Source organism: Nocardia noduli, from assembly GCF_019038455.1.
GTDB classification, from domain to species: domain Bacteria; phylum Actinomycetota; class Actinomycetes; order Mycobacteriales; family Mycobacteriaceae; genus Nocardia; species Nocardia noduli.
The window spans coordinates 1-55,953 of sequence record NZ_JAFMPL010000044.1 but is presented as its reverse complement, the minus strand read 5'-3'; the positions used below and the strand labels follow the sequence as shown (position 1 = coordinate 55,953).

47 protein-coding genes and 1 pseudogene are annotated in these 55,953 nt (G+C 67.5%); 19 read left to right on the top strand and 29 right to left on the bottom strand.

The window, feature by feature from the left end:
* Window positions 1–473 precede the first annotated feature (473 nt).
* The 6 genes from tyrS to JZ792_RS22620 form a co-directional block, all read right to left on the bottom strand.
* The gene (gene tyrS, locus JZ792_RS22645; protein WP_216913092.1) at window positions 474–1,763 is read right to left on the bottom strand and encodes a tyrosine--tRNA ligase; all 1,290 of its coding nucleotides are present in this window, start codon (window positions 1,761–1,763) and stop codon (window positions 474–476) included.
* 179 nt (window positions 1,764–1,942) lie between these two features.
* A complete protein-coding gene (locus JZ792_RS22640) occupies window positions 1,943–2,368 on the bottom strand; it encodes a DoxX family protein (RefSeq protein ID WP_216913090.1) in 426 nt (141 codons plus the stop codon).
* Between the two features lie 107 nt (window positions 2,369–2,475).
* Window positions 2,476–3,090 carry a DNA-3-methyladenine glycosylase gene (locus JZ792_RS22635; RefSeq protein WP_216913088.1) on the bottom strand — a complete coding sequence of 205 codons (615 nt, stop codon included), beginning with the start codon at window positions 3,088–3,090 and terminating at the stop codon, window positions 2,476–2,478.
* A gap of 158 nt (window positions 3,091–3,248) precedes the next feature.
* Entirely contained in the window at window positions 3,249–3,983 is a 735-nt protein-coding gene (locus tag JZ792_RS22630) for a hypothetical protein (protein WP_216913086.1), read from the bottom strand.
* Between the two features lie 139 nt (window positions 3,984–4,122).
* Complete coding sequence (locus JZ792_RS22625; protein ID WP_216913084.1) at window positions 4,123–5,004, bottom strand: RNA polymerase sigma-70 factor; 882 nt, start codon at window positions 5,002–5,004, stop codon at window positions 4,123–4,125.
* A 29-nt stretch (window positions 5,005–5,033) separates the two neighbouring features.
* The gene (locus tag JZ792_RS22620) at window positions 5,034–6,218 is read right to left on the bottom strand and encodes an NAD(P)/FAD-dependent oxidoreductase (RefSeq protein WP_216913082.1); all 1,185 of its coding nucleotides are present in this window, start codon (window positions 6,216–6,218) and stop codon (window positions 5,034–5,036) included.
* A gap of 190 nt (window positions 6,219–6,408) precedes the next feature.
* On the opposite strand from JZ792_RS22620, the gene JZ792_RS22615 reads away from it, so the two are divergent.
* From JZ792_RS22615 to JZ792_RS22600, 4 genes are all read left to right on the top strand, one after another.
* A complete protein-coding gene (locus JZ792_RS22615) occupies window positions 6,409–7,932 on the top strand; it encodes a multicopper oxidase family protein (protein ID WP_216913080.1) in 1,524 nt (507 codons plus the stop codon).
* Window positions 7,933–8,027: 95 nt separating this feature from the next.
* The gene (locus JZ792_RS22610; RefSeq protein ID WP_216913078.1) at window positions 8,028–8,759 is read left to right on the top strand and encodes an ABC transporter ATP-binding protein; all 732 of its coding nucleotides are present in this window, start codon (window positions 8,028–8,030) and stop codon (window positions 8,757–8,759) included.
* The gene (locus tag JZ792_RS22605; RefSeq protein ID WP_216913076.1) at window positions 8,756–9,538 is read left to right on the top strand and encodes an ABC transporter permease; all 783 of its coding nucleotides are present in this window, start codon (window positions 8,756–8,758) and stop codon (window positions 9,536–9,538) included. The genes JZ792_RS22610 and JZ792_RS22605 overlap by 4 nt, the downstream gene beginning before the upstream one ends.
* Window positions 9,539–9,609: 71 nt before the next feature.
* Complete coding sequence (locus JZ792_RS22600) at window positions 9,610–10,344, top strand: TetR/AcrR family transcriptional regulator (protein ID WP_438804363.1); 735 nt, start codon at window positions 9,610–9,612, stop codon at window positions 10,342–10,344.
* Here JZ792_RS22600 and JZ792_RS22595 read toward each other — a convergent pair.
* From JZ792_RS22595 to JZ792_RS22580, 4 genes are all read right to left on the bottom strand, one after another.
* Window positions 10,341–10,574: a Trm112 family protein gene (locus JZ792_RS22595; protein ID WP_109530002.1), complete on the bottom strand. Its 234-nt coding sequence runs from the start codon at window positions 10,572–10,574 to the stop codon at window positions 10,341–10,343. The two genes, JZ792_RS22600 and JZ792_RS22595, sit on opposite strands and share 4 nt — an antisense overlap.
* Window positions 10,575–10,584: 10 nt before the next feature.
* A complete protein-coding gene (locus JZ792_RS22590; protein ID WP_216913072.1) occupies window positions 10,585–11,085 on the bottom strand; it encodes a GtrA family protein in 501 nt (166 codons plus the stop codon).
* Window positions 11,082–13,316, bottom strand: coding sequence for a hypothetical protein (locus tag JZ792_RS22585; protein ID WP_216913099.1), 2,235 nt, complete (start codon window positions 13,314–13,316; stop codon window positions 11,082–11,084). Before JZ792_RS22585 ends, JZ792_RS22590 begins: the two co-directional genes overlap by 4 nt.
* 86 nt (window positions 13,317–13,402) lie before the next feature.
* Window positions 13,403–15,604 (bottom strand): hypothetical protein, encoded by a 2,202-nt coding sequence (locus JZ792_RS22580; protein WP_216913098.1) that lies wholly within the window; start codon window positions 15,602–15,604, stop codon window positions 13,403–13,405.
* A gap of 290 nt (window positions 15,605–15,894) precedes the next feature.
* On the opposite strand from JZ792_RS22580, the gene JZ792_RS22575 reads away from it, so the two are divergent.
* Window positions 15,895–17,040 carry a glycosyltransferase gene (locus JZ792_RS22575; protein WP_216913070.1) on the top strand — a complete coding sequence of 382 codons (1,146 nt, stop codon included), beginning with the start codon at window positions 15,895–15,897 and terminating at the stop codon, window positions 17,038–17,040.
* Complete coding sequence (rffA, locus tag JZ792_RS22570; RefSeq protein WP_216913068.1) at window positions 17,030–18,169, top strand: dTDP-4-amino-4,6-dideoxygalactose transaminase; 1,140 nt, start codon at window positions 17,030–17,032, stop codon at window positions 18,167–18,169. The genes JZ792_RS22575 and rffA overlap by 11 nt, the downstream gene beginning before the upstream one ends.
* 4 nt (window positions 18,170–18,173) lie before the next feature.
* Here rffA and JZ792_RS22565 read toward each other — a convergent pair whose 3' ends face one another.
* On the bottom strand, window positions 18,174–18,773 hold the full coding sequence (locus tag JZ792_RS22565) for a class I SAM-dependent methyltransferase (protein WP_216913066.1): 600 nt from the start codon (window positions 18,771–18,773) through the stop codon (window positions 18,174–18,176).
* 92 nt (window positions 18,774–18,865) lie between these two features.
* Entirely contained in the window at window positions 18,866–21,835 is a 2,970-nt protein-coding gene (locus JZ792_RS22560; protein WP_216913064.1) for an AMP-binding protein, read from the bottom strand.
* Between the two features lie 74 nt (window positions 21,836–21,909).
* Between JZ792_RS22560 and JZ792_RS22555 the strand changes: the two genes are divergently transcribed.
* Window positions 21,910–22,518 (top strand): TetR/AcrR family transcriptional regulator, encoded by a 609-nt coding sequence (locus tag JZ792_RS22555; RefSeq protein WP_308165405.1) that lies wholly within the window; start codon window positions 21,910–21,912, stop codon window positions 22,516–22,518.
* 1 nt (window position 22,519) lies between these two features.
* Here JZ792_RS22555 and JZ792_RS22550 read toward each other — a convergent pair whose 3' ends face one another.
* On the bottom strand, window positions 22,520–23,410 hold the full coding sequence (locus JZ792_RS22550; RefSeq protein ID WP_216913062.1) for an SGNH/GDSL hydrolase family protein: 891 nt from the start codon (window positions 23,408–23,410) through the stop codon (window positions 22,520–22,522).
* A 289-nt stretch (window positions 23,411–23,699) separates the two neighbouring features.
* Here JZ792_RS22550 and JZ792_RS22545 point away from each other — a divergent pair, with 289 nt between their 5' ends.
* Window positions 23,700–26,150 carry a beta-glucosidase family protein gene (locus tag JZ792_RS22545; protein ID WP_216913060.1) on the top strand — a complete coding sequence of 817 codons (2,451 nt, stop codon included), beginning with the start codon at window positions 23,700–23,702 and terminating at the stop codon, window positions 26,148–26,150.
* A 6-nt stretch (window positions 26,151–26,156) separates the two neighbouring features.
* Here JZ792_RS22545 and JZ792_RS22540 read toward each other — a convergent pair whose 3' ends face one another.
* Window positions 26,157–26,945: a bestrophin-like domain gene (locus tag JZ792_RS22540; RefSeq protein ID WP_216913058.1), complete on the bottom strand. Its 789-nt coding sequence runs from the start codon at window positions 26,943–26,945 to the stop codon at window positions 26,157–26,159.
* 310 nt (window positions 26,946–27,255) lie between these two features.
* On the opposite strand from JZ792_RS22540, the gene JZ792_RS22535 reads away from it, so the two are divergent.
* The 6 genes and pseudogenes from JZ792_RS22535 (at window position 27,256) to JZ792_RS22510 (ending at window position 32,756) form a co-directional block, all read left to right on the top strand.
* Window positions 27,256–28,656 carry a family 2B encapsulin nanocompartment shell protein gene (locus tag JZ792_RS22535; protein ID WP_216913056.1) on the top strand — a complete coding sequence of 467 codons (1,401 nt, stop codon included), beginning with the start codon at window positions 27,256–27,258 and terminating at the stop codon, window positions 28,654–28,656.
* A gap of 13 nt (window positions 28,657–28,669) precedes the next feature.
* Window positions 28,670–30,205 carry a family 2 encapsulin nanocompartment cargo protein terpene cyclase gene (locus tag JZ792_RS43010; protein WP_216913054.1) on the top strand — a complete coding sequence of 512 codons (1,536 nt, stop codon included), beginning with the start codon at window positions 28,670–28,672 and terminating at the stop codon, window positions 30,203–30,205.
* A gap of 29 nt (window positions 30,206–30,234) precedes the next feature.
* On the top strand, window positions 30,235–31,107 hold the full coding sequence (locus tag JZ792_RS22525) for a geranyl diphosphate 2-C-methyltransferase (RefSeq protein WP_216913052.1): 873 nt from the start codon (window positions 30,235–30,237) through the stop codon (window positions 31,105–31,107).
* Entirely contained in the window at window positions 31,104–31,673 is a 570-nt protein-coding gene (gene idi, locus JZ792_RS22520; protein ID WP_216913050.1) for an isopentenyl-diphosphate Delta-isomerase, read from the top strand. The genes JZ792_RS22525 and idi overlap by 4 nt, the downstream gene beginning before the upstream one ends.
* Window positions 31,674–31,748: 75 nt before the next feature.
* Window positions 31,749–32,135, top strand: a pseudogene (locus JZ792_RS22515) (GrpB family protein); the annotation flags it as partial.
* A 270-nt stretch (window positions 32,136–32,405) separates the two neighbouring features.
* Window positions 32,406–32,756, top strand: coding sequence for a hypothetical protein (locus JZ792_RS22510; protein WP_109530013.1), 351 nt, complete (start codon window positions 32,406–32,408; stop codon window positions 32,754–32,756).
* 3 nt (window positions 32,757–32,759) lie between these two features.
* Here the strand turns inward: JZ792_RS22510 and JZ792_RS22505 are convergent, their stop codons facing one another.
* From JZ792_RS22505 to JZ792_RS22495, 3 genes are all read right to left on the bottom strand, one after another.
* Entirely contained in the window at window positions 32,760–33,491 is a 732-nt protein-coding gene (locus tag JZ792_RS22505; RefSeq protein ID WP_216913048.1) for an aspartate/glutamate racemase family protein, read from the bottom strand.
* Window positions 33,491–35,038: an NCS1 family nucleobase:cation symporter-1 gene (locus JZ792_RS22500; RefSeq protein WP_216913039.1), complete on the bottom strand. Its 1,548-nt coding sequence runs from the start codon at window positions 35,036–35,038 to the stop codon at window positions 33,491–33,493. Before JZ792_RS22500 ends, JZ792_RS22505 begins: the two co-directional genes overlap by 1 nt.
* An 84-nt stretch (window positions 35,039–35,122) precedes the next feature.
* Window positions 35,123–35,848 carry a GntR family transcriptional regulator gene (locus JZ792_RS22495; protein WP_216913037.1) on the bottom strand — a complete coding sequence of 242 codons (726 nt, stop codon included), beginning with the start codon at window positions 35,846–35,848 and terminating at the stop codon, window positions 35,123–35,125.
* 146 nt (window positions 35,849–35,994) lie between these two features.
* On the opposite strand from JZ792_RS22495, the gene JZ792_RS22490 reads away from it, so the two are divergent.
* Window positions 35,995–37,170, top strand: coding sequence for a serine hydrolase domain-containing protein (locus JZ792_RS22490; RefSeq protein WP_216913035.1), 1,176 nt, complete (start codon window positions 35,995–35,997; stop codon window positions 37,168–37,170).
* Between the two features lie 10 nt (window positions 37,171–37,180).
* On the opposite strand, the gene JZ792_RS22485 is transcribed toward JZ792_RS22490, so the two are convergent.
* Window positions 37,181–37,633: a pyridoxamine 5'-phosphate oxidase family protein gene (locus JZ792_RS22485; RefSeq protein ID WP_216913026.1), complete on the bottom strand. Its 453-nt coding sequence runs from the start codon at window positions 37,631–37,633 to the stop codon at window positions 37,181–37,183.
* Window positions 37,634–37,666: 33 nt separating this feature from the next.
* Window positions 37,667–38,491: an SDR family oxidoreductase gene (locus JZ792_RS22480; RefSeq protein ID WP_216913024.1), complete on the bottom strand. Its 825-nt coding sequence runs from the start codon at window positions 38,489–38,491 to the stop codon at window positions 37,667–37,669.
* A 127-nt stretch (window positions 38,492–38,618) separates the two neighbouring features.
* On the opposite strand from JZ792_RS22480, the gene JZ792_RS22475 reads away from it, so the two are divergent.
* On the top strand, window positions 38,619–39,434 hold the full coding sequence (locus JZ792_RS22475) for a TetR/AcrR family transcriptional regulator (protein WP_308165404.1): 816 nt from the start codon (window positions 38,619–38,621) through the stop codon (window positions 39,432–39,434).
* Between the two features lie 271 nt (window positions 39,435–39,705).
* A complete protein-coding gene (locus tag JZ792_RS22470) occupies window positions 39,706–40,692 on the top strand; it encodes an alpha/beta hydrolase (RefSeq protein ID WP_308165403.1) in 987 nt (328 codons plus the stop codon).
* 1 nt (window position 40,693) lies between these two features.
* On the opposite strand, the gene JZ792_RS22465 is transcribed toward JZ792_RS22470, so the two are convergent.
* Entirely contained in the window at window positions 40,694–41,017 is a 324-nt protein-coding gene (locus JZ792_RS22465; protein ID WP_216913022.1) for a DMT family transporter, read from the bottom strand.
* Window positions 41,018–41,095: 78 nt separating this feature from the next.
* Here JZ792_RS22465 and JZ792_RS22460 point away from each other — a divergent pair, with 78 nt between their 5' ends.
* Window positions 41,096–41,794, top strand: a complete 699-nt coding sequence (locus JZ792_RS22460; RefSeq protein ID WP_216913020.1) for a hypothetical protein — start codon at window positions 41,096–41,098, stop codon at window positions 41,792–41,794.
* 31 nt (window positions 41,795–41,825) lie between these two features.
* Here JZ792_RS22460 and argH read toward each other — a convergent pair whose 3' ends face one another.
* A complete protein-coding gene (gene argH / locus JZ792_RS22455) occupies window positions 41,826–43,262 on the bottom strand; it encodes an argininosuccinate lyase (RefSeq protein WP_216913018.1) in 1,437 nt (478 codons plus the stop codon).
* A 1,068-nt stretch (window positions 43,263–44,330) separates the two neighbouring features.
* A complete protein-coding gene (locus tag JZ792_RS22450) occupies window positions 44,331–45,533 on the bottom strand; it encodes an argininosuccinate synthase (protein ID WP_109529977.1) in 1,203 nt (400 codons plus the stop codon).
* Between the two features lie 274 nt (window positions 45,534–45,807).
* Between JZ792_RS22450 and JZ792_RS22445 the strand changes: the two genes are divergently transcribed.
* Window positions 45,808–45,984 carry a hypothetical protein gene (locus JZ792_RS22445; protein WP_198654665.1) on the top strand — a complete coding sequence of 59 codons (177 nt, stop codon included), beginning with the start codon at window positions 45,808–45,810 and terminating at the stop codon, window positions 45,982–45,984.
* A gap of 196 nt (window positions 45,985–46,180) precedes the next feature.
* Here the strand turns inward: JZ792_RS22445 and JZ792_RS22440 are convergent, their stop codons facing one another.
* The 7 genes from JZ792_RS22440 to JZ792_RS22410 form a co-directional block, all read right to left on the bottom strand.
* The gene (locus JZ792_RS22440) at window positions 46,181–47,416 is read right to left on the bottom strand and encodes a Fic family protein (protein WP_254190171.1); all 1,236 of its coding nucleotides are present in this window, start codon (window positions 47,414–47,416) and stop codon (window positions 46,181–46,183) included.
* A gap of 51 nt (window positions 47,417–47,467) precedes the next feature.
* A complete protein-coding gene (locus JZ792_RS22435) occupies window positions 47,468–47,665 on the bottom strand; it encodes a hypothetical protein (protein ID WP_216913016.1) in 198 nt (65 codons plus the stop codon).
* A 97-nt stretch (window positions 47,666–47,762) separates the two neighbouring features.
* A complete protein-coding gene (locus JZ792_RS22430; RefSeq protein ID WP_216913014.1) occupies window positions 47,763–50,672 on the bottom strand; it encodes a type 1 periplasmic-binding domain-containing protein in 2,910 nt (969 codons plus the stop codon).
* A gap of 278 nt (window positions 50,673–50,950) precedes the next feature.
* A complete protein-coding gene (locus JZ792_RS22425) occupies window positions 50,951–51,595 on the bottom strand; it encodes a hypothetical protein (protein ID WP_216913012.1) in 645 nt (214 codons plus the stop codon).
* A 50-nt stretch (window positions 51,596–51,645) separates the two neighbouring features.
* Window positions 51,646–53,073, bottom strand: coding sequence for a serine/threonine-protein kinase (locus JZ792_RS22420; RefSeq protein ID WP_216913010.1), 1,428 nt, complete (start codon window positions 53,071–53,073; stop codon window positions 51,646–51,648).
* Between the two features lie 28 nt (window positions 53,074–53,101).
* Window positions 53,102–53,752 carry a hypothetical protein gene (locus JZ792_RS22415; protein ID WP_216913008.1) on the bottom strand — a complete coding sequence of 217 codons (651 nt, stop codon included), beginning with the start codon at window positions 53,750–53,752 and terminating at the stop codon, window positions 53,102–53,104.
* Window positions 53,749–55,725 (bottom strand): N-6 DNA methylase, encoded by a 1,977-nt coding sequence (locus tag JZ792_RS22410; protein WP_216913006.1) that lies wholly within the window; start codon window positions 55,723–55,725, stop codon window positions 53,749–53,751. The genes JZ792_RS22415 and JZ792_RS22410 overlap by 4 nt, the downstream gene beginning before the upstream one ends.
* Window positions 55,726–55,953 lie beyond the last annotated feature (228 nt).

Here is a 55,953-nt window from a genome sequence, read left to right as displayed (position 1 = left end):
AAATCTTTTGCTGACTAATGTCCAACCCATCCCATACGGGGGTATGAAAGGGCCGGAACCAAATAAAACATTTGGCACTGACATTCATCGACACACTATTGAGTTCTCAAAGAACACACGCACACACATCCGCGCCGGATTATATCCGGCTACTTCCGTGAGGCAACTTTTCCAGCCTAACCGACCTCCCTCGCGGAGTCAAGCCGCTCGGTCGTTCGTGTCCCTGCCGGTGTTCTATAGGTTGGCCAGGCGCTCATCGTCCTACCTCGTTTCCCGGTCCCTATTTCCAGCTTCTGAGCTGGGCGTTTGGGCTCCGGGTCGGTGTCCGTGTCGCTCTGACTTGGACTAAGTTACGCGGCGGAGAACGCGGCGTCAAATCCGCACTACACCGATGTGATTCCGCTGGTCAGAGGCTTGCGCGAGAGCAATTTCGGCGCTCGGGCCACGAAACTGTGACCCAAGCCACGAAAACGTCAGCCGACGGCGCGTCGTACGCCCGCGATATTGCGCTTGCCCCGCCGCAGCGCCAACCAGCGTCCGTGCAGGTAGTCGCCCTCGGCGGGGGTCCATTCGAGGTCGGAGATCTTCTCGTTGTTCACGTACGCGCCGCCCTCGTTGACCGCGCGCCTGGCCGCGCCGCGACTTTCGGACAGTCCGCTCGCCACGAGCAGATCCACGATGGTCGCCGGTTGGTCCGCGGCGATCTCGGCGACGGCCCCGTCCACGGCGGCCTCGCTCAACGCGGCGCCGAGGGTCTTCTCGTCGAGTTCGCGTAGTTCACCGCGGCCGAACAGGGCCTGGCTCGCCAACTGCACCGCGCGGGTGTTCTCCTCGCCGTGCACCAGGGTGGTCATCTCGGCGGCGAGCGTGCGCTGCGCTTCCCTCGCGTGCGGACGTTCCAGCGTCGCCCGCTCGAGTTCGTCCAGTTCCTCGCGGGAAAGGAAGGTGAACCACCGCAGGTAGCGGACGACGTCGGCGTCGGCGGTGTTCACGAAGTACTGGTACCAGGCGTAGGGGCTGGTCATCTCCGGATCGAGCCACAGGCTGCCGCCGCCGGTGGACTTGCCGAATTTCTTGCCGTCGGCCGAGGTCACCAACGGCACGGTGAGCGCGTGGACCGATTCGCCGTCGACGCGACGGTTCAGTTCCACGCCCGCGATGATGTTGCCCCACTGGTCCGAGCCGCCGACCTGGAGTCGGCACCCGTGCGCGCGGCGCAGCTGGAGGTAGTCGTTGGCCTGCAACAGCATGTAGCTGAACTCGGTGTAGGACATGCCGTCGCCGTCGAGACGACGTTTGACCGTATCGCGGGCCAACATGACGTTCACCGAGAAGTGTTTGCCGATGTCGCGCAGGAAATGGACGGTCGAGAGCGGACCGGTCCAGTCCATGTTGTCGGCGATGATCGCCCCCGTCGGCGAATCGTCGATGTCGACGAAACGCTCGAGCTGTGAGCGGATGCGCTGTGCCCAGTCGGCCACGGTGTCGGTCGAGTTCATGGTCCGCTCGCCGACGTCGCGCGGGTCACCGATGAGCCCGGTGGCGCCGCCGGCCAGCACGATCGGCCGATTGCCCGCGCGCTGGAAACGTTTCAACGCCAGCAGCGGCACCAGGTGGCCCGCGTGCAGACTGGCGGCGGTCGGATCGAAGCCCGCGTAGAGCGTCAGCGGCCCGTCGGCCAGCGCCTTGCGCAGGGCGTCGAGGTCGGTGGACTGCGCGATCAGTCCGCGCCAGGTCAGTTCGTCGATGATGTCGCCGCTCACGCTGTCCCATCTTTCCGCACCGCTGTCCTGCGCCGATGCGCAGGTGGGCGGCAGCGACACGAACCGGGAGTGCGTCGCGCGACGGTCGCCGCCGACTCTGACGGGCGACCGTCGCGCAACGCGCAATGCGGCAACCGGCGGGGGTCATCCCGCCGGTTGCCGGTCGATCGTGGGGACGGTCAGCGCCGCACCCGCGCCGACAGGGCCGCGATGGTGTCGCGGCGCTGATAGGCGATCCAGCCGAAGATCACGGCCAGGACCAGCGGGAAGATCGACAGGCCGGGCGCGTCGAGCAGGAAAGCCTGCGTGGCGGCGGCCAGGACCGTGGTGATCGACAGGCCGACCGCGGCCGGGCCGCTCAGCCTGCGGACCATCAGGCCGACACCGCCCGCCACCTCGACCACGCCGGTGAAATACATGAACCAGGTGCCGAAGCCGATCTCGGCGAAGCTCTGCGCGGCGTCGGCCTGGCCGACGAGTTTCGGGGCGCCCGAGGCGAGGATGAAGAACAGTCCGAGCACGATCTGCAGGGTCCACAGGGTGCGGTCGAGGCCCTTACCTGGACGGGAGGCGGAGGCGATCGGGGCGGCGGTGATGGCGGTCATGATGTCGTCCTTCTGGTCGGTCGCGCCGAGTCGGTAGCGCGTTCAACAGGTAGGACGGGAGACCCCGCGAGAACTCATCGCACGGCGCGAAATTCTTTTCCGAGGGATCAGGTAGCCGGTCGCGGCGCGCGCGGACTGCGCCGGTAGGCCGAGACGGCTGCCGATTCGGGCAACCAGAATCGCCACGTCACCTCGGCCGCGAGGCTCACTCCTACCCGCGGGCCCGACGCGATCCGCTCCGGCGCGATCGGCTCGTGCAGCGCCAGGCGGACGGGGGCGGACCGATCGAGGAGATCGGTTCCGTAGTCCGCCAGCGTGATACCCATGGCGCGTCCGAAATTGCCAGGGCCCCTTGCTAAATCGTGATCGCGACGAGCGGTCGGGCGGCGCGCGCGTGCGGTGTCGAGGCCTGCCACGACTTCGCCGGAACGCAGGAGGACCGCGCTCGCCACACCGTCCGGGCCGCTGGTCACGTTCACACAGAAATGAGTGCCGTAACTGAGGTAGACGTAGAGCACTCCCGCGGGACCGAACATGACCGCATTGCGCGTGGTCGGGCCGCGACCGGAATGCGAGGCGGAATCCGGCCACGGTCCGGCGGGATCGCCGCCGTAGGCCTCCACCTCGACGATCCGCACGCCCACCGGCCCCGACCACAGCACCGAGCCGAGCAGTCGACGGGCGGCGTCGGCGGGCGGCACGGCGAGCTGATCAACGGACACAGCGGGTCATTCTGCTGGACGGCTTCCTACCGTGGCGAACCGGCGAACCGGCTTCGAACAGCGGACGACACCGCGGCGGATCGAGAACGCGCCCACCGGACGACGATCGCGCCACGGTGACGGTCGACTGCTCGAGGCCCGTGCGCCTACCGGCCGCTTCAGGAGGCGGACGTGACGGCCGACCACGCCTGGGCCTCACCGAACCGCCAGGCCGTGGTGACCGGGTGCGGGAGGTAGCCGTGGGACGGGTCGTCGGTGCCGAGGTGGTAGGCGCCGTAGGCGCGGGCATAGTCCTCGGTGCGGAACAGATTGCGCAGGTGGTCGGCCAACGCGGAGTCGTCCAACTCGGCGAAGCGTCTGTTCCAGCGCTTGCGCACGCCCGCTTCGGGATCGAGGGGGAAGAGATGGTCGCGGCCCCGATGGGTACCGGTCAGGGCCTGGATCGCGCCGAAGAGCGAGCCGTCGGTGTGGACGCGGAACAGCACCGTGGGATACGCGTCGGCGAGTTTCTTCGCCTTCACCTTCCGGGCGATGAGCTCGGTTCCCAGTTCGCGGCCTGATATCGCGGCCTCCACTTCGCGCCCGGGCAGAAGTTCGTCGTCCTCGCCGAAGAACAGGGACGCGCCCAGATCGATCGACCAGTGCGGGGCGAACAGATCCCATCCCTCGAAGAGTTTCCCCAGAACCGGGATCGAGGCGAACGGGGCGCCGACGACCTCGCCCGCCGCGAGCGGTTCGAGCGGGAAACCCGCATCGAAGAGTTCGGAGGACAGATCCGAGCAGGAGTACCACGCGGCGTACTCGCCGGTGTCCTCGAGAACCGGGCGTTCCAGGACGAGCGAGAAAGCGGCGGCGAGGGATTCTTCCCACGGCGAGCGGACAGGTTCGGGCATAGCTGCACTCCGGGTTCGGGCGGTCGATACGCCCACAGTGTGCACGGTGGGTCCGACGAACCGGGGGCGGCATGCCTCGATCACGCTGCGGCACAGCACATATCGGCGGACAACGGATCGGGGAGGAGATCTCCCGGACTCAGCCGAGCGTGTCGGTCCCCCGGTACAGCCCGGCCAGTTTGTGCGGGTTGACCTGCAAGCGCAGGTTGCGGATCTGGCCGTCGACGAGATCGTAGGTGAAGGCCGCGACCGGGTTGTCGCCCACGACGGCCAGCGCGCCGAGTTCACCGTTGATGGTGGCGGAGCGGAAGGTGATGCCCGCCGAGCTGGGTTTGGCGAGAACGCCGAGGGTCCACCGGGCGATGTGGTCCTTGCCGAACAGCGGGCGGAGAGCGGCGGTGACGACGCCACCGCCGTCGGACCACAGGGTCGCGTCGGGGGCGAGCAGATCCATCAGGGCATTCAGGTCGCCGCCCGCGCAGGCGGCCATGAATCGCGCGGTGACCTGTTCCCTTTCGACTCGGTCGGTGTCGTATCGGGGACGACGCGCCCGCACGTGGGCGCGGGCCCGGTGCGCGATCTGTCGGACGTTGACCTCCGATTTGTTCAGGGTCTCGGCGATTTCGGCATGGTTGTAGCCGAAGACCTCGTGCAGCAGGAATACCGCGCGCTCCAGCGGGGCGAGGGTTTCCAGCACCACGAGCATCGCGGTGGAGACGGTGTCGGCCAATTCGGTCTCCTCCGCGATATTCGGTGTGGTGAGCAGGGGTTCTGGCAGCCAGGGACCGACGTAGGTCTCGCGGGTCGCGCGGGCCGAGGTGAGACGGGTGAGGGCGAGGTTGGTCACCGTGCGCACGAGGTAGGACTTGGGATGTTCGACCCGGGCGTGGTCGACGGCGTGCCATCTGAGCCAGGCGTCCTGGAGGACGTCCTCGGTATCGGTGACGGTGCCGAGCATCCGGTAGGCGGTGGCGAAGAGCAGCCGCCGGTGTTCGAGGAAGGGATCGCGCTCGTCGTCCATCGGCTGCTGCTCCTCGCTGTGTTCCGGTTCTAGGCAAGCCGCGCGGTGGCCCTGCCGCCTTTGTACAGCTGGACCGGGACGGCGAATCTGCGGCTCAGCCCGAAGATCGGGATCGGGCTCCGGCTGACGGTTTCCTTGTACAGCACGGCGGCCTTGCCGGTCAGGTGGAAACGGCCCGGGGTGTCGTCGGCCTTCGTGAACTGGATGACCGCGTCCGCGCGGCCCAGGCTGACCGGCTGGTGGATGTAGCCGAATCGGAACGGGGCGATCTTCTTGCCTCGGAACCTGCGCGCGATCTCGTCGGCGACGTAGGCGGCGGTCGGCATCCCGGACTGACAGGTTCCGTGGATCTCACCCCAGGCCTGGCGGACCGCGGCGGCGTCACCGATGGCGTGGATGTTCGGATGCGAGACCGAGCGCAGCGTGGCGTCGACGACGATCCGGCCGCGCGGGTCGGTGTCGATCCCGGATTCGGCGGCCAGCGGCGGCACCCGCATCCCGGTGGTGATCAGGGTCAGGTCGGCCGGAATCAGGGTCGAGTCGGCGAGTTCCACGGCGTCCGGCAGAACTTTGGTGATGTGGTGCCCGATGACCCTGGTGATACCGAGGCGGTCGAGTGCGCGGCCGAGGTACGCGCGAGCCTTCACGCCCATCATCGCCCCCGGTTCGTCGGCGCCGACGAGGGTGACCCGCAGTGCGGGGAAGCGTTCGGCGATCTCGGTCGCGGCCTCGATACCGGTCAGGCCCGCACCGCCGACCACGACGGCGCCGCCACGGGATTCGACCTGCGCGAGTCGGTCGGCGAAGCGGTGCGCGGTGCGCGGATCGTTCAGGGTCCAGGCGTGTTCGGCCGCGCCGGGGATGACCGAGGTATCCGTGCCGCTGCCGAGGGCGTAGATCAGTTCGTCGTAGCCGAGGGTGACGGTGTCGTCGACGGTGACCTGCGCCGCGACGGTGTCGATGGCGGTGGCCCGGCCCCGGACGAATTCGATGCCGGTGCCGTCGACGATGTCGGCGATCCGGTGTTCGGGGAGCCGCTGACCGGTGGCGATCTGGTGCATGCGCAGCCGTTCGGTGAAGCGGGCCGACGGATCGACCAGGGTGATCCGCACATTCCCGCCGCTGGTCCGCCCGGCCAGCCGGACCGCGGCCAGCATGCCGGTGTAACCCGCGCCGAGGACGACGAGGCGATAGGGGGTGTTCGTGGTGTTCATGGCGTTCGCTCCCGGTGGTCGCGATTCGGAATGGTGACGACCAAGGGACTGCCGTCCCCCTCTCACCGTGACACTTCCATGGAGTGATGTGGATCACACCTGATGCCGAGCGGAGAATCAGGGTGGACCGGGGGCGAAATGGGGACGCTCACGGATGTGCAGCGGTGCCGCCGATTCCTATCGTGAAGCCATGCCTTCGCTCGATCGTCGTCCGCATACGTTGCGGCGCTTGTTGTTCGGTGCCCTCACACTCGTGACCGCCGTGGCGACGACGGTGGGCGGGTGCGTCGCCGTGACGTACACCCGCGCGGACATATCCACCGTCGGGAAGGTGGATTTCACCCGAGAACTCGCGATCCCGCCGCTGGCCACCGGTGTGACCGAACCCGACGGAACCCGGGTGTTCACACTCGATATGCGCCGGGGGCGCACGGAGTTCCGACCGGGTGAGCCGACGAATACCTGGGGGTTCAACGGCGACCATCTCGGACCGACGCTGCGCGCCCGGCGCGGGGATCGGGTCCGTGTCGACATCACCAATTCGCTGCCGGAGGCGTCGACGGTGCACTGGCACGGCATGCGCCTGCCCGCCGCCATGGACGGCGGACCGCACCAGCCGATCCCGGCGGGCGGCGGGTGGTCACCGGAGTGGACGGTGGCCCAGCCCGCGGCGTCGCTCTGGTACCACCCGCATCCGCACGGCACCACCGAATCCCATGTCCGGCGCGGGCTCGCGGGGATGTTCATCCTCGATGACGCCGCGTCGGAATCATTGCCGCTGCCGAGTGCGTACGGTGTCGACGACCTTCCGGTCATCGTCCAGGACGTGCGCTTCGCCGGTGACGAGCTGGACGGCGCGCATCGCATGTTCCGCAACGCGGGTTTCCTCGGTGATCAGATCCTGGTCAACGGAACCCTCGGCCCGTATCGGGAGGTCGGCGACGAACTCGTCCGGTTACGGCTGCTCAACGCCTCCACCGCGCGCGTCTACGATTTCGGCTTCGCCGATGACCGGGCCTTCGCGCAGATCGGCACCGACGGCGGACTGCTGGAGGCTCCGATCACCGTCGACCGGGTGCGGCTGTCGCCGGGCGAGCGCGCGGAGATCGTCGTCCGCATGCGACCGGGTGAGCGAACGGTACTGCGCGCGGGCCCGCTCGACGCCGGTCTCGATTTCTGGAATCAGCGGTTCTCCGGCGGCGACGACAGTTTCGACATCCTCGAATTACGCGCGGCCGCCACCCTGCGCTCCTCCCCCGACCTCCCCGCCGCCCTGGTCGCCTCGTCCACTCCCGACGGGACCGACTCGGTACAGGAGCGAACGTTCGACCTCGAATTCGCGGGTATCAACGGGCGGCCGATGGATATGAACCGCATCGATTTCGCTGTCACCCGCGGCACGGCGGAGACGTGGACCGTGCGCAACGGCGACGGTATGCCGCACAACTTCCACGTCCACGACGTGCGGTTCCGGGTGCTGACGGTCGACGGCGCGCCACCGCCGCCGGAACTCGCCGGCCCGAAGGACACCGTTTTCGTACCACCGGGAGCGACCCTGCGACTGGCCCTGCGTTTCGACGGGCCGGCCGACCCGAACACGCCGTACATGTACCACTGCCACCTGTTGTGGCACGAGGACCGGGCGATGATGGGGCAATTCGTGGTGGTCGAGCCCGGCGGGAGCGCGGGTGTCGCGCCGCGCCACGGTCACTGAATTCCACTGATCTGCGGCCCATCCCTTGCCCACGCGGGTGTCGCGCGCTAAATTCATCACACAGTGAATTCAACACTCGATGAATTGAGGCGACCATGTCGCAGCCCTCGTCGTCCGCGGCCGTCGAAGTTCGGAATCTGACCGTCCGACGCGGTAGACGCCAAGTCCTGCACGATATTTCGCTGACGATTCCGAGAGGTTCGATCACCGGACTGCTCGGACCGTCCGGATGCGGCAAGACCACGCTGATGCGCAGTATCGTCGGCACCCAGATCGTGGCGTCCGGTGAGATCACCGCGCTCGGCCTGCCCGCGGGCTCCCCCGAATTACGCAGGCGCATCGGCTACGTCACGCAGGCGCCGAGTATCTACAGCGATATCAGCGTGCGCGACAACGTCGGGTACTACGCGGCGCTCTACGGACGAGATCGCGACGATATCGATGACGCCATCACGGCCGTCGGCCTGCTCGAGCACGCGCGGCAACGCGGCGACGAGTTGTCCGGCGGCCAGAAGACGCGTGTGTCGCTGGCCTGCGCCCTGGTCGCCCGGCCGGACATGCTGGTACTCGACGAACCGACGGTCGGACTCGATCCGGTTCTGCGGGTGGAGTTGTGGAAGCAGTTCCACGACCTCGCCGCCGACGGGACGACCCTGCTCGTCTCCAGCCACGTCATGGACGAGGCCGAGCATTGCGATCGGCTGCTGCTCATGCGCGACGGCGCCCTGCTCGCCGAATCCAGTCCCGACGAACTGCGTGAGCGCACCGGCGAACAGAACCTCGAACAGGCCTTCCTCACCCTCATCACGACGGGAACGAACGCATGACCGCCACCGTGGTGCCCGCCCGCTCGCCGCTGCGGCCCTACCTCTCGACCACCGGCCGCATCCTGCGGCAACTGCGCAACGACCACCGCACGGTCGGCATGATCCTCGTGGTGCCCGCGCTGCTGATGACGCTGCTGTTCTTCATCTACCAGGACGCACCGCATCCGCCACACGGTCCGACGCTGTTCGATCGGGTCGGCATCAGCATGCTCGGCATCCTTCCGTTCATCGTGATGTTCCTGATCACCGCGATCGCCATGCAACGCGAACGCAGCTCGGGCACCTTGGAACGGTTGCTGACGACACCGCTGTCGAAATTCGACCTGCTCGGCGGATACGGCACCGCCTTCTCCCTCGCCGCCGCCGCTCAGGCCGTGGTCGCCTGCCTGGTGTCGTTCGGACTGCTGGATCTCGACGCGGCGGGCAATCCGGCCTGGGTGGTGCTGATCGCGGTGGTCGACGCGATCTGCGGTGTCGCGCTCGGCCTGCTGGCCAGCGCTTTCGCCCGCACCGAATTCCAGGCCGTACAGTTCATGCCGGTGGTCGTCGCGCCGCAGATCTTCCTGTGCGGCCTGCTCGTTCCGCGTGATCAGCTCCCCGGCTGGCTGCAACCGATCAGCGATCTGATGCCACTGAGTTACGCGGTCGACGCGCTGCAACAGGTTTCACAGAATCCGGAGGTGACCGGCGAGATGTTGGGTGACCTCGGGGTCGTCGCGGCGTTCGCGATCGTGGCACTCGCGCTCGGCGCGGCCACACTACGGCGACGCACCGCATGAGTACGGCCGGGTCCGGCAACGGCGCTCGCCCCGGCGCGAAGGCGAACTCGCTCGACGCGCGCTCCGCCGAAATCGGGGGCCGATCCGGCGGCGAGTCGCCCGATTCGGACGCGGCGCGGAACGACGGGCCGGACCCCGCCGAGGGCGGACCAGCGGACCCTGCCGAGGGCGACCGGCCGGGACGCTCCGGCCGCAGGCCAGGACGGTCGGGGGCCAAGGAGAAGATCCTCGCGGCCGCCAGAGCCCGATTCGCCGAGAACGGTTTCGACAAGACCTCGATCCGTGCCGTCGCCACCGACGCGGGCGTGGATCCCGCGCTCGTCCATCACTATTTCGGCACCAAACAGCAGTTGTTCACCGCGGCGATCCAATTGCCGTTCGACCCGGAGGCCACACTGCGGACGATCCTGGGCGTTCCGAAGGACGAACTCGGGAAAACGATTCTGCGCGAGGTCGTCGGCATCTGGGATTCACCGGCGGGACCGGGGGTCATCGCGTCGTTCCGCAGCATGCTCGCCAGCGGTGATCTGTCGCTGGCGCGCACCTTCGTGCTGGAAGTGGTGCTCGAACGCGTGCGCCTGCGGATCGCCACCCCCGAGGACGACGGTCGCGCCAGGGTCGCGCTCGTCGCCTCGCAGACGATGGGTGTGCTGGTGGCGCGCAAACTCGTCGGGGTCGAACCGCTGGCCTCCATGCCGCTGCCCGCGCTGGTCGCCGCGGTCGGGCCGACCTTGCAGCGCTACCTCACCGGTCCGCTGGAGCTGGTCGGCGAAGACGTGGAGAGCGAACGGCCGCGTGATCGCTAAGCGTCGGCGTGCTGGGCGGTGAATGCCTCGTGTTCGGCCTCGGTCGCGTCGCGGGCGTCATCGATGAGCAGCACCGGGATGCCGTTGTCGATGTGGTAGACGCGGCGCAGACGCGGGTTGTAGAGCAGGCTGCCGCCGTTGTCACCGCGCACCAGCAGTAGCGGGCCCTTGTCCTGGGGACAGGCGAGCAGGCTCAACAGTGTGGCGTCCAAGGCGGTGTCTTCCGGCATGACCGATAACCTACCCGGCCGCCGGATCCGGTCCGCCACCGTCCGCCGGACGGTGGAACGAGATGTAGCGGTGGCCGAAGAAGCTGGCGACCGCGACCAGACCCATGACGATCACCGCCGACGGGGTTTCGGGGAAGTGCATGACCGTGACCGCGAGTTGGATCAGCGCCGCGTTCAACACCAGACCGCCGGAATTCACCGCGCAGAATCGCAGGAAGTCGCCGATCAGGTGTCCGTGCACCCGGAAGACCAGCGTGCGGTGCAGCCCGAAGGCCACCACCATGCCGACGGCGTAGGCGAGCGCGACCGCGACGAAGGGCTGGACGTGATCTCCGAGCACATGCAGCCACATGACCGTCAGGCCGATGCCGAGCGCGGTGTTGAATCCGCCGACCGCCGCGAATGCCAGTTCCTGCCTGCGGAACAGACGCAGCAGCGGTCCCGGTTCCTCGGTTCCGGTGACTCCCGCCGCGTGGGCCGCGGTCTCGCTGCCGATCGGATCGGCGCTCATCGCGGCGCGCCCGCGAGATCGATGGATTCGGCGGCGGGCGCGTCGGCGGGGACGCTCTCGTCGGACCGCCGACGACGTTCTCGCAGAGAGAACCATTGCAGCGCACCGACACCCAGCACTCCGAGCAGCGCGGCGCCCGCACCGAGTTTCCAGCCGGGCGGCTGCCAGGACAGCTCGAGTTCGCCGTCGCGGGTGCCCGCGGGGATGTCCACGGCGGCGAAGGTCTTCCCGACCAGTTGCACCGGGATCTCGTTCCCGTCGAGGGTCGCGCGGTAACCGGGCCAGCCCAGTCTGGCGAAGACCACCCGGCCGCCTAGGTCGGAGTTCACCCGCACACGGCTGGTCCGGTCGGATTCCGACTCCGACACCGCTGTCACGCCGTCGGCCGCGGCGATACGTCCGTCGCGGGTCGAGAGCGGACCGTCCTGTCGTTCGAGGACCGCGATGTACCCGTCGTGACCGGGGTGGTCGACCCACCTCCAACCGGTCGGCGCGGGTTGGTTGCGTGCCTCGGGGAAGAGCGCTTTGTGCAGTACCACGCGATCCACCTTCATCAGGTCGACGATGCTCCTACCGGTGGTCGGCTCGATCGCGAACGCCCTGCGATACGCGTCCGGACAGACGCTGGTGTCCCAGCGCATGCACAGTGTCTCGCCGAACCAGTAGTGCCCATTGGGGGTATAGCCGCTCACATAGGTCAACTCCAGGTCCTTGGCGTAATTGCCGAAGACCAGTGATCCGTACGCGCCGTCCGGTGTCCGTTCCGCGGGCGGAATCAGGGCACGGTCGGCCAATTGCAGGGTAGTGCCGGTGAAGTCGGGGAAGGCCGCTTTCATCTCCGATCGCTTCTCGGGCAGATTCCACCCCATCGGCGTCGGCTGCGCGGCGTGGACCTGGAGATAGGCGACGGGGAAGATCGAGACGATGATCAGCGCGCAGGCCGTCGCGATCCCCCTGGTCCGGCCGAGCCATACGACCACGGCGCCGAGCGCGGCGATGCCGAGCACCGACAGCACATGCCATACGACCTCGTCCGGGGCGGCCGAGAACGTCCGCACCCAGAGCAATCCGATCAGGACCGCGGCCGCGATCGCGCGCCGGCGCGGATCGCGGACCGTCGCATAGCGCCCAAGCAGGACGCAGACCAGCAACAACAGTCCGAGCGCGACCATCGGCAGCACCCGCGCGGGCCAGCGCAGCGGACCGATCGCGCCAGGCCCCGCGGTCCACATCAACGCAATCAAGGCGAAGAGTCCGATCGCGCTGAACTCGCGCCAGTTCTCCCGCGCCTTTCGCCAGTCGACGAAGGCGAGGGCGGGGATCAGGAACCACGCGATATAGGTGACCGGCATCGGCTGCACATAGCCCCACCAGGAGTTGTAGGCGGGCAGGGTGCTGGGCAGGCTGGCGTTGAGCGATTCCGACCACGGCACGGTCAGGAACTGGTCGTTGTTGATCTGGGCGGTGCCGCGCCAGGTGACTTTCGCCGAGAGCATGCTCGGCAGGTAGGTCGCGAGTCCGGCCAGGGCCGCGCACGCCGAGACCGCGAGCACCCGCAGCGCCGGCCGCCACGCGCGCTGGTAGACGAATTCCCCGACGACGACGGCGAGAACCATCAGGCCCGCTTCGACCGCGGGGAAGATGTACTGCACCGAGATGGCGAGGTACAGGAACACGAATGTCGGTATCGGACCGGTGCGGCCGCGCGCGTAACGCACCGCCGACGCCCACGCCTGCACCAGCCACGCGGTGCCGGTGAGCGCGGTGTACCAACTGGCTTCGTCGAAGAACAACAGCCAGCCGGTGAACGGCATCGCCACACCGGCGACCGCGGCCCACGGCAGCGCCGCCCCGTATTCCTTGCACACCCGGTAGACGCCGAGTCCGAGGATGATCGCGAAGATCAGTTTGACGACCGTGGCGTAGAGCGCGACATTGTCCACCGACGGCGCGATCAGGTCGATCAGCAGCTGCGGTGGATTCAGCAGTCCCGCTTCCTCGATGGTGTAGTTGCCCGCCATCCAGTGCTCGGGAACCATCGTGGGGAAGCGCCCGTCGCGCAGATTCCGGCCGAGCATCACCCACAGCGGCGCGTACTGCGATTCGGTGTCATCGGTATAGAAATGCCGGGCATTGGCGAAAAGGACGGCAACATATCCCGCGATCACACCGAGCGCGGTCACCAGACCCCACGTGTATGCGTCCCGCCGTGCGGGGGCGTTGCTTTCCACCACGAGTCCCAGACCATACAGTGCCGGGTTCGGGCCTCATTCCGGACTCGGTGAACGAGTCCGGCGGTACCGGGCGGATCTACGGACTAGGAGACCGCGTCGGCCAGTTCGCGTTCCGGCTCGCGCGGTGACGGATCCGAGGCGGCGGGGGTGTCACGGCGACGCGAGCGGATGTACAGCCACTGGAGCAGACCGATACCGGCCAGGCCAGCGACCGTCGTCGCGATACCGATCTTCCAGCCGGGCGGACGCCAGGTGAGTTCCAGTTCGGCGTTCCGGGTTCCGGCGGGGATGTTCACGGCGACGAACGATTTGGCGACCGTGGTGAAACCGATCGGGGAACCGTTGAGGGTCGCCCGGTAACCCGGCCAGCCCAGACGTGAGAAGACCACCCTGCCGCCCTCGGCGGAGGACACCCGCACCCGGCTGGTGGCATCGGTTTCCGAGAGGGAGGTCGCGGTGACCTTGTCGGCGTCCGATACGCGACCGTTCACCGTCGAGATGAGGCCGTCCTGACGTTCGAGGACCGCGATGTACTTCTCGTGGCCGGGATAGTCCACCCACTTCCAACCCTCCGGCGCGGGCTGGGCCGCGGCGTCGGGGAACAGCGCGCGCTGCACCACGACCCGATCCAGTTTCATCAGATCGACCAACGGTTTCCCGGTGCTCGCCTCGGGGGCGAACATCCGGCGGTAGGCGTCGGGGCAGACGCTGCCGTCCCAGCGCATGCACAGCAGTTCACCGAAATAGAAATGTCCGGTCGGGGTGTAGCCGTTGACGTAGCTCAGTTCCAGACCCTTGGCGTAGTTGCCGAAGACCAGCGAACCGTAGGCGCCTTCCACGCTCTTGTCGGCCGGTCCGATCAGACCGCGATCGGCCAACTGGATGGTGTTGCCCGTGAAATCCGGGAACGCCGCCTTCGCGTCGGAGCGTTTCACCGGCAGGTTCCATGCCATCGGCGTCGGCTGGGCGGCGTGCACCTGGACGTAGGCGATCGGGAACATCGCGACGATGGTCAGCGCGCAGGCCGCGGCGACACCCTTGGTCCGGCCGAGCAGAACGACGCCGACGCCGAGGGCGGCGACCGCCGCGGCGGCGAGCAGATGCCACAGCCAATCGTGCGGATCCGCCGAGAACGTCCGCACCCACAGCAGACCGATCAGCACCGCGGCGGCGACCGCCCGGTTCTTCGACCGATCGAAGGTCCCGAAACGTCCGAGCAGCACGCAGACCAGTACCAGCAGACCGATGGCGAGCATCGGCAGCACGCGGACCGGCCAGCGCAGCGGACCCACCGAACCCGGGCCCGCGGTCCACATCAGCATCATGACGGCGAACAGCCCGACCGCGCTCAGCTCCCGCCACGCCCCGCGCGCCCGTTCCCAGTCGATGAAAGCGAGGGCCGGGATCAGGAACCACGCGATATAGGTGACCGGCATCGGCTGCACATAGCCCCACCACGAGGTGAAGGCGGGCAGTGAACTGGGCAGGCTGGCGTTGAGCGATTCCGACCACGGCACGGTCAGGAACTGGTCGTTGATGATCTGCGCGGTGCCGCGCCAGGTCACCTTCGCCGAGAGCATGCTCGGCAGGAAGGTGAGCAGGCCCGCGAGCCCGGCACAGCCCGACGCGAGCGTCAGGCGCAGCACCGGCTGCCATCTGCGCTGGTAGATCAGTTCGCCGACGGCGACGGCGAGCAGCATCAGCGCGGCCTCGACGGCGGGGAAGATGTACTGCGTCGAAATCGTCAGGTAGAGGAAGACGAAGACCGGGATCGGACCGGAGGTGCCGCGGGTGTAGCGAACCGCCGACGCCCACGCGTGGACGAGCCACGCGGTGCCGGTCAGCGCGGTCATCCAGCTGGCCTGGTCGAAGAACAGGAAGAAACCCGACAGCGGGAAGGCGATACCGGCGACCGCGGACCAGGCCGGTCTGCCGCCGTAGGCCAGTCCGATCCGGTAGACGCCCAGCGCGGCGATGATCGCGAAGATCAGTTTGACCACGGTCGCGTACAGCGCCACGTTGTCCACCGACGGCGCGATCAGATCGATCAGCAGCTGCGGCGGGTTGAACAACCCGGCGTCGTCCATGGTGTTGTTACCGGCCATCCACTGCTCGGGCACCATGAGCGGGAAGTTCCCGTCCCGCAGCGAACGGCCGAGCCCGACCCACAGCGACGTGTACTGGGATTCGGTGTCGTCGGTGAAGTAATGCCTGGCGTTGGCCAGGAGTACCGCGAGATATCCCGCGATCACGCCGACGGTGGTGACGAAGCCCCACCGCAGCACGTCGCGGCGCGAATCACGTTCCACGACAATCGGATCGGAGCCGGAGGCCGCATCCCCGTCGACCCGTTCGGGTCGTTCGTGCGCGGCCTTCGTTACTGCACTATCGGTCACGAGTTCCAAACCCTACAGGGGGCGGGAACGCTTGGCATCGACCCTGGACGCCACCATGATGGTGTGATGATCAGGCCCGGATCGCGCGGCGACGGCCGTGCTAGAGTTCACGGCGGCTCGGGCTCCGCTGTTGCGCGGAGAATTCCGGCACGCACCGTCATCGAAAGTCGATCCAGCTGATGCCGATTCCCCCCACACGCCCGCACCGCTCCGCCGAACCGGCGTCGAGCGGTCGTCCCGGCACCGACCGGCCGCACACGGTATCGGTCGTCGTCCCGGTCTATCGCGGCGAGGACACGATCGGCCAACTGGTCGCCGAACTGCATCGACTGACCGAACCCGGCCTGACACCGTCGGGCACGCCGTTCGTCGTCGACGAGATCATCCTGGTGCACGACAACGGCCCCGACCGCTCCGATGTGGTGTTGCAGGAGCTGGAACAGAGCCACAAGTACGTGCGCACGGTCTGGCTCAGCCGCAATTTCGGCCAGGACGCCGCCACCATCGCGGGTATGACCGTCGCCGCGGGCGACTGGATCGTCACCATGGACGAGGACGGCCAGCACGACCCGGCCTTCATCGGCACCTTCCTGGACGCGGCGCTGTCCGAACGCGCCGATCTGGTGTACTCGAAGCCGAGCAATACCCGGCCGCACGGATTCCTGCGCAACCTCACCTCGCGCGGCGCCAAGCTGGTGCTGGCCACGGTGTTCGCCTTCCCCGATTCCACCCGATTCGAGAGCTACCGCCTGATCCGCGGGGATATCGGCCGTCAACTGGCCGAGGTCGCCTCCAACGGCGTCTACCTCGACGTCGCGCTGACCTGGGTGGTCGGCAGGGTCGCGCAGGTTCCGGTGGAACTGCGCGCCGAGGGCCGCGAGGAATCCGGCTACAACTACCGACGGCTGTTCTCCCTGTTCTGGAAGATGGTGCTGTGCAGCGGCACCCGCGGCCTGCGCCTGGTCAGCATGCTCGGGGTGACCCTGGCACTCGGCGGTGTCGTCATGGCCGGGGTGGTGGTGTTCGAAGCGCTGACCGCCGACGACTGGGCTCCCGAAGGCTGGGCGTCGACCATCGTCGTGCTGCTGTTGTGTTCGGGCGCCGTGCTGTTCTCCCTCGGTCTGATCGCCGAATATCTCGGGGTCGCACTGCATATCCTGGTCGGCAAACCGCTCTACCTGACCGTCCAGACGCCGACGCCGCGACCGGTGCGCGCGACCGAACCGGTAGCCTCCGTATCCATGCCGGAATCCACGGACGCCGCGGAAGCGCGGGAACTGTCGAACACCGCCGCCAGCAGGGGGACCGACCGGGTTGAGCACTGATCGCGTCATCTTCAGCCGACCGTTCCGGGCCCGCCGGGAACTCGCGAATCTGGAGGCCGTCCTCGCCTCCGACCACAGTCACGGTGACGGGCAGTTCACGGCCGCCGCCACGGCGAAGCTGAAAACCATCACCGGGGCGCCGCACGCGCTGCTGACCACCTCGTGCACGTCCGCGCTGGAAATGGCCGGCTTGCTGCTCGAACTGGGTCCCGACGACGAAGTGATCGTGCCGAGTTTCGCGTTCACCTCCACCGCGACCTCCATGGCGCTGCGCGGGGCGACCTGCGTCTTCGCCGATATCGATCTCGCCACCGGCAACCTCGCCCCCGAAGCGGTCGCCGCGGTGATCACCGAGCGGACCAAGGCCGTCGTCGTCATCCACTACGGCGGTGTGGCCGCCGATATGGCCGGGCTGCTGGAACTGGCGAGCACGCACGGTTTCGCGATCATCGAGGACAACGCGCACGGACTCGGCGGCGCGTGGCGCGGCAGGCGGCTGGGCACCATCGGCACGATGGGCTCGCTGAGCTTCCACGACACCAAGAACGTGCACTGCGGTGAGGGCGGCGCGCTGCTGCTCACCGACGAGATCCTGATGGCGCGCGCGGAGATCATCCGGGAGAAGGGCACCGACCGGGCCCGCTTCCTGCGCGGCGCGGTGGACAAGTACTCCTGGCAGGACATCGGCTCCAGTTATCTGCCGAGTGAATTGAACGCCGCCGTCCTGGACGCCCAGCTCGACGAATTCGACACCATCCAGGCCGGACGGCACCGGGTGTGGGACGCCTACGCGGCCGCGCTGCCGGAATGGGCCGCGCGCAACGACGTCGGGCTGATGTGGGTTCCCGCCGATCGCGAGCACACCGCGCACCTGTTCTACCTGCGCACACCCACCGAGCAACGTCGCGACGACCTGATCGCGCATCTGGGCGCGCGCGGGATCTCGGCGCCGTTCCACTACGTGCCGCTCGATTCGAGTCCGGCGGGGCTGAAACTCGGCCGCACGCCCGTGCCCTGCGCGAACAGCGCGGAGTTCTCGGGCACGGTCGTCCGGCTGCCGCTGTGGCCCGCGCTGAGCGACGAGCAGGTGGACCGCGTGGTCGACGCGGTCACCGCCTTCACGGTCTAGGGCGCTAGGCCGTCAGCACGTAGAGCTTCTCGCGACCACCGGCGATCAGCGTCCGCTCCGCCACGCGCGACTCGTAGGCCCGGAAGAATCGGTCCAGGCTCGCCTCGACGAACCGGTGTTCCTGCGCGCCGTCGCCCGCGTCGGTGAAGCGGCGCGCGGCCGCGGCGAGGACCCGATTGTCGCTGGTGGCCATATTGCGGACCGGCTCCGCGACGATCACCTGTTTGCGCGCCGCGCCGAGCATGCGGTCGACGACGGGGGCCGGATCGGGCAGGAAGTGGTAGAGGCTCGCCTGCATGACCACGTAGTCGGCCGCGGGCAGTTCGTCGTCGGAATGCATATTCCACACCCGCCCGGTGCCACCCGCCTCGTTGAGCCGAGCGATGAAACCCTCGTTCAGATCCAGGCCGGTGTAGTCGACACCCTTGTCACGCAGGTAGTGGCTGTACAGCGTCGCGGGCCCGCAGCAGACGTCCACCACGGACGCTCCCTCCGGAACGAGTTCCGCGATGGCCCGGTACCGAGCTCCGTAATGGCGACCGTAGAGTCCCCGCATCAGTAGTTCGTAGGTTGTCCGATTACGGTAGATGACGCTCGAGCTCACACCTTCGGATGCTACGTGCTGAATCGGTTCGGCACACGGTGGAAAATTCACGCCCAGGTGAACCCCTTGTTCGACAACACGTTTCGATAACGTCAGTCACCGAACAGCGTTCGTGCCGCGTCCTCGGTGAGGATTTCGTAGGTTTCGCTCGACCGGTCGTACCGCCAGGTGTCCTGTCCCGATGGCGGGCGGCCCTCCGCCTGTACGGCGCGGGTCGACGGACGGTAGGTGGAACTGCGCGGGATCTCGTCGACGACGTGGACCAGATCGGGACGCTGACCGGGTTCGAGCGCCCGAACCGCCTCGGTGACGTCTCCGGGCGACAGCCGATATCCCGCGCGCACGCTCAGCGCCGCCACCGCGATCGTGCCCTCGCGGGACGCGAGCCCGTAGGCGACCTCCAGATCGACGGCGGTGATGTCGTTGACGGCGTCGACGATCGGCTGGGTGTAGACCGGACCGCGCGCGGTCTTGATCACGGTGTCGGTGCGGTCGACCAGCCAGTAGTCGCCGTCGCTGTCACGACGGAACAGGTTCTCGGTCGGCATCCAGGAATCGCCCGCGACGAAGACCCCGCGCAGGCCGCCGTCGGAGATGTCCAACCCCTCGGAAGCCTTGCCGAGCAGCAGGCCCACCTCGTTGTCGGCGCAGCGGCGGGCGAATCCGGATTCGTCGGTGAGAACGCGTTCGGTGATCGGGTCGTAGGCGACCAGTTCGACCCTCGCGGTACCCGGTACCGGCCTGCCCTTGCATCCGGCCTTGGCGCCGGTCACGTTGGCCAGCACCACATCTCCCTCGATGGAGGCGTAGAACTCCAGCACCCGGGCCGGTTCGAATTTCTCGGTCGTGCGCCGCCACAGTCCGGCGGGCATCCCCGAGCCGATGAACAATCGGATCGGATGCGCGTGACCCGCGGGGAACACCTCGGCGTCGAGGATTTCGCGCAGCATCGTCCAGGTGTAGGTGACGACGGTGACGCCGTAGCGGTGCACCTCCTCGGCGAAACGCTCCGGAACCAGCGAGCGGGCCAGCGCGATCCGGCTGCCGCCCGCGATGGCGCCGCCGAGACTGACCAGCAGACCCGAGGAATGGTGCAGCGGCGCGAGGCAGTAGACGGTATCGCTGCGATCCAGGTCGGCGGAGGTCGCGGTACCGAAGGCCGACAGCGCCCACCGGTGGTTGGTGATGTACTTCAATTCCAGCCGGTCACCGGTTCCGGTGACGAGGACGAACGCCAACTCGCGGGCCAGACCGGGGTCGGGGCTGTACCAGGCGGGCAGTCGCACCTCGCTCGGATCGATCTGTTCGAGATCGACGACATTCTCGCTCGACGGAATGTCGAGGGTGCGCGCGCTGCCACCGCCGAGTACCAGCACCCGCCGCCCGGTCTCGACGGACTGGCACACATTCTCGGGGTCGGTGACGACCGTCCTGACACCGGTGCGCTCCATCGCGTGACCCAGTTCGCTGCCCGGCGCGAGCAGGACGGCCACCGCGCCGAGGCGCGAGAGCGCGGCCACCGTGGCCAGCGCGCTGGGCCTGGTCTCCATCACGACGGCCACCCGCTCGGCGGGCCGGATGCCGACCGAGATCAGTCCGCGCACCACATTGTCGATGCGGGCGTCGACGGCGGCGTTGGTGTGCACCCGATCGTCGAAGAGGAAGCATTCGCGCAGCGGGGCGCGCCGGGCCTGCTCGGCGATCAAGCGGCCCAACGAGATCCGGGTGTTCGGCTGGATCATGCCGAGTCGCGTCAGCCGGGGCAGCGCTCGCGCCGCCTCGCCCGCCAGTTCGACCGAACCGCGCACCGCGCTGCTGGCGATATTCTCCAGCGCCTTGCCCATGCCCGCCCCGGCTTCGGCCAGCGCCGCCGCGTTGTGCAGTACCCGTGTCGCCGCCGAACGCGGGGCGTTGGTCTCGACATGTTCGGTCATGCGCGAGATCTCGGGCGGCAGCGGTGTGTCGTTGTCCATCCAGTCGATCCACTGCCGCACCAGCGGCCAGGTGCGGTTGGTCGCCGTGCTACCCGCAACAAGACCGAAATGTCCTGCCACCAAACCGGCTTCGTACACTTCGGCGTTCGGCGCGGCGCGCAGGATGCCGCGCACCGCCGCGGGCTGACCGATATCGTCCACCTCGCCGAGGAAGGCCAGGATCGGGCATTTCAGCTCCGCCAGCGACACCGGGTGGTCGCGGATCACGAAACCGCCCGACATCAGCCGGTTGTGCACGACGAACTGTTTGAGCAGATCGGCGGCGGCGGGCCCCGCGTAGCCGACCCAGCCGTCGTTGTTGAGGAATCGACGCTGACGTTCCTTGGGCAGCAACGCTTCCCGGTCGTGCAGCTGACGCAGGAAATCGATCCGGGATTTCGCGGTCTTGACCGGATCCAGCATCTGGAAGCCGAAACGGACCATCGAATCGGTGATGGGCAGTCTGGTCACGACGTGATCGGCGACGAAGTCCGCGACATCGGAGACCAGCCCGTACGGCAGTCCGAACGGCATGCCCGCGACGATGTCGACGGGACTGCCGAAGGTCACGATGCTGGCCACGCTCTTGCCGTAGCGGTACGCCGCGGTCTGATAGGCGAACATGCCGCCCTGGGAGTACCCCATCAGATGTACCGGCGCGCCGGTGGCCTCGCTGACGGTGTCGACGGCGCTGTTCACCGCGAGCACGTGATCGGCGAGATCGCGTTTCCAGCCGCCCTCCTCGGTCGCGGGCGAGCCGAAATCGACGACCCAGCAATCGATGCCGCCGCGGTTCAGGATGCCGACCGCGCCGTCCTCGGCGTTCACATCCCAGATGTCGGCGTTGACCATGAGCGGTGGCACCAGCAGCGCGACCGGACGTCCGGGGGCGGCGTCGTCGGGGAAGTAGTGGCGCAGCCGATACATGCGTCTGCGTTCGACCACCTCGAAGGGGGACGACTCCACATCGGTGGTCAATCCGCCGAAGCGGATCACCTCCAGCCCGTTCTGCGCGGTAGACATCAGCCGCTGAACCGAGCTCACCAAATCCTTCGCACTCAACTTCACGATCGCTCCTGGCCTAGCCATCACACGAGCTTTCCACATCGTCTGTCCATTATGGGTCGGCCGTGACCGGATCCGTGCACCGATAGGCTCCAGCTGTGACTGCGCGACAGCGGGGCGGCCGGGCCGCTCAGGCCGAGGAACGTCGGGAAGCGATCCTGCGCGCGGCGATGGACGTGATCGCCGAGCGCGGGTATCGGGGCGCGTCGCTGGCCGCGGTCGCCGAGCGTGTCGGGCTGACCCAGCCCGGACTGCTGCACTACTTCCCCAGCAAGGAATTACTGCTGGTCGCGGTATTGGAGGCGCGCGATCGTTGGGATACCGCCGCCGTTCCGACGCAGCGGCGCGGTGACTGGCGGCTGCGCCACCTCGAGCAGTTGGTGGAGTACAACGCGTCCAGGCGCGGTCTCGTGCAGACCTTCACCGCGCTGGTCGGGGAGAGCGTCACCGGGGCCGACCATCCGGCGCAGGAGTTCTTCCGGCAGCGCTACAGCAACGCGCGGGCGGTGTTCACCGAGATACTGGCCGCCGAATTCGGCGAGCGCCTGCCGGGCGGACTCACCCCGGACCAGGCGGCGCCGTTGCTCATCGCCGTGCTCGACGGCTTGCAGATCCAGTGGTTGCTCGACCCGGAGGCGGTCGACATGACCGCCGCCTTCCGGGCGTTCCTCGACCTGCTCGGCACGACCGAGCAGGCGAGTCGCTAGCTCAGAGTCCGAGCGTGGCGAGCACGGCTCCCGCCATCGCCCGCTCCCCGTGCACGTTCGGATGCACCGGCACGGCGGGCTGGAACGGGATGAGACCCTCCACCCAGCGGTCGGCGGGCGGCTTGCAGATGTCGTGGCCGATGGTGGTGGGGTAGGTGTCGACGTAGGTCGCGCCGTTGGCCGCGGCCTGCGCGGCGAGCATGACGGCGAATTCGCGCATCGTCGAACGGACGAAGGCGATGTCACCGACGGCGATGAGCTGATCGGTGCCGCAACCGGTGTCCTCCTCCGGCAGGGTCGCCGGGTAGCCGACGAGCAGGACCTGCGCCTTCGGTGACCGCTGCTTGACGGCACGCAGGGTTTCGCCGATGCGCGGGGCGATCCGCGCGGTGCGCTCGGTCAGTTCCGATCCGAAGGCCGCGGCGCAGGGCGCGCCCTTCGGGTCGTTGGCGAAGACGGTGGCGCAGCGGGTCACGATATCGACGAAGCCGAGATCGTTGCCGCCGATGGTGAGCGTGACCAGGGTGGTGTCCGCGCTGAGCGCGTCGAGTTGGGGTGCGTTGATCGCGCTGCCCGTGAGCAGACTCTTCTGCGGCTCGGTCATATCCTTGATGACCGCCGCGCCACAGGTCACGTCGCGCACCGTCGTCGGCCGCAGCGTGGCCGCGACCACGCTCGCGTAGTTCTGGTCCGAGCGGGTGCACAGACCGGCGGTCTGGTTGGGCACCCCCGACGCCGCAGCGTACGAATCGCCGAGCGCCACGTAGACGTCGGTTCCGGGGCGGGCGGTCGCGGGGGTGAGCACCGCGCCGACGAAGGCGGTCGCGGCGACGCCGACGAAGGCGGCTCTCGCGACTCGGCGCAGACGAGTACGGGCAGGGCTGAAGCGCATGAATGATCCTCTGCGGTGCGGTTTCGCCGACCTGGTGATAGGCAGACGCAACGAGAATCGCCGCTCGGGCCGAGCGGCGTCAATGTACGCGGCGGACAAACGCGCGACGTATTTCCGCGAGTCTCCACCCGAATTCTAGGTAACGAACTGATAACTTCACCTACCGATCACTAGGTGTTCGTGGCAGGCTCCTCCTGGCCACGCCGCGCCGCGATCGCACGTTCCGCGGTGGCCCGTGCCCCGACGCCGTCTCCCTCGGCCGGACGAACGACGAAAGGCGACCGACAGCATGATCAGGTCGGATATCGATCACGACGCGGCGATCGAGGCCGCCGTCGAACAGCTCGATCTCGACGCCAAGACCTCGCTCCTCGCGGGCCGCGACGTGTGGTCGCTACCCGCGTTACCGCAGGTAGGTCTGCGATCGATCGTCATGTCGGACGGCCCGATCGGCGTGCGCGGCGTGCGCTGGGCCGGCGACGACCCGTCGGTCGCCCTGCCGTCGCCGACCGCGCTCGCCGCGACCTGGGACCCCGACCTGGCCGCGCGGGCCGGGCGGCTGCTCGCCCAGGAGGCCCGGCGCAAGGGCGTCGACGTACTGCTCGCCCCCACCGTCAACCTGCATCGATCGCCGCTGGGCGGACGCCATTTCGAGTGCTACTCCGAGGACCCGTACCTGACCGGCGTCATCGGCACCGGCTTTGTGCGCGGCGTACAAGAAGGGGGCGTCGCGGCGACCGTCAAACATTTCGTCGCCAACGACGCCGAGACCGACCGGTTCACCGTGGACAACGCCGTCGCGGCGCGCCCGTTGCGCGAGCTCTACCTGGCCCCGTTCGAGGCCATCGTCCGCGACGCGCGGCCGTGGGCGATCATGGCCGCCTACAACAGCGTCAACGGCACCACCATGACCGAACACCGCGAACTCGTCCGCGGGGTACTGCGCGGCGAGTGGGGTTTCGACGGCTGTGTCGTCTCCGACTGGCTCGCGGCGCGCAGCACCGAGGGCGCGCTGCGCGGCGGACTCGATATCGCGATGCCGGGGCCGGTCACCGTCTACGGCGCGCAACTGGCCGACGCCGTCCGGGCGGGCCGGGTCGACGAGGCCGACGTCGACGACGCGGTCCGGCGGGTCCTGCGACTGGCCGCCCGGGTCGGCGCGTTGGCGGCGATGCCGCCCGCCGTCCCCGCCGACCGATTGCCCGCACCGATCGACGGACGCGCGCTCGCCCGCGAGATCGCCTGCCGCGGTGTCGTTCTGGTGCGCAATGCCGAACTCGACGGCCGTCCCGCGCTGCCGCTGGAGGCCACCGGTTTGCGCCACGTCGCGGTTCTCGGCCGGGCGGCGATCGACGCGCGCATCCTCGGCGGCGGTTCGGCGACCGTCTATCCCGAACAGGTCGTCTCACCGCTGGACGGTCTCACGGCGGCGCTGCCCGATACCGCCGTCACCTTCGCCGTCGGCGCCGACCCGAGCGACGAGATGGGCGAGGCGAACACCGGATTCACACTGCGGGCGGTCGTCCGTGACGCGGCGGGCGAGATCATCGGCACCTATCCCCTGCCGAACGGCAGCATCACCTGGCTCGGTGAGGTGCCGGAGGGCGTCACCTACGACGCCCTGCACAGCGTCGAGATCGCGGGCACGTTCACACCGCGCGACAGTGGCGAACACGCCTTCGGCACCAAAGGATTGGGCCGCCACGAACTGGTCGTCGACGGCACCGTCCTCTTCGCGGGGCCCCAGGAGTTCAGCGGCGACCAACTCGAAGGGTTCTTCGCTGCGCCGGTCGAGCGCGGCCGGGTCGCCCTGTCCGCGGGCAGACCCGTCGAGGTCTCGCTCACCTATACGCCGGTGAAGTCCGCCGAGATACCGCTACCCATCGTCGTGTTCGGACTGGCACACAGCGAACCGGAACGCGATCCTGGCGACATGATCGACGAGGCCGTCGCCGCGGCGGCCGGGGCGCAGGCGGCCATCGTCGTCGTCGCCACCACCGAGCGCGTCGAATCCGAGGGTTTCGACCGTACCGATCTCGAATTGCCCGGTCGCCAGAACGAACTCGTCGCCAGGGTGGCCGCCGTCAATCCACGCACGATCGTCGTGGTCAACGCCGGTTCGCCGGTCGCCATGCCGTGGCGCGACGATGTCGCCGCCGTCCTGCTCGGCTGGTTTCCCGGGCAGGAGGCGGGCGCGGCGCTGGCCGACGTGCTGCTCGGCCACCGGGAGCCCGGCGGACGACTCCCGACGACCTGGCCCGCGACCCTCGCCGACGCGCCGGTCACCGAGGTGGCGCCGGTCGATGGCGTATTGCCCTACAGCGAGGGTGTTTTCATCGGATACCGGGCCTGGGATCGCGGCGACACCGTCCCCGCCTACCCGTTCGGCCACGGAACGGGTTACACGACATGGGAATACGATTCGATATCCGGTGACGCGAACACGGTCACCGTCCGGCTGCGCAATACCGGGGACCGCCACGGGCGCGAGATCGTGCAGATCTATCTGACCCCCGGCGACGATTCGGTGCCGCGCCCCCGGCGCTGGCTGGCGGGTTTCGCTCCCGTCGAGGCCGCGGCCGGTACCTCCGTCGACATCTCGATCCCGCTGCCCCCGAGGGCTTTCGAGATCTGGGACGAGACGTCGAACGCCTGGACCACGGTGCCGGGCGAGTATCGGATAGACGCCGCCCGATCGTTCACCGACAGCAGGGTCGCCATGCACGTCACGCTGGGATGAGATCGGTCACGTCACGCCCATCACGTTGGTGTACATACTCTCGAACGGCTCCGGATCGACGCTGAGTTCACTGCGGAACGGGAAGTCCAGGATCGCGATCAGGAAGATCATCGCGCCGAGGAAGAAGGCGAACAGGCCACCGAGGACGAGGTGCGCGCCGCGATCGAGACTGAACAGGCACAGCAACACCAGGTTGATCACGCCGCCGACCAGGATCACCGCCCACAGCACGTCGGGAATGCCACCGGAGGCGGCGTTGATCCGATGCCGCCGTTCCTGGTCGAACCGCGCGAACTGGTCGATGGTCGCGGCGTGCACGATCCCCTGCGCGGCGGTCTCGGGCTGGAACGCCAGCAGATGTTCCTGGAACCGAGTGACCAACGCCGTGCCGCCCGCGGGTTCCTCGCCGCGGCGCAGCGCGGGAAAGCACACGAGCAGCATATTGTCGGTGTAGTCGATCAGATCCTGGCGCAGCACCGCGCGTTCGGGTTCCGGATAGGCGCTGACCTCGCGATACAGGGTGCCGACCGCCGCGGCCTCATCGGCGACGAGACCCTGTGCCACGTCGGCGTTCTCGTAGGTGGCCGCCGCGACGAGACCGAGCAGCAGACCGTAGAAGACACCGCCGACCGTGAGCACCATGGTCACGGTCTCGTTCTTCCCCGGCTCGGGGCCGAAGAGCCGGAGCACGAGCGGGCGAGCGAACCAGATACCCGCACACGCCACCAGCACCGCCGTCGCGGTGATGATGACGAAGTCCAACCAGACGGGCAACCCGTACATCCAGGTGAACATGGGAATCCACGATAGCTATCTCGTGGACATCCGGCAGCGAATCCCGGTTCAGGACCCGATCTTCTGTGTGTCCGCGTCGTCGACGGCGTGTCGCGTACGCATGATCGGGAATCGGCCATTCTGCGAATTCCCCTGCGCCGCCGAGTATCCGCGACCTAGCATCGTCTCGTCTGGAACGCAGTGTCGTGTAAGTCAATTCGTTCGAGTGACTGTATCCACCTGCTCGTGCCCCTCCGCAATTCCGAACAGCCATCGATTCGCAAAATTTCGGCGAACGTCTCTTCGGCCATCTCTGAGGTGAGGACCACGCATGACCATCGAAATGCCAGTCAATACGGAAAACGCTGCGCGGCAGTCGCTGTCGACCACCGCCGCCCACCAGCTCGCCACCACCACCAAATCCGAACCCCAGATGCAGGGCATCAGCTCACGCTGGCTGACCCGCATGCTGCCGTGGACGCAGGTCAACGGCGGCGTCTACCGCGTCAACCGACGGCTGTCCCACACCGTCGGCAACGGTGAGGTGGAATTCGTCATCGACGGGCCGAACGCCCGCGTCATCCCGCTCGAACTCACGGAAATCCCCGCGCTGCACGGCGTCACCGATGTCGACACCCTCTCCGCGGTCGCCGACCGATTCGAACAGCACGATCTGCCGCCCGGCACCGTCGTCACCGAATTCGGCAACCCGATGAACCAGCTCATCCTCATCGTGCACGGAAAGATCGCGACCATCGGCACCGATGAATACGGCGAACACACGCGACACCGTGTTCTCGCCGCGGGCGACTACTACGGCGATGCCACCCTCACCGATCCCGACACGATCTGGCCCCACACCCTCAAAACCCTGACCAAGACCACCCTGCTCACGCTGTCGCGCAGCGCCCTGGACGGCTTGCTCGACCGGCACCCCGCTCTCGGCGAGCACCTCGCCCACCACCGGGAGAAGCCGCCGCAGAACACCAAGGGCGAGGCCGATATCGAGATCACCTCCGGTCATACCGGAGAGCCCGTACTGCAACCGACCTACGTCGACTACGACACCAACCCGCGCGAATACGAACTCAGCCTGGCCCAGTCGGTACTCCGCATCCACACCCGCGTCGCCGACCTCTTCAACGACCCGATGAACCAGACCCAGCAGCAGTTGCGCCTCACCATCGAAGCGCTCTACGAACGTCGCGAGCACGACCTCGTCAACAATCCGGAATTCGGGCTGCTGAACAACTGCGATCTCAAACAGCGCATCCACACCCAGTCCGGACCGCCCACCCCCGACGATCTCGACGAACTGATCTCCATGCGCCGCAACACCACCCTGCTGCTGGCACATCCCAAGGCCATCGCCGCGTTCGCCCGTGAATGCACCAAGGCGCACATCTACCCCACCCCCACCGTGGTCGACGGACACCAGGTCCCCGCCTGGCGCGGCATTCCGCTGCTGCCCTGCAACAAGATTCCCGTCAGCCCGACGAATACGACCAGCATCTTGGCGCTGCGTACCGGCGAGAAGAACCAGGGCGTCATCGGACTGCACCAGACCGGCATTCCCGACGAGTACGAACCCAGTCTCAACGTCCGCTTCACGGGTATCGACAACCAATCCATCATCACCTACCTCGTCAGCTGCTACTACTCGACCGCGGTGCTCACCCCCGACGCCCTCGGGATACTCGACAACATCCAGATCGCCCGGCAAGCCGACTGACCGGGCGCCGAGCATGTCGGTCATCTCCCGTGCGACGGCGCCACCGGTGACGAACGATCTGGCATCGATCGTCGCGGCCCTGCTGTCACTCGCCGATACCGCCGCTCCCACCGATCCATTCGGCGACGCGCGGCCCATATCCGCAGTGGTGGAAGCAGTTTCGAAGACTATCGAAGGCGGTCCCGTTCCGTCACGCGCTCCGGGACTGCTCGGCCCCACCGGTCCGGGCACCGCAGCGCTGCGACTGCCCGCCTCGGCCACCCCGTCACCGATGATCGCACCGCGTCACACGGCGACCCACCGGTCGCCGGCCTCGTCCGCTGCCGCCCCACCCCGGCGGCCCGAAACCGCGGCGGCGCGGTCCGATTCACCATCGATGGGACATTCCGACGATCATCCCGCTATCCCGATACCGCGCGCATTCCCCCGAGTTCCCGTCGGATCGGCACAGGGGGTCGATCCGACGGGTTTACATCCACCGTCGGTCCTCCCGCCTCCCGGTGGACCCGTCACACCCGCGACGGTCGTTCGCGTACCTCGCGCATCGGAACCGATCGGGCACGGCCAGCGGGTGGCACCTACCGCCGCCGGGGACATCCCCCCGCTGTACTGCCCGCCGCCGACACGTGACGATCCGGTACTCGCCGAATTGGTGAACGACGGACTCCTCGCCTGGGCCCGCGACATCGGTCTGTACGAAGGCCGGACGCGGGAGTTGCACGAGGCGGATTTCGGCCGACTGATCATGCTCGCCCATCCGGATTGCGACGATCCGGACCGGCTGCTCGCGGCGGCCAAATGCGCGGTCTCGGAATGGTCGGTCGACGACTACTACTGCGAGGAAGGAGCGGAGGGCTCCGCCGCCGAACTCGGGCCGCGGCTCGGACTCGTCGCGGCGGCCATGGATCCCGTCCACCTGCCCGTGCGCTACCTCGCGGAATCGGAGGCGGCGATGCGCGCCGACCCCGTCCTGCGTGCCTTCCGTACCTCGTTCGACCATCTCGCGCGCTACGCCTCGCCCGCTCAACTGGCACGGCTGCGCACCGAGATCGCGGGCTGGTTCATCGCACTCGGCGCGGAGGCGGGCTGGCGGGTGACGGGGCGGATGCCGCCGGTATGGGAGTACCTCGCCAACCGGCAACCGCACAGCTTCCTTCCGTGTATGGCGCTGTGCGATGTGGTCGGCGGCTACGAACTCGGGGCGGCGGAATACACCGACCCCGCGGTGCGGCGGGTGGTCACCACCGCCGCGCTGGCGGGTCAGCTGGTGAACGATCTCTATTCGATGGCCCGCGAAGACCGATCCGAGCACCTGGAATTCAATCTTCCGACGGTTCTCGCCGCCGAGGAGAACTGCTCACGACGGGAGGCGGTGCTGCGAACGGCGGCCGCACACGACGAACTGATGCACCGGTTCGAGAGCGAGGCAACCCCGCTCGCCGCGACGGGTTCGCCCGAATTGCACAGATTTTTGGCCGGATTATGGGCCTGGATGGGCGGCAGCCGGGCGTGGCATACCGGCAGCAAGCGCTATCAGGATGTGAAATAGCCAGTACCGCAACGAGAGGATGATCGCGAATGACCATGCTCGGCCCCGACACCACTGCCGTACTGCACACCAGTTATCAGAAATCCGTCGCCGACTATTGGAACAACAATCCCAACGACGACCGCGTCAACACCGAACTCGGCAAGGTGGACGGCCTCTACCACCATCACTACGGGATCGGTGACCCCGATCTCTCGGTGCTGGAAGGTCCTGAGGACACCAGGCAGGAACGCATCGTCGAGGAACTGCATCGGCTCGAGACAGCCCAGGCCGACCTGCTGCTCGATCACCTCGGGGAGGTGCGGCCCGGTGATCGCCTGATGGACGGCGGTTCCGGCCGCGGCGGTACCAGCTTCATGGCGCATCAGCGGTTCGGTTGCCGCGTGGACGGCGTCACCATCTCCGAGTACCAGGTGGGTTTCGCCAATGAGCAAGCGCGGCATCGCGGTATCGCCGACCAGGTGAGTTTCCACTTCAGCAATATGCTCGAGACCGGATTCGAGTCCGGCGCGATGCAGGGGATCTGGACCAACGAAACCACCATGTACGTGGATCTTTTCGACCTGTTCGCCGAATTCTCCCGGCTACTGAGACGCGGCGGACGCTACGCCTGCATCACCGGCTGCTCCAACGATGTCGCCGGCGGACGTTCGTCCTCGGTCAGCCGGATCGACGCGCACTACGGGTGCATGATCCATCCGCGCAGCGAATACTTCCGTGCGCTCGCCCGCAACGGCCTCGCGCCGATCTCCGTGGTCGATCTCACCCCGGCGACGATTCCGTACTGGGAACTGCGCACGAAATCCGAGCTCGCGACCGGTATCGAGGAGCCCTTCCTCACCGCGTACCGGGAAGGTAGCTTCCAATACCTGCTGATCGTCGCCGATAGGGTGGGGCGGTGACCGAGACCCTGGCCGAACCACTGACCGATCGCGAGGCCCTGCCCGTCGAACTCGTCGATGACGCGGGCCACGCGATCGGCGCGTGCCCGGTCTCGCAGGCGCATCAACCGCCGGGACTGCTGCACCGCGCGTTCTCGGTGCTGCTCTTCGACACCACGGGCCGCGTGCTGTTGCAGCAACGGGCCGCGGTCAAGACCCGGTTCCCCCTGGTCTGGGCCAATACCTGCTGCGGCCACCCGGCTCCGGGCGAATCGGTGACCGACGCGGCCGCGAACCGTCTCGCCGAGGAATTGGGCCTGACCACCGACCTCACCGAGGTCGGCGTCTTCCGCTACCAAGCCGAGGACGCCGACAGCGGGCGGGTCGAGCACGAATGGGATCACGTCCTCATCGGAAGGCTCGGATCGGCGCGACCGCGTCCCGATCCGGCCGAGGTCGCAGATTTCGCGTGGGTCCAGCCCGACGCCCTGCGCATGCGTCTGTGCGACGATCCCGCGAACTACTCCCCTTGGCTCGGGAGTGTGCTGGAGATCGCCGACAAGGCGTACCACCGGACCGAAGGGTAGTCCGACGTATCCGACGCCGAACCGGTCGAGACGAGCCCGTGGACACGCGGACTCTCGACCGGTTCGGCGGTTCCGAGGTTGGCCGCCAAACCGATCATCGATCTCATGGCCTCGGTGAACCATCTCGATGTCGTCGTTGTCGAGGCCGCGCAACGCTTCACCGTCGACGGCTGGTGCTTCGTGCCGCCGGAACTGGACGGTCGGCCGTGGCGTCGCTTCTTCGTCAAACCGGACGAAACCGGGCAGCACCGAATCGCCCACCTGCACCTGGTCACCTCCGGTCACCCGCGTTGGGGCGAACAGATCGCTTTTCGCGACGCCCTGAGACGCGACGGGACGCTGGCCGACGACTACGCACAGCTCAAACGGCGGTTGGCCGACCGACACGAAGAGGACCGCGAGGCCTACACGAACGCCAAGGCGGGATTCATCGCGAAGGCACTCGGACTCGCGCCCGACTGACGGCGTCCCCGCCTTGTTTTTCGGTGACGCGCGTGCGTTTTGCCGTTTCCCGATGCGTCGGACATTCGTTGATGCGCATATCAGCGTACTGACATGTAATAGCCCCCGGAGTGTCGCCTTCCGCTCACGGGTGCGGATCGGCGGGAAGTTCCCGGCCGCCCGACGATCCGCGCGGAAGCTTGGGTAAATCACAGGTTTGCCACAGGGTCACACCAGGCGCGCAGTGGATCGTTGAGGGGTACGCAAATCCAGCGGCAAGTGAGGTGCACCATGGTCGAGGTCGAAGTCACGCAGGACAAGGTGACGGTGAACGTACTCGGGATGGACCGGATCCTTTCGCTGCGCGAACAGGTGACCGTCGACCTGTCCGACATCACCGAGATCGCCCTCGCCGAAGTCGATCTGCGCCCGCCGTGGGTACGTGCGCCCGGCGCCTTCTTCCCGGGTGTGATCGCGGCGGGCACCTATCGGGGTAGACGCCGGAAAGAGTTCTGGGACACCCGATTCGGCGGCCGCGCCATTCGCATCGATCTGGCGGGCACCGAATTCACCCGCATCGTCGTCGACGTCGCCGATCCGGATCTCGCACTGGAGGAACTGACCTCGGCCGTCGCCGCCTGATACTCAGGGACCGCCGAAGGGGCGGAGGACGCCGCGATACGTTTTCGACGGGGGCGCGGCGAACTCCCCCCGCCCGGATTTCCTGAGACCGAGGGTGATCAGCGACTGCACCGTGAGGGTGGCGGCGGCGACCCCGTCGACCACCGGGACACCGATCTCGGCACGGATGTGCGCGCACAGGTCGGCCATGCCCGCGCAGCCGAGCACGATCGCGTCGGAACTGTCGGCTTCGACCGCCTCCCGGCAGGCCTCGGTGACGATCTTGCGCGCGTTCGGATCGGTGTCGAGCGCGAGCACCGGGATCTCACAGGCATGGATGCCGCGACAGTAACGGCGCATCCCATAGTGTTCGGCGAGATCCTCCGCGCGGCCGATGGTGCGATCCAGCGTGGTGACGACGCTGAAACCACGCCCGAGGTACGAGGCCGCGCGCATGGCGGCCTCCGCGATCCCGATCACCGGTCCCGCCGCGAGTTCACGGGCGGCGTCGAGGCCCGGATCGCCGAAGCAGGCGATCACATAGCCGTCGACACCGTCACGTTCCCCGCGCGCGATGGCATCGAGGATGCCGGGAACGCTGAGGGCCTCGTCGTAGTGACTTTCGATCGACGCCGGTCCCATCGCGCTGGTGACCGCGTCGAGCAGTGTGCCGGGGCCGACGACGGCCCCGGCACACTGCTCGATCGTGTCGGTCATCGCCCGCGTCGTATTGGGGTTGACGACACGGATGCGCATCAGGCAGGAACCTCCCCCGCGGCAGGCTCCTGGACGGCCTTGCCCGCCGCCGCAGTACGCGCGGCCAACAGGTAGTAGACGACGAATCCGAGCCCGCACCCGATGAACCAGCTGTACTGCGCGGCGGTGTGCATCCCGGTCACGCCCTTGGCCAGCACCGGGAACATCGCGACGGCGGCGCCGACGGCTGTCGCGATGATCGCGTTCACGTTGTAACCCTTGCTGTACCAATAGGTTCCGGTGGTCGACATGGTGAACAGATCGTCGACCCGCACCTGCTGCTTCTTGATCAGGTAGTAGTCGGCGATCAGCACGCCGAACAGCGGGCCGATGAACGCGCCGAGCACCTCGAGCGTGTAGTGGATGACATCCGGGTTGTTGTACAGGTTCCAGGGCGTGATCAGCACGGACCCGGCCGCCGCGATCATGCCGCCCGCCCGCCAGCTGATCCGCTGCGGACTGACATTGGAGAAGTCGAAGGCGGGCGAGATGAAGTTGGCGACGATATTGATGCCGACGGTCGCGATGGTGAAGGTCAGCGCGCCGAGGACGATCGCGAAGGTGCTGTCGATCCGCGCAACCGTGGTGACCGGATCGGTGATCAGCTCACCGTAGACGGGCACCGTCAGCGACGCGGTGATCACCACGAGCAGCGAGAACAGCAGGAAGTTGACCGGGAGTCCGAGCAGGTTGCCGCGCTTGACCGCGCCGAAGGACTTTCCGTAACGGGAGAAGTCGCCGAAGTTCAGCATCGGACCGGAGAAGTAGGACACCACGAGCGCGATCGCGCCGAGCATGACCGGCAGCGCGTCCCAGCCGGTGTAGGTCACCTCGCCGAGGTTGAGATCGATGGCGCTCCAACCGGCTTTGGCGATCAGGTATCCGCAGAGCAGGAACATCACCACGTAGACCGCGGGACCGCAGAAGTCGATGAATTTCCTGATGGCTTCCATGCCGCGCCAGAACACGCACGCCTGCACCACCCACAGCAGTAGATAGCTGCCCCAGCCCAGCAGCGACAGCCCGAGGAAGCCGTAGTCGTCGACCACCGCGTACGGGGCGAGATCGGGGAACAGCTTGATCAGCACCACGTCCAGCGCCGCCGATGCCAGGAAGGTCTGGATGCCGTACCACGCCACCGCGATCAGACCGCGGATGATGGCGGGGACGTTCGCGCCGAGCACACCGAACGCGCTGCGGCACATGACCGGATACGGAACGCCGGTCACCTGGCTCGGCTTGGCCACCAGGTTACAGAAGAAGTAGACGATGGTGATGCCGACCAGCAGTGAGACGAGCACCTGCCAGCTGGCGAGTCCGAGCGCGAACAGACTGCCCGCGGTGACGTAACCGCCGACGCTGTGCACGTCCGACATCCAGAAGGCGAAGATGTTGTACGAGCCCCACTTCTGCTCACGCAGCGGGGCCAGATCCTCGTTGGTCAGCCGGGGATCGTAATCCTTTGTCGCCGTTACGGGTTGCGTCGCCGGTCCCGGATTTCCCGGTGTGGTGGCCGAGGATCCGGCCGGGGCGAGTGTTTCGGTCATGGTGATTCCCATCCGAAGGTGAAACTGTGATGGTTCGACGGTAGGAATCCCGCATTGCCCGACAATTGCGCCGTTATTGCCCGACTATTGCACGACAGATATATCTTCCGCGGGCGCCAGCAGCCCGGTGTCGGTGGGCAGCGTCGCGATCACCTTCTCCAGCCTGCGGTGGTGACCTTCGGCGATGAGCAGCAGCCGGTCGATGTCGCGGGCGAGGAAGGCATCGAGCATGAGCGCGTGGTCGGTGTGCAGGCGCACCCGGTCGGCGCGCCCGATATGCACCATGGACTGCACCGGCTCGGTGACGTTCCACGCCGATTCCAGCATGTGCAGCAACCGGAACATGCGTGAGGGCCGGGTCAGCGCCACATGGAAATGCCTGGACTGCCGGTGATAGGCGGCCGGATCGTCGTCGCGGATCGCCTGTTCCAGCAGAGCGTTGATCTCCCGTAGTTCCTCGCGGTCGGCATCGCTGGCGTTGGCGACCGCGGCGGCGAGCGACGCGTTCTCCAAAGTCTCACGCACGATGTACATTTCGCGAAGTTCGGCGGCGGTCAGCTGTGCCACGGTATAGCCGCCGTGCGGCTCGTGGGTGACCAGCCCCTCCCCCATCAGCGTTTTGAGCGCCTCGCGCACGGGAATGTGGCTGACACCGAATAATTCGGCCACTTCGCGCAGCGGTATCGCCGTACACGGCGGCACCGCCCCGTCGAGGATCACCCGGCGCAGTTCGCCGAGAATGATCTGTGGCCTACCCGGCTCGTCGACAACCAACCTCGCGAGCAGGGCCGAACGTCTCCGTGGAGGCATGGACCCACCGTAGGACAGACGTGTTGCGATCTCGGTTCCTGATGTGACGCTCAGGAAAATGCACAACCACTCGCGGCGGGCGGCGAGATGACGATTCGACCACAGGTCTTACGCTGTACGAGATGACGGAAGGGAGGACACCACCGATGACCACGATTCCGACCACGCAATTCGTCGACCGCCGCTACGCGACCCTCGTCGCCGAATTCGACCGGCTGTTCCGCCGCCCCTCGGACGGCGGCGGCGCCCTCGCGGTCTACCGACACGGCGAACCCGTCGTCGACGTCTGGGCCGGTTACGCGGCCCCCGACCAGCCGTGGCAGCACGACACCGTGGCCATGGCCTACTCGACCGGCAAGGGTGTCGCGTCCACCCTGCTGCACCGCCTCGCCGAACGCGGCCTGCTCGACTACGACGCGCCGGTGGCCGAGTACTGGCCGGAATTCGCGGCGGCGGGCAAGGAACGGATCACCGTCCGCGAACTGCTGACGCACCGGGCCGGACTGCATCGCCTGCGCGGTCTGCTGCCGGGACCGGCGCAGACATTCCTCGACGACGCCGCGGTCACCGAAGCGCTTGCCGCCGCGACACCCGATCCGCGACATACGGTGACCAGCGGATATCATGGCATCAGCTTCGGACATCTGGTCGCCGAACTCGTGCGCCGGGTGAGCGGCGCCGATTTCACCGAACTCCTGCGCACCGAGATCGCCGAACCGCTCGGCGCCGAGGAACTCTGGTTCCGGGTGCCGGAATCCGAGCGCCATCGCATCGCCCCCAACTTCCCGCGTCTCACCATCGCGGGCATGAACTGGGACGCCAGCGCGAACCTGCTCGGCCGCACCCGTTTCACCTCGGCCGCCGCCGAGACCACCCCGCAGGGGTTCGCCGATCTGGTCGCCGATCCGCGCCTGCACGATTCGGTCATGCCCGGCGTCAACGGCGTGTTCTCCGCCCGCGCGCTGGCCAGGATGTACGGCGCGCTCGCCGACGGCGGCACGCTCGACGGCTACCAACTGCTCCGTCCCGAGACCATCGAAGCGATCAGCACCCGTCAGGTGTTCACCCCCGACTACGTGCTGGCGTTCCGCATCCCGTGGGGCCTCGGATATCACGGCGTGCCGATGAAACCGTCGAAGGCGGAACCGATTTCGGCGTTCGGTCATTTCGGGCTCGGTGGCTCGGGCGCGTTCGCCGATCCGAGCACGGGCATGTCGCTCGGATTCGTCACCAATCGGCTCGGCGGCAGGCTGACCCCGCTCGGCGACGCGCGACTGGCACGGCTGGGCGCGGTCGCCCACAATCTGGCCAAGAAGGGATAGCCGTCGGGCACTACATCTTCCGGAAATCCCAACTGGTGAATTTGGTGGGTTCCAGGCGCAACCAGGCATGGCGGCCGTCGTAGTGCATCTCGTCGCGGCCCGCGTATTTGCGGGCGAACAACAGTTCGGGGGTCGCCAGATCCGGGTCGGGCGCGCCGGTCCGGGGAGCCTCGCCCACCGGGGTCAGCACCCCGCGAACCTCCACCCCGCGCAATTCGTCGAACTCACGGCCCGCGTCGATGAGCACGGCGACCTTGGGGTCGCGCACGACATCGGTCCAGCGTTGACTCTTCACCACGGAGTTGAGCCACAGCGCCGTTCCGTCCCAGACGAACCACAGGGGCGTCAGGTGCGGCCCGTCCGAGCCGGTCGTCGCCACGCGACAGGTCCGTTCCTCGGCGAGGAAGGCGTCGACCTCGGCCGGGGTCATGGCGATCTTGCGTCCTCGCCGTTGTTCTTTCATCGAATACGACCTCTTTCGGTTGCCGTGTGGCGCTCAGCGCCCGAGCATGAAGTTGACCACGGGCGTCGCGGCGGGGAACGATCCGGCCATCCCGGAACTGAAGTATCCGGAATCGGAGGTCAGGGTGATGCCGTTGACGGCGGAGGCGGCGTCGCTGCACAGGAACAGCAGCGGACGAGCCTGTTCGATCGGTCGCGCCGGTTCGGTTCCCGCCACCGCGCGGAAGTCGGCGCCGAAGCCGAGCCAGCTGGCGGCGTTGGCGCGGGCCAGCGGGGTGTCGGTCGGGCCGGGGCAGATGGCGTTGATCCGGATTCCCCTGCTGCGCAAGGGCAGCGCCTGCGTCGCGATGTAGGCGCAGACCGCCTGCTTGCTGAACATGTAGTCCGCTTTGCCGTGCTCCACCGCCCACCGCGCCGCGTCGTGGAAGTCGGTGATCGACAGGTACTCCTGCAACAGCGTCAGATTCGATTCCCACCCCAGACCCGCCGAGGAGGAGATGAATCCGATCGCCGCGCCGGACGGCAGCAGATCGGCGGCGAGCATCCGGTCGATCAGGTAGCGGTGGCCGAGGAAGTTGATCCGCTCGATACCGGGGGTGCCGTCGGCGACCCCGGCGGCGGCCACCAGCGCGTGCACCGGCCCGCCGATCTGTTCGAGTGCGGCATCGATGGTGGCGGCGTCGGCCAGGTCGAGCGCGATCGTCCGCACACCGGCCATGGTGATCGGCGCACAGTCGGCGACGATGACCTCGGCGCCCGCGGCGAGCGCGAGTTCGGCTGTGGCGGCGCCCATTCCGGTCGCACCACCGACCACGAGCACCCGTTTGCCGTCGAATCGGAAGGCGTCGAACAACGTCATTGTGTTCTCCTGTGCCGCGCTGTGCGGTGTCGTGCGAAGCGGCCGGGGTGACGACGCCACCGCAATGCGATCACCGCTCCCATTTCCGATTCGGTAGTATGCGAGCGCTGATCGCATACTGTCAAGGGTGCTGCCCGACGAGCGGATGGAGGCGAATGCGCTGTTACCGACCCGACCTCGCGCCGTCCACGGCGCCATGACCCGCCCCGACCGCCCGGATCCCGACGCGCCCGAGCCCGGATCGGCGCAGTGGTGGGTCGAACGCGCCGCGACGGAGAACCGGCGCAGGCCGCGCGACGGCGGCCTGTCGACCACCAAGATCGTCACGGCCGCGGTGGATCTGCTGCGCGAGGACGGCGTCGACGCGCTGACCGTGCGCCGGGTCGCCGAACGTCTCGATACCAGCAGCGCCTCGCTCTATCGCCACATCGCGGGCCGTGACGAACTGATCGCGCTGATCGCCGACCACGTCATGGGCGACATCCGCCTCGCGCGCACCGGCCGCGGCTGGCGCGCCGACGCCGAAGCGCTGATGCACGAGACGCGGCGCGTCATCCTGTCGCAGCCACTGCCCCCGTCGGTGGGCCGCGGCACCGCCGGATACGGACCCAACACCCTGCGCCTGGTCGACGCCGCGCTGGAATTGTTCCTCGAAGCGGGCAGCGGCCCCGAACAGGCCGCTTTCAACACCACCACGATGATCCAATTCGTCGCGGGAGCGGCCGATATCCAGCGCAGTGTCGCCGGTCGCGGCCCACTCGGGGCCTCCCGCTCGGACGGGTTCGACCGTTTGCTCGCCAGCCTGCCCGCCGAGCGCTACATCGCCCTGCGCACCGCGGGTGCCGCGTATGTCGCCGCACCCGCCGACGATGTGTTCGCGCACGGGGTCGCGATGTTCCTCGACGGCGTCGCCAGTCGACTGCCGGTGACCGGCAGCGGGTAGCGGCTGGGCGAGGTGGTGGCGCGCGACTGCCCGCAGATCACGCTCGACCCAGCCGACAGTCAGGCTCGGCCCACCCGACAGGTCCCGCTCGGTTCAGCCGACGAGTCACGCTCGACCCAGCCAACGAGTGGCGGTCGAGGCCCGACTTCCCCCGTCGGCGCGGCACCGACTCGGCCACATAGACCAGGATGCCTGGGCATCCGATCATTGCCCGAGCCTTGCAAGATTGCTATTCTCTCAATTCAGAATTTCATTCTCGAAGGAGGCGGTCGTGACGATCGGCCGGTCACTGCCACCCCTGCGGTTGCGGGAGCGAGATGTCCCGGTGCCCTCCTCGGTGAGCGAACAGGCGAGAGCCATCCTCGCGCTCGGCCCGCTCGCGCCCACCCCGGAATGGCCCGCGCTCGACGACGCCGACGGCTGGCGGACGCTGATCGCCGAGATGGATCGGACCGCCCTCGCGATGGCCCCGGCCTCCGACGCCGCGCGCGAGGTCGAGGTGGAGCGGATCTCCGCCGGAGAGGCCGGGGTATACGTCATCACCCCGCACGCGATCGATCCCGACGACCGCCGCGTCTACCTCGAATTCCACGGCGGCGCGTTCACCCAGGGCGGCGGCGAGATCTGCCGCCTGCGCGGGATCGACAACGCGCTGCGGGTCGGCGCACGGTCGTGGTCGGTCGACTACCGGATGCCGCCGGACCATCCGTATCCCGTCCCTCTCGACGACTGCCTCGCCGCCTACCGCGCACTGCTCGAACAACGCGACCCCGGCGAGATCGTGGTCGGCGGCGTGTCGGCGGGCGCGAACCTGGCCGCGGCGATGATCCTGCGGGCGCGCGACGAGGGGCTCCCCCTACCGGCCGGTGTCGTCCTGGCGACACCGGCGGCCGACCTCACCGAATCCGGCGACACCTGGCAGACCAACCGCGGACTCGACAACATCCTCACCGGTCCCACGCCGTCGACACTGCTCTACGCGGGTGCCAACGATCTGCGCGACCCCTACGTCTCACCACTGTTCGGCGACTTCCACGCAGGCTTCCCGCCAACCCTGCTGCTTTCCGGCACCCGCGACATGCTGCTCTCCGACACCGTCCGCCTGCACCGCGCGCTGCGTTCGGCGGGTATACGGGCCGAACTGCACGTCTGGGAAGCGGCCGGACACGGCGGATTCCTCGGCCGGGCACCGGAGGACGACGACCGCGCCGAGGAGATCCGCCGCTTCACCACCGCGTGCTGGAGTGGCGGCGCGTAACTCAGTGCGCCCCACCGAGTTCCAATGCCAGCACGCCCAGGATCACCAGCGCGACGCCACCGACCTGCACCAGGGTCAATTTCTCGTCCAGGAACAGCGCGCCGATCGTGGCGACCGCCGCCACGCCGATCGCGGACCAGATGCCGTAGGCGACGCCGATCGCCATACCGCGTTTGAGCGCCTGGGCCAGGAAGAAGAACGCGGCGCAGTATCCGATCACCACGATGATCGACGGAATCACCTTGCTGAACCCCTCCGACAGTTTCAACGAGATGGTCGCGGAGATCTCGGAAACGATCGCGAGAGCCAGGAACAGAAAGGTCATGACGGCACCCTAGCGAGGATACGATCGGGTGCGCGGGGACCGGGTCGTCCCCGGGATCGAGAACTTGGGGGATCGGCCGTGGACCTGCCCATGCACGTGGCGGTGGGCACATTGTGCGTCGTGCCGCTGGTCGTCGTCCTGTCCGCGGTCCTCGGCGTGGTCGGCGTACACGCCGAGCACCGCAGGCGTCACGCGCTGCGGCAGTGGGCGGCGGACAACGGATGGCAGTACGCCGAGGGACCCCACGCGCTGTGGACAGCGCGGATGCCCGGTGCGAACGCGCGCGGCATCGGCGTCGTCCTCACCCGCGTGCTCGACGGCAGGCGGGTCACGGTCGCGGACTATCACTATCGGACGACAACGAACGAGCGGTCGACGGACGGGACGGCACGCACGACCACCCGGACGCACCACTTCGTCGTGACGGTCGTACATCTGGACCGTCCGCATCCGCCGATCGCGGTCGTGCAGCGCGGCACGCTCGGAATACTCCAGCGCTCGATATTCGGCGACAAACCGACCGCGACCGGCAATATCTGGTTCGACAACCGCTTCTGGATCGCGAGCCGCGACCCGGGCTACGTCCGCCACCTGGTCGGGCCGGACCTGATCGACGCCCACATCGCGGGCGCCGTGCCCCTGTGGAGCGTCACGGGCAACGATCTGATGACCTACTCGGCCGGACGCCTGAACCGCGTCCGCGCGATACCCGAGCACATCACCCCGCTGCTACGGGTGGCGAATCTGCTGGGCCGAACGGACGCGTGGTCGACCTGACCGGTGCGGCATCCCGGTCCGGTCACCGATCTCAGCGCAGCCAGTCACGCAATGCCGACGCCTGCGTCCGCACCTCGTCGAGCTGAGCCATGACCTGCACACCGGCCGTGCCGCCGCGAGCGTTGCGCGAGGCGATGGAACCCTGCACCGTCAGGACCTCGCGCACCTGCGGCGTGAGGGCGGGGTCGACGGTGGCGAATTCCTCGTCGGTGAGTTCGTCGAGTCCGACACCGCGGGCTTCGGCCGCCCGGACGCATCCGCCCGCCGCCTCGTGCGCGACACGGAACGGAACACCCTGGCGAACCAGCCATTCGGCGATATCGGTGGCGAGGGTGAAACCGGCGGGGGCGAGCTCGGCCATGCGATCGGTGTGGAAGGTGAGGGTGGCGACCAGGCCCGCGATGGCGGGCAGCAGCAGTTCCAGCTGGGCGACCGAATCGAACAGCGGTTCCTTGTCTTCCTGCAGGTCACGGTTGTAGGCCAGCGGTTGTGCCTTGAGGGTGGCGAGCAGGCCGGTGAGATTGCCGATGAGCCGTCCCGCCTTGCCCCGGGTGAGTTCGGAGACGTCGGGATTCTTCTTCTGCGGCATGATCGACGAGCCGGTGGACCACGCGTCGGCGAGAGTGATGTAGCCGAATTCCGGTGTGCTCCAGATGACGACCTCCTCGGCCATCCGGCTCAGATCGACACCGATCATCGCCAGCACGAAGGCCGCCTCCGCCGCGAAATCGCGCGAGGACGTCGCGTCGATCGAATTGGCCGCGGCGGCGGTGAAATCCAGTTCCGATGCGATCTGTTCCGGATCCAGACCGAGCGAGGACCCCGCCAGCGCGCCCGAGCCGTAGGGCGAGACGGCGGCGCGCTTGTCGAAATCACGCAGCCGGTCGATATCGCGCAGCAGCGGATGCGCGTGCGCGAGCAGGTGGTGGGCGAGCAGAACCGGTTGCGCCGCTTGCAGATGCGTCTTACCCGGCATCACCGCGTCGGGATGCGCGGCCGCCTGCGCGACGAGCGCGTCGACCACTTCGAGCAGTCCGAAGGCGACGCGACGGACCGCGTCGCGCAACCACATCCGGAACAGCGTGGCGACCTGGTCGTTGCGGGAACGTCCCGCCCGCAACCGGCCGCCGAGTTCGGTGCCGACCCGTTCGATCAGTCCGCGTTCCAACGCGCCGTGCACGTCCTCGTCGGATTCCAGCGGACCGAACGCACCCGAATCAACGTCCACCGCAAGGCGATCCAATCCGGCGAGCATGCCGGACAGGTCGCTGTCGGACAGCAGTTCCGCCTTGTGCAGCACGCGCGCGTGCGCTTTGGACGCGCGGACATCGTAGGGGGCGAGCACCCAGTCGAAATGCGTCGACTTGCTCAGCGCGGCCATGGCGGCGGCGGGGCCCGACGCGAAGCGGCCACCCCAGAGCGCACCCTCGTTCGTGCCGCTGTGTGACGAGTGCTCGCTGGATGTCATCGTTGGCTCTCCTTCGGTCGGATGGGGAAGTCGGTTGTCGGGTGGCCGGGTCGGTGGCCACACGGTCGTGACCATCGAACCAGCAGAGCCGAACGTCACCGGCACGCAGGGTCGGTGTGCCGTGTCCGCTGGGGTGTGGATTCGGGGGTGTGCGCCGAAGTGTTCGGGCGTACGGGCGCGCTGTCGCTGCCGGAAGTCAGCGGGGCTCAGGAGGCAATCCCCGACTCGAGGCAGGTCCAGCGCACGACGCGAGTTGCGCTTCATGTCGCTCGTGGGTGACCAGAGCGATGAACAGCCGCGATGCGCGCTCCGGCATCGACAGGCCGCTGTTTCGCGTAGACAGCGAGGCCACCGGTCCTGCGCGCACCGGCTGTCGCAGCAGCGCCAAGCCGTATCCGGGCATGCGACTGCCGCGCTGAGCCTGGCAACGCGGCGACTGACAGGTGCCGATTCGAGTTGCCGTCGGACAGGACCGGCGGCACAGGTGGTCAGCGGTCGGTCGATGAGAGGTACCTCCGGATCCGGATCGAGCATGTCGTGAATCTCGACCGGGTCGAGCTCATGCGACGGTTACCGCCGGACCGAGCACCTCCGGACTGGCGACCTGACACCGTCCGTTCCGGCCGATCCGACCGAGATCCGTCGGTCCGGCGGTCCGCCGGTGCCCTCCGATCCGTCGGTGCTGACCGAAGGTCCGTGACCAGCCGAACTATCGATACCGACCGGACCGTCGCTGCAAACCGACCTATCGGTGCTGGCCGATCTGTCGACACCGACCGACCTGTCGGCGCTGGTCGAACTGTCGGTGACCAACCGATCTCCTGCGACGAGTCGACCCGAAACCGGTGGATCTCCACTCAATCGGGTCGCCCGACGCTGCCCGTGACTGATCAGCGTCCAGGCGGCCGTCCGGCGGTACGCCGATCGTCACCGCGCTCTTGCCGACAGTCCCGCCGACGTCATCTGGTAGACCGTCGAGCAGTACCGCGAATCGCGCCGCCCGGTGCCGCCGGGCGAAGCGCGCCGACGACGTCGGCGATTCATACCACCGACGCCGCACCCGTGCGACTACTTCTGGTTCAGATCCCGACGCGCGGCGACCTTCGAGGACAGGCCGTGGATCTGCACGAAACCCTTGGCCAGCGACTGGTCGAAGGTGTCACCCTCGTCGTAGGTGGCCAGGTTGAAGTCGTAGAGCGACTGATCCGAGCGACGTCCGTTGACCACGACGGAACCGCCGTGCAGCACCATCCGGATATCGCCGGAGACGTGCTGCTGGGTGTCCTGGACGAAGGCGTCCAGCGCGCGCTTGAGCGGGGAGAACCACAGGCCGTCGTAGGCCAGCTCGCTCCAGCGCTGCTCGACCTGACGCTTGTAACGGCCCAGTTCACGCTCGATGGTGACGTGCTCGAGCGCCTGGTGCGCGGTGATCAGGGCGATCGCGCCCGGCGCCTCGTAGATCTCGCGGCTCTTGATGCCGACGAGCCGGTCCTCGACCATGTCCAGTCGGCCGACGCCTTGGCGGCCCGCGCGGTGGTTCAGTTCGACGATGGCTTCGAGCACGCTGACCTGGCGGCCGTCGATGGCGACCGGTACGCCCTTGTCGAAGCTGACGATGAGTTCGTCGGGGGCTTCGAAGTTGACGGTCGGGTCGGCGGTGTAGTCGTAGACGTCCTTGGTCGGCGCGTTCCACAGATCCTCGAGGAATCCGGTCTCGACCGCGCGGCCCCACACGTTCTGGTCGATGGAGAACGGCGACTTCTTGGTGACGTTGATCGGGAGTTTGTTCTCCTCGGCGAAGGCGATGGCCTTCTCCCGGGTCCACGCGTAGTCGCGGACCGGCGCGATGACGTTCAGATCGGGCGCGAGCGCGCCGATGCCGACCTCGAAGCGGACCTGGTCGTTGCCCTTGCCGGTGCAGCCGTGCGCGACGGTGGTGGCGCCGTGGAACTTGGCCGCCTCGACCAGATGCTTCACGATCAGCGGCCGACTGATCGCCGAGACCAGCGGATATTCGCCCATGTACATGGCGTTGGCCTGGATGGTGGGCAGGCAGTACTCTTCGGCGAACTCGTCACGCGCGTCGACGACGACGGCCTCGACCGCGCCGCAGTCGATGGCGCGCTGACGCACCACGTTCATGTCCTCGCCGCCCTGACCGAGATCGATGGCGACGGCCACGACCTCGGCGCCGGTCTCCTTGCCGATCCAGCTGATGGCGACGGAGGTGTCAAGCCCACCGGAGTAGGCGAGTACGACGCGATCGGACATGTCTGTGTGCTCCTCGGTTCTCTTCGTGTCTCAGCAGTATGAGGCCCGCGCCTGCGAGCGGTGAGCGCGACCCGGACCCGGCACATCGGGACCTCTTCGACCGGCCCGCGCCGTCATACAAATGATTATGCACGATGATGCAAGCTCATTCATAACCCGGGGGTGGCCACTCCGCCTGCCTGCACATATTGTGTCCGAAACCAGCCTTGGCCGCGCCCCCACGCTGTGGAAGTCTGGACCTATCCATCCGGCTCGGATGCGAAAGGACCGACCTATGTTCAGCACCATCATCGAACCCCTCCGGGATCTGGCCGAACAGAATCGCGACCTTCTCGGTTTCGTCGTCATCGGCCTCGGCAACTTCGGCCTCGGCGTCACCAAATTCGGCCTCGACCTGGCGACACCCCTGCTCCAGCAGTTCTTCTCCGAGTATCCGCCGGGTCACTACTGACCGACGCCGACCGCACGCCCCTCCGCCACGGTGTGCCGCGGCGGACGGGGCCGGCCTGAACGGACATTCTTCGACGGAGAAGACAGAAACCCGTCGCTCGCGGTCGACTTTGTCCGCCCAAGCCGGAACCTACGCGACAAGGGCGCCGTCGAGTAGCGCTGCCACCACGTCCCGCCGCGCCGCTGACGATCACCCGCTACGAACGATAGGGATCGACCAAGCCGCTGGGGGTTCGTGCGAGCTCCAGCACAGCATCCGGAAAGCGTTCCCCCGCGACGTAATAGCGTGCCCTCGTCCGTCCGACCGGAGTCAATACAGCGCGTTCGGTCAATGCCTTCAGGTCTCGTTGAGCTTGCTGCACGCTCAGCCCCTCGCTCGCTCCGTACCGAGACCTGCGAACCCGGCCTGCCATCGCGACGTCGTGCAGTGCGGACACGATGCGCTCGTCGAGTCCGGAGCGCATCGCGAATTCCGACGATCGCTCCCACACCCGACCCGATCGTTCGAACCTCGCGCGCACCGTCTGCGCCTGCTGGTGGTAGGCGAGCAAGTTGAAGCTGATCCATTCGGAGACATCCTGATCCGGGCGGTAATGCGCGCCGCGGCGGGCCAGCACCTGGTAGTACTCCCACGTGTTTCCGGGCCGTCCGAGCCACGCCTCGATCGACGAGAACTCGGGCGCCAGCACACCCTCCCGGGCGATCAACAGCGTCTGCAAAGAGCGTGACATGCGGCCGTTGCCATCGCACCAGGGATGGATCGACACCAGATGAAGGTGGGCCATGGCGGCCCGAACGAGCGCATGCGTGTCGTCGCGAGCGTTCAGCCAGTCCACCAACTCCTCTGCCAGTGCGGGGATCTGCTCGGCGGGAGGCGCGGTGTAGGCAGCGATGCTGGGGTCACGCGCGTCCGTCACGTAGACCGGGCCGCCGCGCCATCGACCGGCGGGCTTTCGGGATGTATGCCGGTGCCCCTGCAAGATCCAGTGGAGCGCGTTCAACTGCCCTTTGTCGAATCGGAAGTCGGGCGCGTCGTGCAGCGATTGAAGGTAGGTCATCATCCGCTGATAGGCGAGAGTTTCCTCGCGGTTCTCGTCGGAGACGTCGACATCCTGCTCACCGGCCATCAGGTCCTCGACGTCGACCGTCGACACCTTGAATCCCTCGATCGAGTTCGATGCGGCGACCGCGTCGGCGGTAAGAAACTTCCGAAGCCCGCCCGTTCGCTTCGCGGAGACGCCCTGCACTTGATGGCGCAGCCGCTCACGCATGTCATCGACCTCCGCCAAGACCCGCTCGTCCTGCTCGGTCAACTGCGGAGTCGGATACAACATCACCCCATGATTCATTGATGTGATCATCACGTCAGGAAGGCCGTGAGACGCGTCGCGTCGGAAGCGCGGCGGTGATACCGCGACCTGCCGCGTCGTCATGTGCGGCCGTCACTCCGCTGCGATGCCGCCGATAATAAGGCCACAGGATGCCTACCGACTCACAGTCTTCGCGGCGATCTCGACCTGTGCGCCACCGACCTCATGCGCACGCAGCAGCGAGAATCGCGCCATCGGCAGCGCGGCGGGCTCGTCGTCGAATTCGATTCCTGGGCTGTCCGTGCCAGCATCTGTGCGCGTCAGCGACCACGATCCGGAGCTGATGCCCCGCCCGCCATTCGCCGCGGTCATCGACTCCTGTGCGAAATGAACGGCTCGCCAGGCTGACCTCACTCGCATGCCTGGTCGAACTCCCGACACCGCGCCGACTATCCCGCCGACCTCCAATTCAGCCAACCGATTTGGGCGGCTTCACCCAGTCCTCGAGATCGCTGTCATCTGACGATTTCGCGCCGCCGCTATCGGGGACCCCGACCTTGCCGGTTCCGGCCGGGCACCCGTCGCCACCCGGGGCACCCTTCTCACCGGCCGAGATCGGAAACATCACCAGACACCGGTGCTGGACCTCTCCACCCGCCTCGGTGACCAGCACCGCCAGGGACGAGGTCTTCGCGACGCGCCCGGAAGTGAAGTCGATGTACCCGGTAACACCCTGAACCGCCGTGTCCCGCAACTGCATGGCGACCGCCGACCGACTGGGCAGACGATCCCCGGTCTCGGCGACACGCACGGTGTTGAGGAAGAGACCGGAAGCGTCATAGCCGAGTCCGAGACGATCCCCGACCCACGACGGTCTGTCCGTCCACAGGACGTCGGGATAACCGCGCAGGTCCGCGACGAGTTCGGGCACCGTGTCACACAGAGCCGTATAGACAGCGGGCACCTTCGCGGTACCGACTTCGGCTCTACCTTCCAGACAGGCACGACCACCGAGGATCGCCGGTGCGGCCTTGGCGACATACCGCACGGTCAGACCGGGGGGCAGACCTTTGCTCACCTCGGGATCGGCGATCACCCGGGTGAGGGTGTCGTTGCCGAGGATCGCGGGACTCTCACCGCTGAGGCAGCCGTTGGCGACCGAGCCCGCGAAGGCCGGGAAGTCGTCGTTGCGCCCCGCGTAGAACAGCAGGGTCTCCCGATCGAACTGGGGTGTGCAGAACGCGGGGAATCGGTTGAGTTCGTGCTGCGTGGTCCACGTGCGCCGTTCGATCTCGATATTTCGCCGGGCGAGCTTGTCGGTCAGGCTGTCGACCAGGGTGGTCACGTAGAGGTCGGTGGGAACCTGCGGGTAGTACAGGATCACTTTCCGGAAGCGGGGCTGCCCGGCCTTGTCGGACGAGCGCGGATAGCGCGCGCCCTCGACGTAATCGACGATGAGTTCCGCGTGTTCGGCATTGCTCGGCGTTGCCTGGAAGTAGAGGGGTGAGGCATTGGCGAGATCGTTCGCCGTCAGCGTCGTCGCGACCACCGGCACGCCGAGATCACCGAGACGGGTGATGGCCGTGCGGGTCGCGGTACTGCTGCGATCCATCCCGACAACGCCGAGCACACTCGCGTCGTCGGCAAAAAGCCCGCGCAGGTGTTTGTCCACCACGCGCGGCGCGTGCCGCATCTCCGTTCCGCCGTTGGCGATCACCACGCGCATCAGCGGCTCGGATTCGGAACGTTTCATCAACGCCAGCCGCTGCTGCACCGCGATCCCCGCCAATTCTTCGACCTGCGCCGACGGGTAGCGCGCATTGGCGTCGGAATAACTGAGACCGGCGAAATAGACCAGCGTCATCAGCGGCCTGCGCGGATTGGTCCTGCGCGCGCCCTCGGCCTCGTCGTTCAGCCGGAAGACTTCCCGCTGAATAGCTTTCAGGTAGGGGTCGTCGGTGAACACCTGACGAGCGTTGTCGCTGTAACCGACGCATTCACCCTCGTGCATTTCCACCGAGACACCCGACGTCCACGGCCAATGCGTGCACGGCACCCCGCGCAGGGCGGGCACGGCCACGAGTGTCGCGGCCACCAGGAGAAGGACCGGCAGCAACACCGACATCATCACGACCCCGCGACGCGCGGCGGGCGGCGGCGACGGCGGCACCGCCAGGTGGGCGTAGCGCGGGTCGCGCACGGTCCCGTTCAGCGGGTCGGGTAGTCGCACCCGCAGTGGCAGCGACCAGGCGTGGGGCAGCCGATTGGTGCGCATGTGGTCGATATTGCGCAGCCAGCGCTGGAGCGGATCCGGTTCCACGTCCGAGGACGGCCGGTCGACGAGACTCTCCAGCGTGTCGAGATTCGTCAGGTCACCGATCCGACCGAGGTCACGGGCCTGCGGCCGGGCGGGTGCCGACTCCAGACAGGCCAGCACCACCAGCGGATCGAACAAGCCCGTCTCGTTGCGGATGTCGTTGATACGCGTGAGAAGTCGAGCGCCCGCGCTGTCGGGAGCGACCGGCCCGAGCAACGCCACCGGATAGGCGGTGCGCCGCCAGCCGGACGGGCGCCAGAGCGGACGACAGTAGGCGTCGCGCATATCCTCGAGGAAGGCGTGCACGAGCAGTTTGGCGATCTGCTCGTCGTTCTCGTCGCTGCGCCCCGACGCCGTGAGGCGGGTCGCGAAACCCAGGAAACTGTCCGACAGTTCGGGTGCGAGATAGCGCTGGCGCATGAACCAACGGGTCACCTTCGACATGCCGGGGATACGACCGCCGCTGATCCACAACCACAGCCGCAGCACCGGCCACAGCGCCAGCACCGCGAACACCGTGCGCGACAGCACATCCCCCGCGGCGGCCTCGCTCGCGCCATCCGCCGACCTGGCGGGCGAACCACTGCGCAACAACCTCGGCAACCGGGCGCGCAGTTCCACCGCCGCCTCGGTCTCGTCGCTGGTCACCCGCTGTCGGGTCAACCAATCCGCGGTGCGGTAGCGCGGAAACCTGATCGGCCCCATCGCGGTGTCATCGGTGGAGAAGCCCTCGACCAATCGCTGGAGGATCGGCAGGCAATGCCCCTCGATCTCCTGACCGGTGGCGTTCGGGTCCGGAGCCAACGCGTCCGGCGGCAACCCCGGCGCCGAAAGATCCACTCGCGCACGCGGAGTTGCCCGCCGACCTCCGGATTCACCGAGCCAGCGGTAGATCTCGACCAGCAGCGCGCTCGACGGCGGCACATCGACCAGGCCGACGAGGGGGCGCGGCAACGGCCGTCGGCGACGGATCAGCGTGCGAAACACCCGCGGGCGCGAATCCGGAACATTGAGCGCTCGAACGAATTCGAGCAGTTTGCCGATGTCGTTCGCCTCTGGCACCCGACGGCCTCCCCCACTTGCTCAGAACTACGGCCGCGTATGGAATTGCGTCCGCATGTAACGGGCGACTGTACCGCGCGGTGCGGAACCGGGCATCAGATCGAATTCACGGACGCCCGCATGTCGCACCGAATTCATCGCATCGCAGGCAGCGAATCATCCCGGGCATTGCCCGCGCCGTGTGGTTCGTCGGCACCGGCGAACGGCCGCGCCGCTCCGGGGACCACGGCCGTCCGACCATGCAGGACGGGGCCGCGCACGATTCCGCCGCCGGGTTCTCACGCGGTCTGTGCGGCGAAGCCTGCCGCGGCAATTGTCCGGGTCACAGCGTCGAGATCCGTCGGGCCGACGGCGCGCAGGCGGTCCAGAAGCACGCGGGCTTCCAGCCGATAAACCTCGGCATCGGACAGCAGGTGGTGCGCGCTCGGCCCGTGATCGCCCTCGATCAGGTAGAGACGCAACTCGCCGAGCACATCCTCCCGATCCACGAAACGGCTCATCCCGCAGTCCAGACCGTCGTCACGGAGATCATCCGGATAGAAGGCACGCGCCCACACACCGCCCTCGTACCAGTAGACGCAGCCCAGCTCGTACCCCTCCAGCCGGTCGTGCAGTTCCTCGAACGGGAGCCAGTCCGGCGCGCCCGCGAGCATATCGATCGTCGGCGCGTGGAACTTCACGGTGCTCGCTTCATCCTCGCCGTAGAGCACGAAGCGGCCGTCTCCCATCCGAGACATGGTCCACCACGTGCAACCGCAGTCATCGAGATGCAGCCCCTCGGCGTCGAGCCAGATACCGGTGCGATGACCGGTTTTCGACTCGTCTGCCGAGGTCGCGGCGACGGCCGCGAGTAATGCCCAACGTGCCCAGAGTATTTCGGCCGCGGGCAGATCCTCCGGCACACCTGGACGGTGAATGGTCATGAACGGTCCCCTTTCTGAGGTCATCAGCGACGAGACCTGATCGAAACACCTCAGGCGGCTTCGATATTTCTGATCAGATTCGCCAGTTCGATCACACGGCGATCCTGTTCCCCGTAGCGAACCGCCATCTGCCGGTGCAGCAGTCGCAGTCTCGTCAGCGCGGCGACCACGTCACCGAGTCGCACATCGCACGAAGCGAGTTTGCGTTGACAGAACATCACCTGTTCGTCGTAGGGACCGCGTTCGGCGGTGAGATCTTCGACGAGACCGCGATAGGTTTCGGCCGCGGCGGCATAGGCCCCGTCCTCGAAGCGCAGTTCGGCGAGTTGCATGCGGGCCTCGACGACGTCCGCGTCACGGGAGCCGAACACGGGAACGGCGACGTCCACCATGGTTTCCAACGCGTGCAGCGCCGGATCGTATCGCGAGTCGTCTGCCAGTTCGCGCGCTCGTTCGACCGCTCGTCGCAGGTCACCGCGACTGATATCGACGTCCGGCGCCGCGCCCACCGAAATGACGGACGCGCCGACGACCGCCGCGGGTACGTGGCCTGCCGGGACGCCGGGCGATTTTCCCGTCGCACCGACAGCTTTGGCGTACAGGAAGGCCGGGCCGGCCAGATCATCGATTTCCGGGAGGGCGTCGAGTTCGGTGGCGTGTCGGAGCAGGACGGAGTGCACGGTGGTCGCGTCCTCGGGGCGCTGGTCGGGTGATTTGGCGAGCATGCTCATGATGAGTTCGGCCATGTCGGAAGGAATTTCGGGTCGGATCTCCCGAATATCCGGCGAGGGCAGGTGAACTTGGTTCTGCCACACCGCGTACGGCGTGCTTCCCGACACCACCCGGTCGCCGGTGAGCAGTTCGTGCAGGACGAGACCGAGCGCGTAGAGGTCGGTCTGCGGCAGCACCGGTCGGCCCTCGATCTGCTCGGGCGCCATGAAAGCGGGGGTGCCCAGGGTTTGCCCGGTGCTCGTGTACCGGGTCATGTCGGTATCGAGAACCACCGCGAGACCGAAATCCACGACCTTGACCGTCCCGTCGGCGCACAACATGAGGTTCGACGGTTTCAGATCCCGGTGATAGACACGATTTCGGTGGGTGGCCGAGAGTACGGCGGCGACTTGTGCGCCCAGTGTGGCGACGACACCGACCGGCAAGGGGCCGCGCCGATCCAGGAGTTCGCCGAAGGTGATTCCTTCGATGTATTCCATCACCAGATAGGGCCGCTCGGGATTGCCCGGGACGGTACCCGCGTCGTGGATCACGGGCATTCCGGGGTGGTGCAGCCGGGCCATGAGTTCGGCCTCGCGGAAGAATCGTTTGGTCCAGTCCGGATCGCCGTCGAGGCTCGTCTGGGTGAACTTCACGGCGATGCGCCGTTTCAGGTGGCGGTCGAAGCCTTCGTGGACCTGCCCCATTCCACCGGCGCCGATCTGCCCGACCAGTTCGTATCGATCTCCGACGACCTGTGGTTGCACCGCCGCTACCTCCGTGAATCCTGGTGGGTCACACGCCGTGCTGGTCGCCGAGGGCGGGCCGCAAGGTTCCTGCGGCAAGTCCCCCGATGCCCGCGCGCATCACGTGTTCGATGCTCGCACGTCGACGTCGCCAGGACGACTCGAGTTCGAGCAGCCGCATGAAGGCCGCGCCACGATCGCGTTGTTCGATCACCGGAATGCGCGGAACTTCGACTCGATACAGATCGAACGGTCTGCCGTCGGCGGCCTCGACCGCGGCCCGGAACACACAGGCGAGGAACCTCGGATCCAAGGTGTCCGGATTGCCCCGGACGAGATGGATTCCGGGCCCCAGCAGCGCACCGTCACGCGCGCACACTCCGACAGCCGCGTCGGCCCCCATGACGACAACGACATCACCGACTCGGACCGTGACGGCTCCCGCCGTGCCGGGCGACCCCCGCCGCGACGGTGGCCGATCGAGGCGGATGTCCTTCGCGGTCAGCAGTTCGACGGTGCCCGTGCCGACCTCGACCGTAGGCGGCGATTCGTAGACCGACAGCGCTCCCGCCTCGATCAGATCTTCGATCGAGACAGCGCCCCGTGGTGTCGCGTCGACGGCCAGTTCGGGCGGCATCGCGATCGGCTCGTCCCGCAGCGTCGCGGACAACGCGTCGTAGTCACCGAGGTTGTCGATCATGGTCGACCCGCGAGGTTCGGATCGCCCGGCGCGAGTGCCCCGGCGGTCAGTCCGGTCGTCATGAGTTCGGTGACGTGTTCGGCCGTGGCGAACGCGGCTCCCGCCGTGGTTCTCAGCAGGAACAGCTGCCGGAACACGGCCCCGTACCGTCGTTGTTCCGCCAGCGCGACGACCGGAATGCGAAGCCTGCTCGGGTCGAACCGCACGGTGGATGTTCTTGTCGCGGAGATATTCTCGCTGCCGGTGAGGAATCCTGCCACGAACCACGGATCGAGTTGGGCACTGTCGACACGCAACAGATGGATATGCGGCCCCAGTAGCGCACCCGCGTCCTGCGGCCCCGCGACCCGCGCGGTCCTCGCGCTGCCGCGGTCACTGCGTACCGTCGGAATCAGGACATCGCCGGATCGGACCTCGACCTCTTCGGAGGGTCGTGCCGATTCCACCGTCGCCGAGGCCGATGCGCCGGTGGCGACGTCGGGGGCTGTCAGTACCGGTCTGGTATCTCCGGCGGCCGCCCGATCCGCACTCGGCGGTAGGGCGCGAATCCACTCCAGCTGACCGTGCGAGGCCAGATCCGCGACCGCGACGAACCGCCAGGGGACACCCGCTGTCTCCGACCAGCCGGTGATCCCGGCGGCCATCGTGGTCAATTCCGAGGCTGCCGCACCGAGGGTGTCCAGGGCCGCGGTGAGTTGACCGGAGATCGCGCCGCCGTCCAGCGACGACCGCACATAGCGGGCGGGAGTGAGGTCGACCTCGTCGTCGAGGACGTCCACCGCCCGGATCACGGCGGCGACACCGGATACTTCGGCGCGCTCGACATCCCCGTCGTCGAATTCCCGCCACAGCCGGACGATGTTGTCGCCGAAGCGATCCCAGTCGATCCGCTCCTCGCGGACGACATCGGGCAATGCGGTCGCGTCGACGAACAACAGCGCGTCGGGCACGGCGACACCGTGCTCCGACCTTCGCACGATCCAGATCTGTAGGCCGACATGCCAGGGCTGAGCCACCCCGGGTGGTAGGCCGATCACGGCGCGCAATGCACCGGTCCTGGCGAGATTCGCCCGAATCTTACGACCGCCGGCGCGCGAGGCGACGGCGGGCGGCAGCAGCAGGACGGCGTCCGCTCCGGGATTCAGGTGGGCGATCGTGTGCTGGACCCAGGCCAGTTCCGGTTCTCCTCGTGGCGGCAGTCCGTAATCCCATCGGCTGTCGAGCGCGAGTTCGCCGGAACCCCAATCACGTTGCCCGTACGGGGGATTGCACAGCACGGCATCGTATCGTCGGCCCTCGAAGGCATCGGCGAGCAGACTGTCACCCTGGCGGATCTCGGCCGCGACGGCAGGCTCCGAGGCCAGCAGCAGCCGGGCGCGTTCGACCTGCACCGGCACGAGATCCTGGCCCGATACTTCGGCGGCTCCGCCCTCGGCAGCCGCGAGAAGTAGCGAACCGCTTCCGCACGCGGGGTCGAGCACACGCGCTCCGGATCGATTCGCCGACAGTGCGACCATCAGTGCGGCGACTTCCGGCGGTGTGGTGTAGACCCCGGTGGCGGCGACACCGTCCATCGCCCGTTCGGCGAGGGTGTCGAAGGCGACGCGAGCGCCGTCGGTCTCGACCGTGCGTGTCACCGCCTTCGCGACCTGCGCCGCGAACTCCGCGTCGGTCGTGTCCGGGTCCGACACCTGCCAGCCGTCATCGATGCGACGGATCGCTCGCATCACCTCGGTGACGGTTCCCGGCTCTCGGGACCGCAGGAGAGTACGCAGGTCGGTGGCCGGTGATTCCGACACCTGTATCCCATGCTCGGACAGCCATTCCTGCACCTGACGCAGGTCGAACAACGGGCGGGTATCGGTACCGGCGACGGCACCGGGGAAGTCGTCGTATCGGCGCCGCCAGTTGCTGACCGTCGCCCTGGTGACGCCCGCGAGCCGTGAGATCTCGGACGCGCTGACCTCCGACATGCCCTCTCCTCTCCTGTTACCCGAGGCAACCCTGACCCAGATGTAAGCAAAAAGCAATCTCTGATATCAATTGACATTGCTTTCATGCTTTCCTACAGTTTCACATCACAGGTGGAGTCCATCATCGAAACCAACCGCCCGCATCGAGGAGCCCCATGAACACCGAACCCGCAGGACCGATCGACCCGTGGAAGCCTGCGCCGACACCGCCCGCGATCCCCACCGACC

Bases quoted from the DNA above. Each gene is read 5' to 3' on its own strand.
- JZ792_RS22440 (WP_254190171.1), bottom strand. From the start codon at position 47,416: ATGACGACGCGGCAGGTCGCGGTATCACCGCCGCGCTTCCGACGCGAC.
- JZ792_RS22575 (WP_216913070.1), top strand. From the start codon at position 15,895: ATGCCGATTCCCCCCACACGCCCGCACCGCTCCGCCGAACCGGCGTCG.
- JZ792_RS22615 (WP_216913080.1), top strand. From the start codon at position 6,409: ATGCCTTCGCTCGATCGTCGTCCGCATACGTTGCGGCGCTTGTTGTTC.
- JZ792_RS22505 (WP_216913048.1), bottom strand. From the start codon at position 33,491: ATGCGCATCCGTGTCGTCAACCCCAATACGACGCGGGCGATGACCGAC.
- JZ792_RS22590 (WP_216913072.1), bottom strand. From the start codon at position 11,085: ATGAGCGCCGATCCGATCGGCAGCGAGACCGCGGCCCACGCGGCGGGA.
- argH (WP_216913018.1), bottom strand. From the start codon at position 43,262: ATGACATCCAGCGAGCACTCGTCACACAGCGGCACGAACGAGGGTGCG.
- JZ792_RS22415 (WP_216913008.1), bottom strand. From the start codon at position 53,752: ATGATCGACAACCTCGGTGACTACGACGCGTTGTCCGCGACGCTGCGG.
- JZ792_RS22495 (WP_216913037.1), bottom strand. From the start codon at position 35,848: ATGCCTCCACGGAGACGTTCGGCCCTGCTCGCGAGGTTGGTTGTCGAC.
- JZ792_RS22535 (WP_216913056.1), top strand. From the start codon at position 27,256: ATGACCATCGAAATGCCAGTCAATACGGAAAACGCTGCGCGGCAGTCG.
- JZ792_RS22490 (WP_216913035.1), top strand. From the start codon at position 35,995: ATGACCACGATTCCGACCACGCAATTCGTCGACCGCCGCTACGCGACC.
- JZ792_RS22485 (WP_216913026.1), bottom strand. From the start codon at position 37,633: ATGAAAGAACAACGGCGAGGACGCAAGATCGCCATGACCCCGGCCGAG.
- JZ792_RS22550 (WP_216913062.1), bottom strand. From the start codon at position 23,410: ATGCGCTTCAGCCCTGCCCGTACTCGTCTGCGCCGAGTCGCGAGAGCC.
- JZ792_RS22630 (WP_216913086.1), bottom strand. From the start codon at position 3,983: ATGCCCGAACCTGTCCGCTCGCCGTGGGAAGAATCCCTCGCCGCCGCT.
- JZ792_RS22545 (WP_216913060.1), top strand. From the start codon at position 23,700: ATGATCAGGTCGGATATCGATCACGACGCGGCGATCGAGGCCGCCGTC.
- JZ792_RS22510 (WP_109530013.1), top strand. From the start codon at position 32,406: ATGGTCGAGGTCGAAGTCACGCAGGACAAGGTGACGGTGAACGTACTC.
- JZ792_RS22605 (WP_216913076.1), top strand. From the start codon at position 8,756: ATGACCGCCACCGTGGTGCCCGCCCGCTCGCCGCTGCGGCCCTACCTC.
- JZ792_RS22450 (WP_109529977.1), bottom strand. From the start codon at position 45,533: ATGTCCGATCGCGTCGTACTCGCCTACTCCGGTGGGCTTGACACCTCC.
- JZ792_RS22465 (WP_216913022.1), bottom strand. From the start codon at position 41,017: ATGACCTTTCTGTTCCTGGCTCTCGCGATCGTTTCCGAGATCTCCGCG.
- JZ792_RS22625 (WP_216913084.1), bottom strand. From the start codon at position 5,004: ATGGACGACGAGCGCGATCCCTTCCTCGAACACCGGCGGCTGCTCTTC.
- JZ792_RS22620 (WP_216913082.1), bottom strand. From the start codon at position 6,218: ATGAACACCACGAACACCCCCTATCGCCTCGTCGTCCTCGGCGCGGGT.
- JZ792_RS22540 (WP_216913058.1), bottom strand. From the start codon at position 26,945: ATGTTCACCTGGATGTACGGGTTGCCCGTCTGGTTGGACTTCGTCATC.
- JZ792_RS43010 (WP_216913054.1), top strand. From the start codon at position 28,670: ATGTCGGTCATCTCCCGTGCGACGGCGCCACCGGTGACGAACGATCTG.
- JZ792_RS22610 (WP_216913078.1), top strand. From the start codon at position 8,028: ATGTCGCAGCCCTCGTCGTCCGCGGCCGTCGAAGTTCGGAATCTGACC.
- JZ792_RS22445 (WP_198654665.1), top strand. From the start codon at position 45,808: ATGTTCAGCACCATCATCGAACCCCTCCGGGATCTGGCCGAACAGAAT.
- JZ792_RS22525 (WP_216913052.1), top strand. From the start codon at position 30,235: ATGACCATGCTCGGCCCCGACACCACTGCCGTACTGCACACCAGTTAT.
- JZ792_RS22480 (WP_216913024.1), bottom strand. From the start codon at position 38,491: ATGACGTTGTTCGACGCCTTCCGATTCGACGGCAAACGGGTGCTCGTG.
- JZ792_RS22595 (WP_109530002.1), bottom strand. From the start codon at position 10,574: ATGCCGGAAGACACCGCCTTGGACGCCACACTGTTGAGCCTGCTCGCC.
- JZ792_RS22640 (WP_216913090.1), bottom strand. From the start codon at position 2,368: ATGACCGCCATCACCGCCGCCCCGATCGCCTCCGCCTCCCGTCCAGGT.
- JZ792_RS22435 (WP_216913016.1), bottom strand. From the start codon at position 47,665: ATGACCGCGGCGAATGGCGGGCGGGGCATCAGCTCCGGATCGTGGTCG.
- JZ792_RS22425 (WP_216913012.1), bottom strand. From the start codon at position 51,595: ATGACCATTCACCGTCCAGGTGTGCCGGAGGATCTGCCCGCGGCCGAA.
- JZ792_RS22560 (WP_216913064.1), bottom strand. From the start codon at position 21,835: ATGGCTAGGCCAGGAGCGATCGTGAAGTTGAGTGCGAAGGATTTGGTG.
- JZ792_RS22500 (WP_216913039.1), bottom strand. From the start codon at position 35,038: ATGACCGAAACACTCGCCCCGGCCGGATCCTCGGCCACCACACCGGGA.
- JZ792_RS22410 (WP_216913006.1), bottom strand. From the start codon at position 55,725: ATGTCGGAGGTCAGCGCGTCCGAGATCTCACGGCTCGCGGGCGTCACC.